General features: G+C 61.3%; 43 protein-coding genes (1 of these 43 cut by a window edge). 18 read left to right on the forward strand and 25 right to left on the reverse strand.

Annotation, left to right across the window (positions count from 1 at the left end):
- The 10 genes from ACZ6YA_RS08525 to ACZ6YA_RS08570 all read left to right on the forward strand — a co-directional run.
- Positions 1-1,685 carry the 3' portion of a hypothetical protein gene (locus tag ACZ6YA_RS08525; protein WP_465896666.1) on the forward strand. It extends 343 nt beyond the left edge of the window, so the window shows 1,685 of its 2,028 coding nt (coding positions 344-2,028); its start codon lies off the left edge, out of view; its stop codon occupies positions 1,683-1,685.
- Positions 1,686-2,224: 539 nt separating this feature from the next.
- Positions 2,225-3,214 (forward strand): FAD-binding oxidoreductase, encoded by a 990-nt coding sequence (locus tag ACZ6YA_RS08530; RefSeq protein ID WP_465896667.1) that lies wholly within the window; start codon positions 2,225-2,227, stop codon positions 3,212-3,214.
- Positions 3,215-3,226: 12 nt separating this feature from the next.
- Positions 3,227-4,000 (forward strand): glucose-1-phosphate cytidylyltransferase, encoded by a 774-nt coding sequence (gene rfbF / locus ACZ6YA_RS08535; RefSeq protein ID WP_465896668.1) that lies wholly within the window; start codon positions 3,227-3,229, stop codon positions 3,998-4,000.
- A gap of 7 nt (positions 4,001-4,007) precedes the next feature.
- Complete coding sequence (gene rfbG, locus ACZ6YA_RS08540) at positions 4,008-5,093, forward strand: CDP-glucose 4,6-dehydratase (RefSeq protein WP_465896669.1); 1,086 nt, start codon at positions 4,008-4,010, stop codon at positions 5,091-5,093.
- Between the two features lie 28 nt (positions 5,094-5,121).
- Positions 5,122-6,435, forward strand: coding sequence for a lipopolysaccharide biosynthesis protein RfbH (gene rfbH, locus ACZ6YA_RS08545; protein ID WP_465896670.1), 1,314 nt, complete (start codon positions 5,122-5,124; stop codon positions 6,433-6,435).
- A 2-nt stretch (positions 6,436-6,437) separates the two neighbouring features.
- Entirely contained in the window at positions 6,438-8,153 is a 1,716-nt protein-coding gene (locus tag ACZ6YA_RS08550) for a thiamine pyrophosphate-binding protein (protein ID WP_465896671.1), read from the forward strand.
- A complete protein-coding gene (locus ACZ6YA_RS08555; protein WP_465896672.1) occupies positions 8,150-9,085 on the forward strand; it encodes an NAD-dependent epimerase/dehydratase family protein in 936 nt (311 codons plus the stop codon). Before ACZ6YA_RS08550 ends, ACZ6YA_RS08555 begins: the two co-directional genes overlap by 4 nt.
- Positions 9,072-9,476 (forward strand): GtrA family protein, encoded by a 405-nt coding sequence (locus ACZ6YA_RS08560; RefSeq protein WP_465896673.1) that lies wholly within the window; start codon positions 9,072-9,074, stop codon positions 9,474-9,476. Before ACZ6YA_RS08555 ends, ACZ6YA_RS08560 begins: the two co-directional genes overlap by 14 nt.
- Positions 9,469-10,401 carry a glycosyltransferase family 2 protein gene (locus tag ACZ6YA_RS08565; RefSeq protein ID WP_465896674.1) on the forward strand — a complete coding sequence of 311 codons (933 nt, stop codon included), beginning with the start codon at positions 9,469-9,471 and terminating at the stop codon, positions 10,399-10,401. Before ACZ6YA_RS08560 ends, ACZ6YA_RS08565 begins: the two co-directional genes overlap by 8 nt.
- 109 nt (positions 10,402-10,510) lie before the next feature.
- Positions 10,511-12,721: a DUF7024 domain-containing protein gene (locus ACZ6YA_RS08570; protein ID WP_465896675.1), complete on the forward strand. Its 2,211-nt coding sequence runs from the start codon at positions 10,511-10,513 to the stop codon at positions 12,719-12,721.
- 61 nt (positions 12,722-12,782) lie between these two features.
- On the opposite strand, the gene ACZ6YA_RS08575 is transcribed toward ACZ6YA_RS08570, so the two are convergent.
- The 16 genes from ACZ6YA_RS08575 to mtnA all read right to left on the reverse strand — a co-directional run bounded on the left by ACZ6YA_RS08575 (position 12,783) and on the right by mtnA (position 35,783).
- The gene (locus tag ACZ6YA_RS08575; RefSeq protein ID WP_465896676.1) at positions 12,783-15,347 is read right to left on the reverse strand and encodes a glycosyltransferase family 4 protein; all 2,565 of its coding nucleotides are present in this window, start codon (positions 15,345-15,347) and stop codon (positions 12,783-12,785) included.
- Positions 15,348-16,760 (reverse strand): class I SAM-dependent methyltransferase, encoded by a 1,413-nt coding sequence (locus ACZ6YA_RS08580; RefSeq protein WP_465896677.1) that lies wholly within the window; start codon positions 16,758-16,760, stop codon positions 15,348-15,350.
- Complete coding sequence (locus ACZ6YA_RS08585) at positions 16,760-17,974, reverse strand: ABC transporter ATP-binding protein (protein WP_465896678.1); 1,215 nt, start codon at positions 17,972-17,974, stop codon at positions 16,760-16,762. The genes ACZ6YA_RS08580 and ACZ6YA_RS08585 overlap by 1 nt, the downstream gene beginning before the upstream one ends.
- Entirely contained in the window at positions 17,971-18,765 is a 795-nt protein-coding gene (locus ACZ6YA_RS08590; protein ID WP_465896679.1) for an ABC transporter permease, read from the reverse strand. The genes ACZ6YA_RS08585 and ACZ6YA_RS08590 overlap by 4 nt, the downstream gene beginning before the upstream one ends.
- A gap of 2 nt (positions 18,766-18,767) precedes the next feature.
- Positions 18,768-20,129: a phosphohexomutase domain-containing protein gene (locus tag ACZ6YA_RS08595; protein ID WP_465896680.1), complete on the reverse strand. Its 1,362-nt coding sequence runs from the start codon at positions 20,127-20,129 to the stop codon at positions 18,768-18,770.
- A gap of 128 nt (positions 20,130-20,257) precedes the next feature.
- Positions 20,258-21,700, reverse strand: coding sequence for a mannose-1-phosphate guanylyltransferase/mannose-6-phosphate isomerase (locus ACZ6YA_RS08600; protein WP_465896681.1), 1,443 nt, complete (start codon positions 21,698-21,700; stop codon positions 20,258-20,260).
- Between the two features lie 313 nt (positions 21,701-22,013).
- Positions 22,014-23,462, reverse strand: coding sequence for an MBL fold metallo-hydrolase RNA specificity domain-containing protein (locus tag ACZ6YA_RS08605; protein ID WP_465896682.1), 1,449 nt, complete (start codon positions 23,460-23,462; stop codon positions 22,014-22,016).
- A gap of 103 nt (positions 23,463-23,565) precedes the next feature.
- Positions 23,566-23,829, reverse strand: coding sequence for a LapA family protein (locus ACZ6YA_RS08610; protein WP_465896683.1), 264 nt, complete (start codon positions 23,827-23,829; stop codon positions 23,566-23,568).
- Positions 23,830-23,848: 19 nt separating this feature from the next.
- Positions 23,849-24,163: an integration host factor subunit beta gene (gene ihfB, locus ACZ6YA_RS08615; protein ID WP_465896684.1), complete on the reverse strand. Its 315-nt coding sequence runs from the start codon at positions 24,161-24,163 to the stop codon at positions 23,849-23,851.
- Between the two features lie 280 nt (positions 24,164-24,443).
- Positions 24,444-26,120, reverse strand: coding sequence for a 30S ribosomal protein S1 (gene rpsA, locus ACZ6YA_RS08620; protein ID WP_403133230.1), 1,677 nt, complete (start codon positions 26,118-26,120; stop codon positions 24,444-24,446).
- A 124-nt stretch (positions 26,121-26,244) separates the two neighbouring features.
- Positions 26,245-26,931: a (d)CMP kinase gene (cmk, locus tag ACZ6YA_RS08625; RefSeq protein WP_465896685.1), complete on the reverse strand. Its 687-nt coding sequence runs from the start codon at positions 26,929-26,931 to the stop codon at positions 26,245-26,247.
- Complete coding sequence (locus ACZ6YA_RS08630; protein WP_465896686.1) at positions 26,928-29,168, reverse strand: bifunctional prephenate dehydrogenase/3-phosphoshikimate 1-carboxyvinyltransferase; 2,241 nt, start codon at positions 29,166-29,168, stop codon at positions 26,928-26,930. The genes cmk and ACZ6YA_RS08630 overlap by 4 nt, the downstream gene beginning before the upstream one ends.
- Positions 29,169-29,332: 164 nt before the next feature.
- Positions 29,333-30,427, reverse strand: a complete 1,095-nt coding sequence (gene pheA / locus ACZ6YA_RS08635) for a prephenate dehydratase (protein WP_465896687.1) — start codon at positions 30,425-30,427, stop codon at positions 29,333-29,335.
- Positions 30,427-31,512 carry a 3-phosphoserine/phosphohydroxythreonine transaminase gene (gene serC, locus ACZ6YA_RS08640; protein ID WP_465896688.1) on the reverse strand — a complete coding sequence of 362 codons (1,086 nt, stop codon included), beginning with the start codon at positions 31,510-31,512 and terminating at the stop codon, positions 30,427-30,429. The genes pheA and serC overlap by 1 nt, the downstream gene beginning before the upstream one ends.
- A gap of 71 nt (positions 31,513-31,583) precedes the next feature.
- Positions 31,584-34,346 carry a DNA gyrase subunit A gene (gene gyrA / locus ACZ6YA_RS08645; RefSeq protein WP_465896689.1) on the reverse strand — a complete coding sequence of 921 codons (2,763 nt, stop codon included), beginning with the start codon at positions 34,344-34,346 and terminating at the stop codon, positions 31,584-31,586.
- 360 nt (positions 34,347-34,706) lie between these two features.
- Complete coding sequence (gene mtnA, locus ACZ6YA_RS08650) at positions 34,707-35,783, reverse strand: S-methyl-5-thioribose-1-phosphate isomerase (protein ID WP_465896690.1); 1,077 nt, start codon at positions 35,781-35,783, stop codon at positions 34,707-34,709.
- A gap of 109 nt (positions 35,784-35,892) precedes the next feature.
- Between mtnA and ubiG the strand changes: the two genes are divergently transcribed.
- The 3 genes from ubiG (at position 35,893) to ACZ6YA_RS08665 (ending at position 38,148) form a co-directional block, all read left to right on the forward strand.
- Positions 35,893-36,591, forward strand: coding sequence for a bifunctional 2-polyprenyl-6-hydroxyphenol methylase/3-demethylubiquinol 3-O-methyltransferase UbiG (gene ubiG / locus ACZ6YA_RS08655; protein ID WP_465896691.1), 699 nt, complete (start codon positions 35,893-35,895; stop codon positions 36,589-36,591).
- Between the two features lie 2 nt (positions 36,592-36,593).
- Entirely contained in the window at positions 36,594-37,265 is a 672-nt protein-coding gene (gene mupP, locus ACZ6YA_RS08660) for an N-acetylmuramic acid 6-phosphate phosphatase MupP (RefSeq protein ID WP_465896692.1), read from the forward strand.
- A gap of 142 nt (positions 37,266-37,407) precedes the next feature.
- Positions 37,408-38,148: a YciK family oxidoreductase gene (locus ACZ6YA_RS08665; protein ID WP_465896693.1), complete on the forward strand. Its 741-nt coding sequence runs from the start codon at positions 37,408-37,410 to the stop codon at positions 38,146-38,148.
- Between the two features lie 99 nt (positions 38,149-38,247).
- Here ACZ6YA_RS08665 and ACZ6YA_RS08670 read toward each other — a convergent pair whose 3' ends face one another.
- From ACZ6YA_RS08670 to ACZ6YA_RS08700, 7 genes are all read right to left on the reverse strand, one after another.
- Complete coding sequence (locus tag ACZ6YA_RS08670) at positions 38,248-39,033, reverse strand: TenA family transcriptional regulator (protein ID WP_465896694.1); 786 nt, start codon at positions 39,031-39,033, stop codon at positions 38,248-38,250.
- Positions 39,034-39,073: 40 nt separating this feature from the next.
- Positions 39,074-41,530, reverse strand: a complete 2,457-nt coding sequence (locus ACZ6YA_RS08675) for an EAL domain-containing protein (RefSeq protein WP_465896695.1) — start codon at positions 41,528-41,530, stop codon at positions 39,074-39,076.
- A 221-nt stretch (positions 41,531-41,751) separates the two neighbouring features.
- Entirely contained in the window at positions 41,752-43,584 is a 1,833-nt protein-coding gene (locus ACZ6YA_RS08680) for an ABC transporter ATP-binding protein (protein WP_465896696.1), read from the reverse strand.
- Entirely contained in the window at positions 43,577-44,209 is a 633-nt protein-coding gene (locus tag ACZ6YA_RS08685; RefSeq protein ID WP_465896697.1) for a DsbA family protein, read from the reverse strand. Before ACZ6YA_RS08685 ends, ACZ6YA_RS08680 begins: the two co-directional genes overlap by 8 nt.
- Before the next feature lie 3 nt (positions 44,210-44,212).
- Positions 44,213-45,145 (reverse strand): oxygen-dependent tRNA uridine(34) hydroxylase TrhO, encoded by a 933-nt coding sequence (gene trhO / locus ACZ6YA_RS08690; RefSeq protein ID WP_465896698.1) that lies wholly within the window; start codon positions 45,143-45,145, stop codon positions 44,213-44,215.
- 226 nt (positions 45,146-45,371) lie between these two features.
- Positions 45,372-45,671, reverse strand: a complete 300-nt coding sequence (locus tag ACZ6YA_RS08695; RefSeq protein ID WP_465896699.1) for a BolA family protein — start codon at positions 45,669-45,671, stop codon at positions 45,372-45,374.
- Between the two features lie 10 nt (positions 45,672-45,681).
- The gene (locus ACZ6YA_RS08700; RefSeq protein WP_403133261.1) at positions 45,682-46,206 is read right to left on the reverse strand and encodes a DUF2059 domain-containing protein; all 525 of its coding nucleotides are present in this window, start codon (positions 46,204-46,206) and stop codon (positions 45,682-45,684) included.
- Between the two features lie 153 nt (positions 46,207-46,359).
- Here ACZ6YA_RS08700 and ACZ6YA_RS08705 point away from each other — a divergent pair, with 153 nt between their 5' ends.
- Entirely contained in the window at positions 46,360-47,754 is a 1,395-nt protein-coding gene (locus tag ACZ6YA_RS08705; RefSeq protein WP_465896700.1) for a class II fumarate hydratase, read from the forward strand.
- Positions 47,755-47,868: 114 nt separating this feature from the next.
- On the opposite strand, the gene ACZ6YA_RS08710 is transcribed toward ACZ6YA_RS08705, so the two are convergent.
- Together ACZ6YA_RS08710 and pap are read right to left on the reverse strand one after the other, a co-directional pair.
- A complete protein-coding gene (locus ACZ6YA_RS08710) occupies positions 47,869-48,822 on the reverse strand; it encodes a DMT family transporter (RefSeq protein WP_465896701.1) in 954 nt (317 codons plus the stop codon).
- A gap of 193 nt (positions 48,823-49,015) precedes the next feature.
- Positions 49,016-50,509, reverse strand: a complete 1,494-nt coding sequence (gene pap, locus ACZ6YA_RS08715; protein WP_465896702.1) for a polyphosphate:AMP phosphotransferase — start codon at positions 50,507-50,509, stop codon at positions 49,016-49,018.
- Between the two features lie 113 nt (positions 50,510-50,622).
- Between pap and mnmC the strand changes: the two genes are divergently transcribed.
- The 4 genes from mnmC (at position 50,623) to ACZ6YA_RS08735 (ending at position 57,636) form a co-directional block, all read left to right on the forward strand.
- A complete protein-coding gene (mnmC, locus tag ACZ6YA_RS08720; protein ID WP_465896703.1) occupies positions 50,623-52,590 on the forward strand; it encodes a bifunctional tRNA (5-methylaminomethyl-2-thiouridine)(34)-methyltransferase MnmC2/FAD-dependent 5-carboxymethylaminomethyl-2-thiouridine(34) oxidoreductase MnmC1 in 1,968 nt (655 codons plus the stop codon).
- A 224-nt stretch (positions 52,591-52,814) separates the two neighbouring features.
- Positions 52,815-54,602, forward strand: a complete 1,788-nt coding sequence (locus tag ACZ6YA_RS08725; RefSeq protein ID WP_465896704.1) for an N-acetylglutaminylglutamine amidotransferase — start codon at positions 52,815-52,817, stop codon at positions 54,600-54,602.
- A 3-nt stretch (positions 54,603-54,605) separates the two neighbouring features.
- A complete protein-coding gene (gene ngg, locus ACZ6YA_RS08730) occupies positions 54,606-56,351 on the forward strand; it encodes an N-acetylglutaminylglutamine synthetase (RefSeq protein WP_465896705.1) in 1,746 nt (581 codons plus the stop codon).
- 100 nt (positions 56,352-56,451) lie between these two features.
- Complete coding sequence (locus ACZ6YA_RS08735) at positions 56,452-57,636, forward strand: osmoprotectant NAGGN system M42 family peptidase (protein WP_465896706.1); 1,185 nt, start codon at positions 56,452-56,454, stop codon at positions 57,634-57,636.
- Positions 57,637-57,671: the final 35 nt, after the last annotated feature.

The following is a 57,671-nucleotide window of genomic DNA, read 5'->3' on the forward strand; positions in this document are numbered from 1 at the left end:
TGCTTCCGTTTATGGCTTCGGACTTTGCAGAAGTCATGTTCTTCCCCAGCAGCGTCTCAGGCATCAGCGAGGTCACGATATTGCTTGGAGCAGCTTTGCTCACAGGGGGGACGGTGGCGAGTAGTTGGTTAAGTCGTGCGAACCGGCAATCATCGTTGATGCTGTGGATGAGCATGGCCTGCATTGCCGCGTTGTTGCTGCAGGTCTTCCCTTATCGCCTGGCTTCTGCAACTACGGTCACCGTGTCCAACACCTGGTCGGTCAGTTACGACGCCGCTACCTACGCGTTAAGCCAGGTGGTGGCCGGCAAAACATTGCTGGCAGACTTGCCCTCGCAATATGGCTTGTTCCCTGAACTCATCGCCCCCCTGTTCAAAGCGATCGGACTCAGCGTATTTACAGTCAGCAGCTTTTTTATCACCCTGCAGGTGATAGGCCTCCTCGCTATTGCGTTCATCATGCACATGCATGTGCAAAACCCGCTGCTCCGCCTGACAGCATTTCTATGTATTCTCGTGTCCACCGGCCTGTTCCTTTACCTGAACGGCTACACCGAAGAGATTTACCTGCAGTACTACCCCATCCGCTTTATCTGCCCCGCCTTTACCCTGTGGCTGTTTACCCGCTATAGCAACCGCCCTACTCGTCTGCAAGAGGGGCTACTTGGCGTTGCCGCCGGGATCTCGATTTTCTGGAACCTGGACTCTGGTATTCCTGTGCTGATTTCCGTAGGTGCAGCGCTCGCCGTCAAGTCCTGGTTCAGCGCTTCTGACAAGTTCAAGGCGATAGTGCCCGCTCTGGTGTTTACCAGCGCTGCCATTGTGACTATTGCGCTGCTGTTGGCGGCCTTGAGAACCAAGGCAGGAACGCCGCTTGGCATCATGGAAGCACTCAGTTCACAAAAACTGTTCTACGGGGCGGGCTTCATGATGCTGCCGCTGCCGTTGTCGCCACACCCTTGGCAAGTGGTGATTGCCGTGTATGCGGCAGGCATGATTGCCGCACTCGCAGGTTGGAGACGAGGCAGCACAAGGCCGGTCTATGACATCCTGTTCTGTACATCGCTGCTGGGCGTTGGGCTCTTTACTTATTACCAGGGCCGTTCCCACATTTTTTGTCTCCTGATGGTGCTCTGGCCGGCGTTGATCGTGGCGGCCATATTGTGTGATCAGTTGTTGGCGGCGGTCAGCCAACGCTTAATTGCACCGGTGTTTCTGTCGCTCGCCCTCCCCTTTATATTCCTTGCAAGCCTCGGAGCCGTCACGCTGGCCTCTTCGGGAAAGGGTCTAATACAGACAGGTATCGTCAATCTGAACAACCTTGGCACTCCCAAGGACAAAACCGTCGCCAATGAGCTGGAATTTCTGCATGCCACCGACCATGGCCGTAACTGTCTGATCTTGGCCCAGCGTCAAGCCATCTATCACGCCGAGCTCAACACCGCGTCTCCCCTCCCCGGGCCAGGCCTCATTGAAACACTGCTGAAATCGGATTTCGACAAACTGCAGTCAGCTGCGCTCAGTCCACAGCTCAAATGCATCTATCTTGGGGTGGGTCCTAACTCGCAAACCCTGGTCAAACTGGATGAAGATCGAATGTTGGCCCACTACGCCGTTACCAGCATGAACAGCCTCAACACGCTGTGGCTTCTGGAACCTAGGCAGGTCATTACAACGGGCAAGTGATCTGGCCGGCCATCCGGCAGAAGGCATGACTCGCTCCCCCCGCCTCGCACCTGAATGCAACGAATAATGCACGCCATCGACACCTTCGTTATCATGCTTGCCCCTGAACGCGCGAACGTGACGAACGCGCTCTAGCCCACTGCATGGATAAGCAACTCAGCGTGATCAATGGATTTCCTCCAAATGGCCAAGGCGTTACGTGCAGCTCGATTGCCTGCATGTTCACCTCCGAACGCCTCGCACACTCCGCATACCCGAGCATCGCACTGGGTATTGTCCTGTCCGAAAAAGCCTCAGCCGCTCACCGCCCGGCAATTCCAGCACTGAATTCCTTGGCTCGGTGGTAGACTCCCTCACCCAAAGCAAGTTGGGAAGCGTTGCCGCAGCCTCTGCCCTGACAGGCCAGTCTTTCTGTATTGCGTTTCACAGTCTCTTCAACGCTTGGCCATCTTGAAGTATATGGTCGAAGAATTTTTGTCACGGCCGCAGGTGGATAGCTACTTCCTCAGCCCTCAGTAATTTTGAACCCGGTAACCTTCATGGCGTCAGTAAAACTTCAAAATGGGAAGACCTTCAGTTCCGAGCCAGGCACCTCTCTGCTAGACAGTGCCAAGGCGGCAGGCATCACCCTCGAATACAGCTGCCGCACCGGCCGCTGTGGTGTGTGCAAGACCACTGTGATGAGCGGTGAAACCGAAGCCTTCAAGGGCGAAACTTCACTGACCGCCGAAGAACGTGCAGCCGGGATGATCCTCACCTGCTGCCGCCACGCCATAACCGAGGTGGAAATCGACGCCGAAGACCTCGGTGCCCTCGGCGATATCGTGGTCAAGACCGTACCCTGCCGCATCGACAGCATCACTCATCTGGCCGACAACGTGGTCGAGGTTGTGCTGCGCGTGCCGCCTACCGGCAAGCTCACCTACCTGGCGGGCCAGTACCTGGACGTGATCGGTGAAGGTGGCCTGCGTCGCAGTTACTCCATCGCCAACGCCCAACGCGAGGACGGCAAGCTCGAACTGCAGATCCGCGAGGTCGAGCAAGGCATGATGTCGAAGTACTGGTTCGGCAGTGCCAAGCATAACGATCTACTGCGGCTGGAAGGACCACTGGGCACCTTCTGCCTGCGCGACAAAGACGCCAGCACCCTGGTATTCCTTGCCACTGGCACCGGCATCGCGCCCGTAAAGGCCATGCTCGAGCAACTGCTGGGCAACCCCGAGCAGGCCGCTGGCAAGAAGATCTACATCTACTGGGGCGGGCGCACTCCCGGCGACATCTATTGGACGCCACCGCTCGAAGGCTTGAACGCCGAATTCATTCCGGTATTGTCTCGGGCAAGCGACGCATGGGCCGGTCGCACCGGCTATGTACAAAAAGCACTGCTCGAAGACGGTATCGACCTTGCTGACGCGGTGGTGTATGCCTGCGGTTCGGAAGACATGATTCACTCTGCCCGGGACGCGTTGACGGCCGCCGGGTTGCCTGTCAAACACTTTTACTCAGATGCATTTGTAAGCTCAAACTAACAAGGAGCAGTCATGAAAGCAGTCATTTTGGCAGGCGGGCTCGGGACGCGCTTGAGCGAAGAGACCGGTACTCGCCCAAAACCCATGGTCGAGATCGGTGGCAAACCGATTTTGTGGCACATCATGAAGATGTATTCCGCCCATGGCATCAATGACTTCATCATCTGCTGTGGCTACAAGGGTTACATGATCAAGGAGTACTTCGCCAACTACTTCCTGCACACCTCGGATGTAACTTTCAACATGCGTGACAACAGCATGAAAGTTCACGACAAGCGTGCAGAAGACTGGAACGTGACCCTGGTCGACACCGGCGAAACTTCGATGACCGGTGGCCGTCTGCGTCGCGTAGCCGACTATCTTCGTGACGAAGAAGCCTTCTGCTTCACCTACGGCGACGGCGTTGGTGACATGGACATCAGCGCAACCATCGCCTTCCACAAGCGCCACGGCAAGGCCGCGACACTCACCGCAACCTTCCCGCCAGGACGCTTCGGGGCACTGGATATCAGCGAAGGCCAGGTGCTCAATTTCAAGGAAAAGCCAAAAGGCGATGGCGCCATGATCAATGGCGGCTTCTTCGTGCTTTCTCCGCAGGTGCTCGAACGCCTCACGGACGACAGCACGGTCTGGGAACAGGAGCCACTGATGGGGCTGGCCGAAGCCGGCCAGTTGATGGCATTCGAGCATGCTGGCTTCTGGCAGCCGATGGACACCCTGCACGATAAGAATCTGCTCGAGAAGCTCTGGCAGAATGGCACCGCGCCGTGGAAATCCTGGGAATAACGACGATATGAAAGCTTCCGTCTCGGCCGCCTTCTGGAACGGCAAGAAGGTATTTCTCACCGGCCATACCGGTTTCAAGGGCAGCTGGCTGGCCCTTTGGCTGCAAGGCATGGGCGCGCAAGTGAAGGGTTTTGCCCTGGCACCCCCGACCACACCTTCGCTGTTCGAACAGGCCCAGGTCGAGCGCGGCATGGCGGCGTCACAGATTGGCGACATCCGTGATCTGCACGCCATCACCGAGAGCATGACCGCCTTCGATCCGGACATCCTGATCCACATGGCCGCGCAGCCGCTGGTGCGTCTGTCGTACCGCGAGCCGGTGGAGACTTATGCCACCAACGTGATGGGCACGGTTCATGTATTGGAGGCCGCGCGCAAATGCCCGAGCCTTCGCGCCATCGTCAACGTCACCACCGACAAGTGCTACGAAAACCAGGAGTGGGAATGGGGCTATCGTGAAAACGAACCCATGGGTGGCCACGACCCTTACAGCAACAGCAAGGGGTGCGTCGAGCTGATCACCAGCGCCTACCGCAATTCGTTCTTCCACGGCGAGCACGCCGTGGCGCTGGCTTCGGCCCGCGCTGGCAATGTGATCGGCGGCGGCGATTGGGCGGATGACCGGCTGATCCCGGACATCCTGCGCGCAGTTGAACAAGGCAAGCCCGTGGTGGTACGCAACCCCAAGGCCACGCGTCCCTGGCAGCACGTTCTCGAACCGCTCAGCGGTTACCTTGTCCTGGCCCAGCACCTGTGGGAGCATGGCCACGCCGTCGCGCAGGGCTGGAATTTCGGGCCGCGTGACGAAGACGCTCGCCCTGTCGAATGGATCCTCGATCACATGGTACAGGCGTGGGGGGCTGGCGCCAGCTGGCAGCTCGACAACGATCCGCAGCCGCATGAAGCCCGTTATTTGAAGTTGGATATATCCAAGGCCCGTGCTCACCTGAAATGGGAGCCGACCTGGAGCCTGGAAACGACCTTGACCCGCATCGTCAACTGGCACCGAGCCTGGTTACAGGGCGACGACATGCACGAACGGTGCGTGGAAGAAATCAATAGCTACATGGCTGCCATGGCCACTGGCGCCTAACCAATTATTAGCTTGAGCAGGAACTACTATGACCCCCGATATGATCCGTCAGGAAATCAGCCAGCTCGTCGAGCGCTATGCCCAGACCGCCTTGGCTGCCAAACCTTTTGTTGGGGGCGAAACCGTCATCCCTCCTTCGGGCAAGGTGATCGGCGCCCGTGAATTGCAACTGATGGTCGAAGCGTCGCTGGACGGCTGGCTGACCACTGGCCGCTTCAACGCCGAATTCGAGAAGAAACTGGCCGAGTTCATCGGTGTTAAATACCTGATCACCGTCAACTCCGGCTCTTCGGCCAACCTCGTTGCCTTCAGCACCCTGACCTCGCCAAAGCTGGGTGAGCGCGCCATCAAGAAAGGCGACGAAGTCATCGGCGTGGCCGCAGGCTTCCCGACCACCGTCAACCCGATCGTGCAGTTTGGCGCGATTCCAGTGTTCGTCGACGTCGACATGGCCACTCACAACATCGATCCAGAGCTGATCGAAGCGGCCATCACGCCGAAAACCAAGGCCATCATGCTCGCCCACACCCTTGGTAACCCGTTCAACCTGGCTAAGGTCAAGGAGTTGTGCGAGAAGTACAACCTGTGGCTGGTTGAAGACTGCTGTGACGCCCTGGGCGCCACCTACGACGGCAAGCTGGTCGGCACCTTCGGCGACATCGCCACCTTGAGCTTCTACCCTGCTCACCACATCACCATGGGTGAAGGCGGCGCGGTGTTCACCAATAACGCCCAGCTCAAGCTGATCGCCGAATCGTTCCGTGACTGGGGCCGCGACTGCTACTGCGCACCGGGTTGCGATGACACTTGCGGCAACCGCTTCGGCCAGCAGTTCGGCAGCCTGCCACAGGGTTACGATCACAAGTACGTGTACGCCCACCTGGGCTACAACCTCAAGATCACCGACATGCAAGCCGCCTGCGGCCTGGCTCAGCTTGACCGCGCCGCGGAGTTCATCGAAACCCGCAAGCGCAACTTCAAGCTGCTGAAAGAACGCCTGTCGAGCCTGAGCGACTTCCTCGAAATCGCCGAGCCTACCCCGAACAGCGAGCCATCCTGGTTCGGCTTCCCGGTCACGCTGAAAGAAAGCGCCGGCGTCAAACGTGTCGACCTGCTGAAGTTCCTCGACCAGCACAAGATCGGCACCCGTCTGCTGTTCGCCGGCAACCTCACCCGCCAGCCGTACTTCCACGGCGTGGAATACCGCGTCGTGGGCGAGCTGACCAACACCGACCGGACCATGAACCAGACCTTCTGGTTGGGCGTGCAGCCTTCGCTGGGCCAGGAACACTTTGATTTCGTCGGTGAAAAACTGGAAGAATTCTTCGGGATCGGTTTCTAACTATGAAAGCTTCAGATGCAGTGGCAAAAGTTCTGGCGGACCACAACGTCCTCTATGGTTTTGAGCTCATTGGTGGAATGATCGCCCATCTGGTGGACAGTATTAACTTGCTCGGCAAGACCAAGTTGGTATCCATGCACCATGAGCAAGGCGCGGCCTTCGCTGCATCTGCTGTCGCACGTGCGACGCATCACAAGGTCATGGGCGTGGCCCTGGGCACCAGCGGCCCGGGCGCCACCAACCTGATCACGGGCATTGCCGACTGCTGGCTGGATAGTCATCCGTGCCTGTTCCTCACCGGGCAGGTCAACACGCATGAACTGAAGGGTGAGCGACCCATCCGCCAGCAGGGCTTCCAGGAACTCGACAGCGTGGCACTGGTGAGCAGCATCACCAAATACGCGCACCAGGTCACCCATGTCGATGAACTGATTCCGAGCCTTCTCAAAGCGATCCGTATCGCCCGGGAAGGCCGTCCGGGGCCTGTCCTGCTGGACATTCCCATGGACATCCAGCGCGCCGAGATCGATGAGGCGGTGCTGGACCAATTACTCAAGGCGTCGATCAGTGATTCGACGTCCCCCGCCCAACCGCAGCCCAGCTTTGGCGAGGTCTGGGCGGCACTGGCCAAGGCTGAAAAACCGGTGTTCCTGATCGGCGGCGGCGCAGTCAACAGTCCGCTATTCGGCCACTGGCTGAGCCTGGTGGGCAAGCTGGGCATTCCCCATGTCGCCAGCCTGAAAGGCGCCGAAAAGCTGACCGCAAGCGAACATTACCTGGGCATGCTGGGCGCCTACGGCACGCGCGCAGCCAACCACGCAGTCCAGCATTGTGACCTGCTGGTAGTCTTCGGCAGCCGCATGGACGTGCGCCAGACCGGGGCAAAAACCGAAACGTTCGCTGCCAATGCGCACATCATCCAGTTCGACCTGGATGCGGCCCAGCTGGATAACCGGGTGAAAACCCAAACCTCGCTCCATACCGACCTGGACGCAGTGTTTGCCGACTTCATCGCCCAGGCCCACAAACTGCAGCCGTCCCCCGCTGCCTGGCGCACCCGCCTGACGCAGGTGTTCGAGCAGTCATTCGTCGATGAATACCAGGCGTGGAGCCTGAGCCCGTTCGCTTTGCTGAGCGCGCTAAACGACCTTACCGCTGACCGCACGCTGGATTATGTCGCCGACGTCGGCAACAACCAGATGTGGGCCGCGCACACACTGCGCCTGAGCCCCGGCCAAGCCATGCACCATTCCGGCGGCCTGGGTACGATGGGCTTTGCCATTCCCGCAGCGGTCGGTGCCAGCATCGCAGGCAACAAGCCGGTTATCGTCATCACCGGCGATGGCGGTGCGCAGCTCAATATCCAAGAGCTAGACATCATTGCCCGCGATCAGCTACCGATCCTGACCATCGTCATGAACAACCATTCGCTGGGCATGGTGCGCGGCTTCCAGGAGATGTATTTCGAGGGACGAAACTCTTCGACCTACTGGGATGGTTACACTTCACAATTCAAGGCGTTGGGTGAAGCGTATGGCATCCAGTCGTCGAGCGTCATCGACCTCGACGGGTTCAAGGCGGCTGTCAGCGAATTCCTTGCAAACGACAAGCCCATGCTGGTCGAAGTGCTGATGCCGGATGCGCGAGAATGCCGGCCAAGGCTGGAGTTCGGCCGCCCCATCGACGAACAGTCGCCGCTGCTGGACCTGGGTCAATGAGATTAGCGATTCTGGGGGCGAGCAGCCATATCGCCAAGGACCTGGTAGCCAGCATCGCTGAACAGACTGCTTATGATTGCACCCTGTTCGTGCGCGCGCCGGGCTCGCTCGATGCCGAGCTGCGGGCCATCGCCGAACGCAAGGCATTTGCCGTGCTCGACTACGCCGGCTTCGATGCGCAATGCCAGTTCGATGCGGTCATCAACTTCGTCGGTGTCGGCGACCCGGCCCGTGCGGTCCAGATGGGCAAGGAGATCTTCTCCGTCACCGAGCAGTACGACAACCTTGCTCTGGATTACGTGCAGCACCATCCACAGTGCAAGTACATCTACTTGAGCAGTGGCGCAGCCTACGGCACAAACTTCGAGACGCCGATAACCGAGGCCTCGAAAGCGATATTCGCCATCAACGCGCTCACGCCACAGGACTGGTATGGCGCGGCCAAATTCCAGGCCGAATGCCGCCATCGGGCACTGCCTGCGGCGGCGATCGTCGATGTCCGGGTGTTCAGTTACTTCAGCCATCGCCAGTCCGTCGAAGCGCGCTTCTTCCTGAGTGACATTCTGCGTGCTTTACGTGCCGGCACCGTCCTGGAAGTTGCACCGGACGACATGCTCCGTGACTACCTGACCCCAGCCGATTTCCTGCAATTGATCGATCGGATCCTGCAGTCGCCGCCGTGTAACGAAGCAGTCGATTGCTACACCTTGGCCCCGGTCGGCAAGTTTGAACTGTTGGCCGCCCTGGGCGAGGCGTTTGGCCTTCAGCACACCGTTGCAGGTGACCAGGCACGCGTCAATGCCACCGGTCCCAAAGCCCATTATCATTCGCACAACCGCAAGGCCGAGCAGCTGTTTGGCTATGTACCCAGTGATACTTCGCTGAGTGGTGTGATGCGCGAAATCAGGCAGCAGCTGAATGCAAGAGACTAACCAGGCGCCCTCCGTCCTCAGCAGGCTTCTGCGTGTGAAGCTGTTCAGATTCCTGCTGGTAGGTGTCATGAACGCCGCCTTTGGCTACGGCTGCTTTGCCGGCTTCCTTTACCTCGGGCTGCATTACAGCGCGGCACTGCTGCTCGCCACGATTCTGGGCATTGCGTTCAATTTCAAAAGCACCGGCGCTTTGGTATTCGGCTCGAAGAACAACAAGTTGATCTTCAGGTTCGTTGCCGGGTATGGCGTTGTTTACGGCGCCAATGTGGCCGGCATTGCGGCGCTCAAGTTGTTCGGTGTCGACCCGTACTTGGCCGGCATGGCTTTGATCGTGCCAATGGCCCTACTTTCATTCGTCATTAATAACAGGTTCGTTTTCAATTATGCGTAAGCTTATCAGCATAGTGACACCCTGCTACAACGAAGAAGCCAACATTGATGAGCTGTACCAGCGCATTGTCGAGGTCATGGCAGACCTCGATTATGACTACGAACATATCTTCATCGACAACTGCTCCACGGATGGCAGTCACGCCAAGCTGCGCGCCCTTGCGGCGCAAGACAAGCGGGTAAAACTGATCTTCAACGCACGCAACTTCGGCCACATTCGTTCGCCTTACCATGCGCTGCTGCAGGCCAATGGCGATGCCGCCGTGCTGATCGCCTCCGACCTGCAAGACCCGCCGGAGATGATCAAAGAGTTCGTCAAGAAGTGGGAAGAAGGCTTCAAGACAGTCATGGCGGTCAAGCCCGAGAGTGAAGAATCGCGCCTGATGTTCCTCGTGCGCCGCGCTTACTATCGCTTCGTCACGCGCATCTCCGAAGTGCCGCTGGTGCAGAACGCCACCGGTGCTGGTCTGTTTGACCGGGCTGTGCTGGATATCCTGAAGAAGATCGACGACCCGTACCCGTACTTCCGCGGCTTGCTGTGCGAAATCGGCTTCCCGATCGCCACCGTGCCATTCAAACAGCCACGGCGTCAGCGCGGTATTACCAAGAATAATTTCTACACCCTGTATGACATCGCAATGCTCGGCATCACCAACCATTCCAAGGTGCCATTGCGCCTGATGGTCATGGGCGGAGCACTGCTGGCGGGGCTGAGCCTGCTCGCCGCCTTCGGCTTCCTGCTGGCCAAGTTGGTGTTCTGGAACTCGTTCTCGATGGGGATCGCACCTTTGCTGATCTCGTTGTTCTTCTTCAGCTCGGTTCAGATTCTGTTCCTGGGGATGCTGGGAGAGTACCTGGGCTCGGTGCATACGCAGATGCGCAATATGCCGCTTGTGGTCGAAGCTGAACGTGTGAATTTTGATTGAGCGATAGGGACATAGCACTTTGAATTCTCATAACTTTCATGCCAGCGCAGGCACCCTACCCGCCTCCTCTCAACTAGGTTGGCGGCGCATAGTCCAGGAAGACTGGCGCTTGATCCTGATCGGGTCAATCGTGTCGTTTTTTCTCGCGAGCCTTATAACCACCGGCGTGCCAGCCGGCTTCGTTCCCGATCTTTCAGTACCTTTCAGCTATGCTGGCGACTCCATCTTCCATGCGTGGATGGCCAACAGGGTTCATGAAGGATGGGTATTTGAAAGCGCGCGAAGCGGCTTCCCGTTCGGCTCGAATTTCCTGGATTATCCAGGTGCCGATGCCGGCAACCATTTAGTCATCAAACTATTTTCGGCCTTGACTGGAGGATGGGTTGGCGGGCTCAACCTGTACTTCCTCTTCGGTTTCCCTACCTGCTTCATTGCGACCTACATCACCGGCCGCGCATTTGGCTTGAATCGAAGTTTTGCGATGACTGTGGGCTTTCTATACAGCTTCACGCCTTTCCACTTCCTGCGACTAATTTATCAACACCTGTTTTACACTTGGTATTTTGTAGCGCCTGTATTTTTCTATTTAGCACTCAGCGTTTATCGCAGCACCCATCAGCCATCGAGTGGCAGCCCTCTTTCGCGCATCGTCAAATGTGTACCGTCGGCGCTAGGTTTACTCATTCTCGGGTCGTTTGGCGTCTACTACGCCGTCTTCGGAATCCTTGTCATCGGCTTGGCCGGTCTCATGAGCTGGGTAAAGTCACGGCACCTCCAAGGGTTGATCAAGGCAGTTTTTCTAAGTGTCGGCATAATTGCCGGTGTGGCTCTCAACGTCGCACCGAATGTGCTTAACACCTACACCCAAGGCCCTAACGAGGAAGTGGCCCGTCGCTCTCCGGTCGAGTCGGAAATATTCGGCTTCAAGATGATGCAGCTGCTCCTTCCGCGACTGGAACACAGGTCCCAAGCGCTGGCCAACATGACTCAGGCATACAATAACAGTACGCCGCTAGTCAACGAGAATGCCACTGCGGCGCTGGGCATGATTGGCGCTGGCGGACTGATCCTGGTGTTTCTATTCTTGGCCTTCAGGCCCTCCGGAGCGGCAGGTGATGATCGCCTGAGACTGCTAGCGGGCATCACCTTCATCTTGTTCTTGTTCGGCACAATCGGGGGGCTGGGAGCGCTTTTCGCGGGGCTCGTTTCTCCTTCAATCCGGGGCTGGAACAGGATCAGCGTATTCATTGCATTCGGCACAGTACTCTTTGCTTTTATCGCCCTGCAGATCCTGATCAAGGAAAAGGCGCCGCGCCTCACTCGCCACGCAGCAGCAATTGCGACTGCTGTGCTCATCCTCGGCCTGCTGGACCAAACCACATCTGCCTGTAAAAGCTGTTATATACAGCGCAAAGCCGAATTCGAAAATGACAAGAATTTTGTAGAGTCGGTAGAGCACGCGCTACCCGCAGGTGGCGCGGTGTACCAACTGCCGTATTTCAGCTTCCCAGAAGCACCGCCCATGAACCGTATGATGAACTATCAGTTAATGGCCGGGGTGATCCACTCGAAGCGCTTGCACTGGAGTTTCGGTGGGATGAGAGGACGGGATGGTGACGCGTTCTATCGCGCGCTTGCCAAAGAATCAGCAGGCAAGCAATTGGACGTCATCCGCCGGCTTGGCTTCGACGGCATCTCTATCGACCGTCGAGGTTACGCCGACAATGGCGATGCTTTGATCAGTGAGTTCACCGCGCTTCTACAACGCCCGCCTGAGTTGGTCAGCGGCAGTGGTGAACAGGTTTTGTTCAAAGTCACCGATAGCGAACATCCGCCACTGGAGCAGCTCAAAGCATCGCAGATAATGAAACTATCGGGATACTATGCCGACCGTATTGGTACTCGCTATCCGGCAACATTGGCAAGCGGCATCGACTTCACCAAAGAAGGCTGGCCGGAGTTTATCTCCACTGTAAAAGGTATTTCCCATTTGGAAGCTTGGGGGCGATGGTCAGATAAATCGGAAATTACCTTTGGCTTCAATGCTCCTCTGCCCGACACATTCACACTTTCACTCAACGCACAGGCTTTTGCCATGAACGCCGGGCAGCCTGTACGCATCAAGGTGGGCGCTGAAGAATACTCTACAACGCTTCAGAATGCCGCATCCGAGGTCCGCGTCGCAGTTGACCTCAAGGGTGTTAAAGCCGACAGCATCACCTTCATTCCTCCCAAAGCGATTTCTCCGCAACAACTCAACGGGAGTGTGGACAATCGCCTACTCGGCATCGGCTTCGTATCCCTGCGGATAGAGCAATAAGCCGTTAAAAAAAGGCCTCCATGCCCTGAGCATGGAGGCCTTTGTTATTGAAGGAACGCCTTCAACTCGCAGACCCAGAAAGTTGGGTAGGCGGTAACTCCTGCAACTCTATTATGCTTCTTAGCAACTGGGTAGCACTTTGCTTCCACGTCATCCACGGCATCTGCGTCGAGGTGGGGTGCTTATCGGCAGCATGCAGTTCAAGCCAGGACTTCATTCCGTCCGCCATGTCCTTGGCATCCAGGCCCTTGAAGTAAAGGGCATGTTCACCCGCCACTTCCCTGAACACCGGTAGATCACGCGCCAGGATAGCCAAGCCTTTTTGCGCAGCCTCAATCAACGGCAAGCCAAAGCCTTCACCATACGACGCCGCCAACAAGCAATCGCATTCCTGGTAAAGATGCTCCAGATACTCATCACTCGCGCCGTCAAGCCAAAGCAAGCGCTTGCCCCGCTCCGGATGATTGGCAAGGCGCTCTGCCAGGTTGTCGACCAGCCAGCCATGCTTACCAACGATCACAAGATTCGCCTGCACCCCCGACGCCCAAAGCAACTCGAATGCCTCGAGTGCCTGCGCATGGCCTTTACGCGGCTCCAACGTACCAACCATCAGGAACGTCGGGTTCGGCTGCAGGGCCTCAATACGCATAGACGGATCTTCAGGAATACCAGTCGAAGGCAACGACTGATCGATGTCCGCCCCCAGATGGAACATACCAATACGGAATGGCCGTTCACGGGCCGGGGCGTTTTCGTCCATCCACTCACGCAGCTCATCGGCAACCGCCTGGGAGATGCAAACCGCTCCGTCATAACGGGCGATCGCATTGATCCAGTTGACGTAGTGCGGGTGCAAATGGTCCGAGAAGAAGTGGGGCATCTGCAGGATCAGCAAGTCGTAGACCACGAAGAACATGTTCACGCCGTGCGCGCGCATTCTGTCGAGATAAGGCTGCTTTTGCGGTAGCACGTCCAGCAGCAGGTCGAGGCAAATGTAGGAATCCCCGGCCTGGTAACTAATCGCCTCGTCTAGGTCGTCAGCCGCTGGCTCTTTACCCAGGAACTGTGCGGTAAATCTGACGGCATTGCGGTAAAAAGGCTCTTCTACCTTGGCGTACACAGGCGTGACAATGTACCCGTCTGGTGGGTTGGTCAGCCATTCCAGCAGAATGCTGCGTACTACGCGCTGGATACCACTTTTGCCGTCGTGCCTGCACAACTGCGAGATATCCACCAGGAGCTTGGGCTTGCCTGCCGGCCCTTGCACTGAGTAATCGATGGCTTTGGCCAGGCGGCTGATGTCGACGCCGCCGTTAGCCAGGTGGCCGGAAGCGCTCAAGGCTTCAGCCAGTGCTTGAATACGATGCTCGGTGGGCTGGTCTTCAACAACCTCTGCCGCGACGTCCTCGCGGTGCTGCAATCGTTGCTCGAACGCTGCAATTGCCGCCTTGGCAGTGAGGTCCCAGGAGAACAATTTGGCGCGCTCCAGGCCATGACGGGTCATGGTGGCGCGGAACTCGTCGTCGACCAACGCCTGGTGCATCTTCTGGGCAATGGATTCGATGTCGAGCGGGTCGAAAGTTGCCTCTTCCCAACCAATCACTTCAGGCACGCTGGAAGTATTGGCGCCGATCACTGGTGCACCGCACTTCATCGCCTCCAGCGGCGGCAGTCCGAAGCCTTCATGCCAGGACGGGAAGACGTAAAGCCGACAGGTGTTGTACAGCGCCACCAGTTCATCGTCGGTGATGAAGCCTGTGAACACCAGGTCGCTTGCGCCCAGGCCCTGAGCCAATGCTTCTGCGCGGTAGCGGTCGATGATGTGCTGGGACATCTTGCCAGCGAAGACCAGCTGAATATCGCTCAACTGGTGCTTGACCTTGGCAAACGCGACGATCAGGCGGCTGAGGTTCTTGCGTTCATCGGCACCGCCGGAGTACAGCACGAAGGCATCACGCAGCTCGAATTTGCGCTTCAGTGCACGGCGGGCCTCTTCCGTCAGTTCGACAGGTCGGAAAATCTCGTCCGCAGCCCCTGATACGTTGAAGACCTTGTCCTGATCCAGCGGCAAAAGTGAAAGCGCTTCCTGTCGTGCGCATTCGGAAATGGCCAACAGCACTCCATGGTCCCGGAACGAGCCGACGACGCCCATGTAGTACTGCTTGTATCCAGCGTGGTCCAGATACTGCTTGGGGTTGGTCAGCGGTATCAGGTCGTAGAGTGTGGCACTGTAAATGGCGCGCCTGTTCGACGGCGGGTTGCCAATGACCGCATCATCGATGAAGCCTTCGACCGCACTGGTGACGTGCACCACGTCGGGCTGAAGCTCGTCGATGCAGGCCTGGCGGACCCATTTGGCCACTTCATTTCGGCCGTTGTTGGCAGGGTCGATGCCGGCAACCGGGCCTTCGGCGTACCAGACACGGATGTGGCTCTGTGGCAACAGGTCGACGAAGGCCCCACGGATGGCTTCGATCCCTTCGCTGAGCATGCCATTGAGCACGAGATAGACCTCGTGCTCGCCGCGATTACGCACGATGCCTTGGGCCAGGGATACGCTGTAGCGGCCAATCCCCCTGAAGCGGCTTTCGGTTTGCGCGCCTTGCATGTCAATTACAATACGCATTCAGTGCTGGCCCTTCTTCAATGCTGCTAGGAGTGCGCCCTCGATGGCGCGGCCTCGTGGGGTCAATGGCGCGTGATCGATCACGCCGTGCTGCAGGTCACTGGCGGTGTCTACCGGGTCGGGCGCAAGCAGGTTGCGAACTTTCCCCGCCAGCCAGGGGCTGCGGTGCATGATCGACAGTGCCAGGCGGCGAATGGCTGGGCGCCGCCCAATCCACAGACGGGCATGCGGAGCGGCGCGGCGCAGGGCCTGGCGTAGCGCGGCTTTGCCATGGCCAGCCTGCCAGTTCAGCAGCCGACCGACCAGGCGCAGGGGGGCGGAAATGCGCCACGAAGTGCTCCTGTGTATGAGCTGCAGTTGCTGTTCGGCGGCCTGCGCGCGCAAGTAATGATGATGGCAGTTTTCCAGCGCCTGATTGCGCTCTTGCGTGGCTGTTTCGGCACTGGCCAGGGCTTTTGCCGCTGTGATCTGCGCCTGGCTCAGACGTTCCTGCAAGGCACCGACTTCACGTTGCAAAGCCGAAATGGCAGCTTCATGCCGCTCCTGTGCCGCGATCAACAGCGCGGCAGGCAGGGCATGCATCTCGCTCGCCGGGTTGGGCTGGGCTGAGACCTGGGAACTCTGAACGCTGGCGATCTTGTTTTCCAGCTTGACCAACCGGACTTCCAGCGCTTGGTCGAAACGCTCGGCCAACTGATCGAGTGAGACACCGTAGTTCCCTTCGAACACTTCCTTGAACGCATCCATAACCGAGGGTTCCCCTTGCTTTTGTGCGATCACAGCATAATCAGGACTGGCGCCACAAAGTACCTCTCGCACACCAATTTTGCGATTTTCATCATGAAGTTCTTGTGACTCCTGCAGGCGCACCACCTTGGAGCGCGCGAACCCTGCATGCTCGGTAAGAAACGACAGCAATTGATTGGGCAATGGCCGCTCGTGGGTCGGGTCGAGATAGAAGTTGTTCGTTCCCACCATGACGTTTTCAGCGTTTGGCGTTTCGAGAATCAACAAGCCTGCCGGACGCAAAACCCTGTGCGCCTCTGCAACCAGTTCCTCAAGTACTGAAAAAGGGACATGTTCAACTATGTGAAAGCCGCTGACAGCGACCAGGCTAGCATCGGCCAGCTTGCGCAAGGCACTGAGGGCGTCGTCCTTGAAGGCGGGCAACTGCAGAACCTGGCAAGCCTCGAGCATGCCATCATCGAGGTCCACGCCAGCGGGCGCATACCCTTCACGCACCAAAAGTTCCAACCATTCACCCCGACCACAACCTATGTCGAGTACTGGATAGTCTGGATAGATCGTTTTCAGCGGCTCAAGAAACGGCAGATAAGCTTCCAACCGTTGGGTAATCAGTTCCCTCGAACCGCGGTAGCGATCTTCGAAAGCCCTGTAGAAACCAGCACTCATTACTTGCACTCCACGGTCGGCGGGATCCACGCCAGGCCAACGAAGGTTTTTTCTGACATGTTCACCACGTTGAACAGCAACGCGAGGTCACGCCACTCGTAGTTATCGGCAATATGGGTATCGCTGGCATGCAGCGCAATCGCCACCGAATATGAACCCACACCCATGTTGGCGGGGAAGCGGAAACTGTAGGTCAGCAGTTCGCCTTCACGCAGGTCGGCACGCTGGCACTTCAAGTGATGGGTATTGGTACCGAATACATCCTGGCCAAGGCGGTCCTTGATCACATACCCCACCACCAGTTCCGGCAAAGGCGCATTGATCTTCACCTGAATGCTCAGGCAAACCTCCTCACCGACCGAGATGTATTCGACCGGCGCGCCCTCGAGGTTATACAGCGCCACGCTGTCGATGCTCGCTTTGCCGCTGCCCGACCGCGTCTGTACAAGGCCATCACCGAGGGTTTGCACCTCCACGGTGGCATTTTCCTTCTGGGCGATGATGGCGTTGTAATAATCCATCACCTCCTCAGGCGGGCCATCCTTGATCACCGTGCCACCGTCCAGGAGGATCGCGCGGTTGCACAAAGCCTGTATAGCGCCTCGGTCATGGGAGACGATCAGCAGCGTGGTGCCGGCTTTCTGAAACTCCTTGATACGACCGAAGCTCTTGTGCTGGAAGTAGCTGTCACCCACCGAAAGCGCTTCGTCGATGATCAGGATTTCCGGGCGGAAAGCAGTTGCTACCGAGAACGCTACACGCATCTGCATGCCGCTCGAGTAGGTGCGCACCGCCTGATCAAAATACTCGCCAATTTCGGCGAAGGCTTCGATATCGTCGATCACACCATCGATCTGCTCGGTATGGAACCCCATCAGCCCAGCTGCGTGATACACGTTCTGACGGCCGGTGAGTTCACCATTGAAACCCATGCCCAGTTCGAGGATGGCGGCGATACGGCCATTCACGTGGACTTTGCCATCGGTGGGCTGCAGGGTGCCGGTGATCATTTTCAGCAGGGTCGATTTACCGGCACCGTTCTGCCCGACAAGGCCAATGGCTTCGCCCGCCTCGATATTGAAGCTGATGTGCTTGAGCACCCAGTGCTCGCTGCTGGCTTTGACCGGCAGGTAGAACCAGCGGGCGATGCGTTGCCATTCCGAGCGGTAACTGCGGTAGGCCTTGCCGACATTGTTGACGGACAAAAGAGTCATAGGGAGTCCACCATTTCTGCGGAGGCACGGCGGAACAGGAACAACCCGAGCACCATGAGGGCCAGGGAGATGACCAGGATCACACCCACGTCGGCCAGCTCAGGAGCGACTTTGTACACCAGCACATTATGGTAGGCGGTGACGATCGGGTACATCGGGTTGGCGTCCAAGGTGCCCTTGAGGTAGTCGGGTACGATGTTCACCGAGTAGACGATGGGCGTGAACCAGAACCACACCTGCATGATGATTGGGACCACCTGGCCAATATCGCGCAGGAAGACGTTCAACACACCGAGCACCAGGCCGATGCCGACGGCGAGTGCCACCACCGCCAGGGTCAGGGGCAGCAACCAGAGCATCTGTATGTTGGGCGCATGGCCCAGTACGGCGAAGATGATCATCACAGCGGCGAACAACAGCAGATTGTTGAGCAGGCAAGAGCCCACCACGATCAGTGGCAGGGCGATGCGCGGGAAGCGCATCTTCTTCATCAAGTTGCCCTGGTCGATGAACACCGTCAGGCAACGCCCGATGATTTCGGCGAACAAGTTCCAGGCCAAGATGCCGGCAATCAGGTACAGCGCATAGGCATACTTGTTGTCGATCCCAGGCAGCCGCGCCCCGAGGACATTGGACAGGATCAGTGCATAAATGGCCACCTGTGCCAGCGGATGGATGATCATCCACAACCCGCCCAGCTTACTGCGTGCGAAGCGCGAAATGAACTCGTTCTTGATGGACGTGAGGATGAAGCCTCTGTAGTCCCAGATGCCCCGGAGCATACCGAACATAGTTATCCTTGAATAAGACGGGCGATTTCAGCAACACGCTGCGCGACTAGCGCTTCATCGGCGCGGCTCTCGACGTTCAGGCGCAGCAGTGGTTCGGTGTTCGACCCCCGCAGGCTGAAACGCCAGTCGGCGAATTCGACGCTGATACCATCCGTGCGGTCCACGCTCGGGTCCTGCGGCAAGTAGAAAGCGAGGATCCTATCGATGGTGCCCTTCACGTCGGCAACTTCATAGTTGATTTCGCCACTGCACGGGAACGCAGCAATCCGCTCATCCACCAACTGGGCAAGGCTCTTCCCGCTAACACTCATCAACTCGGCCACCAACAACCAAGGAATATTCCCGCTATCGCAGTAAGCGAAATCACGGAAGTAATGGTGTGCGCTCATCTCTCCGCCATACACAGCATCTTCTGCACGCATGCGCTCCTTGATGAACGCGTGACCGGTCTTGCTCTGGATGGCCACGCCACCTGCGGTTTGCACTTGTTCGATGGTGTTCCAGGTCAGGCGCGGGTCGTGGATGATCTTGCTGCCCGGGTGCTTGGCCAGCAGCATTTCGGCCAACAGGCCGACCACGTAGTAACCCTCGATGAAGCGGCCCTGGTTGTCGAAGAAGAAACAGCGGTCGAAGTCACCGTCGAAGGCGATGCCCATGTCGGCACCGGTGTCGAGCACGGCCTGACGGGTCAGGTCGCGGTTCTCCGGCAGCAACGGGTTGGGAATGCCGTTGGGGAAGTTGCCATCCGGCTCGCCATTGATGATGGTGATGTCCAGGGGCAGGCGCGCCTTGAGCAGCTCCAGTACCGGGCCAACCGCGCCGTTGCCTGGGTCGGCCAGCACCTTGAGGGGCTTGAGGGCGGACAAGTCGACGTAGGTCAGCAGGTGATCGATGTAGGCCGTCTTGTCGAAGGCTTCGCGCACGCTGCCCGGTGTGGCCGCTACGGTGCCGAGGTCACCCGCTTCGACGCGTTGACGAATGTCGTTCAGGCCAGTGTCGCCGCTGATCGGTCGCGACTGCTCGCGCACCAGCTTCATGCCGTTGTAACCCTTGGGGTTATGGCTGGCGGTGACCATGATACCGCCGTCGGCCTGGTAATGGCTGGTGGCGAAGTAGACTTCTTCGGTGCCGCACAGGCCGATGTCGATCACGTCGGCACCGCCCTCGGTGAGGCCTTGCATGAGGGCGCGGGACAGGCCTGGGCTTTCCAGGCGCATGTCGCGGCCGACCACATAGGTACGCCCGCCCAGTTGGGCCACCAGGGCGCGACCGATGCGGTAGGCGACATCGTCGTTGAGGTCGGCGGGCACTTGGCCGCGGATGTCATAGGCTTTGAAGCAACGGGTCTGGATAGGTGCGTGCATACATCTCACTTGATACGGCGTCGCGTGGGCAACGGCCGATTTGCAGACGAGTTTTGGCTTTGGACTGCCAGCGGAGACTGGCCCGGCACTTTGGAAAGTGCGTGCGGGCCAGCGGGTAGGCCAGGATCTCAGGCGTTGCAGCGGCCGTATTTGTCCTCGAAACGCACGATGTCGTCTTCGCCGAGGTAGTCGCCGCTCTGCACTTCGATCAGGACCAGGTCTATGACACCTGGATTTTCCAAACGATGCTTGTGGCCGGCACGAATGAAGGTGGATTCATTGGTGTTGAGCATCAACTCCTGGTCATCGTTGACCACCACGGCCATGCCGCTGACCACGATCCAGTGCTCGCTACGGTGATGATGCATCTGCAGCGACAGCGATGCCTTGGGCTTGACCACGATACGCTTGATCTTGAACCGTTCGCCCTCTTCCAGCGTGGTGTAGGTGCCCCACGGACGATGAACCGTTTGATGCAACAGATGGGCGGAGTGGCCATCGCTTTTCAGGCGCTTGACGATGTGCTTCACGTCCTGCGCGTGGTCTTTGTGGGCGATCAGCAGCGCGTCGGGGGTATCGACTACCAACAGGTCCTGAACACCGACCAGCGCGGCGAGGCGGTCTTCGCTGCTGACGTAGTTGTTGGTGGCGCCGTAGGCCATCACCTCGCCTTCGAAGCGGTTACCGTTCTCGTCCGGCGGAGTCAGTTCACTGACGGCATTCCAGGAGCCGATATCGCTCCAGCCAATGTCGCACGGGATGGTCGCGACCTTCTGCGAACGCTCCATGAGGGCGTAGTCGATGGAGATGTCTGGCACATTGGCGAAGCTGTCGGCATCCAGCGCCAGGCAGCTGTAACCCTTGGAGGTCGAGCGGCGGGAGGCTTCGAGGGTTTTCGCGACAGCTTCCAGGACGTCTGGAGCATGCTCCTTGAATTCTTCAATGACCGCACCGACCTGGAAGCAGAACATGCCGGCGTTCCAGAAGTAGTTGCCAGCCTTGACGTAGGTTTCAGCGGTTTTCAGGTCAGGCTTTTCGACAAAACGCTCAACCTTCAGGCCGCCGTCCAGCACACCGCCAGCAGCGGCTTCGATATAGCCGAAGCCGGTTTCAGGGTATTGCGGCTTGATCCCGAAGGTTACCAGCCAGCCCTGGGAGGCAAGATTCACGGCTTTGGTGACGGCTTCGGAGAAGGCGCTTTCGTTCTGGATCAGGTGGTCGGCTGCCAGCACCAGCATGTGGGCCTGTGGGCCGTGGGTCTGGTGCAACTGCAGAGCGGCGGCAGCAACAGCGGCGGCGGTGTTACGGCCGAACGGCTCAAGAATGTAGCCTTGAGCGTGGCTCTGGGTATTGATCGTGCGGTATTCGTCTTCGGTCTTGAACAGCAACTCACGATTGGTAACGGTGAGCACTTCAACCACGCCCTCCAGGCGGGCAGCGCGCAGGAACGTCTTTTGAATGAGGTTCTGCCCGTCCGGCAAGGTCATGAACGGCTTGGGATGAGCCTCACGGGATACTGGCCACAGACGGCTACCAACGCCACCGGAAAGAATTACCGGGATCAATTCCATATTCGAGTCCTTAACGGCCACTTGAGTTATCAACCTCAGGGAACCTACATGTGTCTTATATCTGACCGCCGTCGCGATAGGCCGCAACGGCGGCGCTAAATGTACGCGCCCAGCGTATTATTCCCTGGCCATCCATAGGCTCAAGACGCAAGCATCGGCCTGTAGAATAACAGAGATTTTTCTTTGTAGCTTGCCCGCCAAGAGGGCGGGGAATGGCAGCATTCAGGGCAAATGGACCACCCTGTTAACACTGCGAAACACGCTGTGGCGGGCATCAGACAACAATGCCCGTCAATGTTTCGTGAACACCCGTTTATTCAGCTATATAAACGTTGGGATGGGCGCCGTTATTAGGGAATTGACGCGCCACCGCTTCCGCCAATGCAGTTTTTGCTCGACGCTCACCATGCACCAACGCAATCCTTTCGGGGGCATGCGGTATACCCGCAACAAAGTCCACCAGCCCCGTCTGATCAGCATGCGCCGAGTAACCGCCGAGGGTGATCACCTTCGCTCGCACCTCATGCATTTGCCCATCCAGGTCGATCTGCACAAACCCTTCCGCACCTTCACTGGCCTGGATCACCGCTCCTGGGGTGCCCTTCGCCTGGTAACCGACGAAGATCACTTCATGGCGCGGGTCGCCGAGCATCGCCTTGAGGTAGTTGACGATACGACCTCCTGAGCACATGCCATTTCCGGCAATGACAATCGCCGGCCGACCGGTACTTTTGAGGTAGTTGACCACCTGCTGATGCCTGGCATGGGTATCCACACAAACCAGCTGAGCAAACCCCAGCGGATCTCTGCCCTGCCCCAGGCGCTCCAGAGCTTCACAACGCCAGTATTCATGCAGATCGCGGTAAGCCTGGGTAATGCGCTGAGCCAGCGGCGAGTCGAGGATGATGGGCAGACGCGCCCAATCCACCCCTAATCCGAGATCGCCCTCCCCATTCCCCTTGCTGTCATTCAGCAAGTTTTTGCGATGGAGGACATCTTCGATTTCGTACAGCAATTCCTGGGTACGCCCCAGGCTGAAGGCGGGAATCAAAAGGGTGCCATTGTCGGCTAGCGCACGGTCGATGGCCGCCTCAAGCCGCTGCTGGCGATCGGTGCGATCAGGGTGCAGCCGGTCGCCATAAGTACTTTCCAGAACCAGCCAGTCAGCGCGCTCTGGCGAACGCACAGCCCGCAGCAGCGGATTGCCGGCTGAGCCAAGATCGCCGGAAAAGACAATCCGCTGGCTGGCGTCAACGCCCGGATAACGTACGTCGCATTCGACATACGCCGAACCCAGCAAATGACCGGCCCTTTGCAAACGTACGGAACAGACCACACCTTCCTGCTCGACTACCGGGTGCCATTGCTGGAAAGGGAGCGCCACGATGAGCCGCTGCAGCAACGCGAGGTAGCGATCGACCTGCACGGGATCGGCACTGATCCCCAGCTTGTAGGCATCTTCCAGAACAAGTGGCAGTAATTTGGCCGAGGGCTCGCTGCAAAGGATCGGCCCACGATAGCCGGCAGCCAGCAACGCCGGAATGCGGCCAACGTGATCAAGGTGAACGTGAGTGACGATCAGCGCCTGAATATCCGCTACGTCGAAACCGATCGGCGCATATTCGGCACCCGGCGCAGCGTCGGCGCCCTGCTCGAGCCCGCAGTCGATCAACAAACTGGAGGATGCATCAAGGTGAAGCTGGTGGCAGGAACCTGTGACGCCCCGGGTACCACCATGATGGGAAAGCTTGGGAAATTCCATACCGCTGCACGCTCGCCTGGACCGAAAAATGAAGTGGGTATTACTCCACTTCAGCGGCGGCGCGCACAGGTGAAAACTTCCTATGACAAGGTGGGACTTTTCCTCAATTGCCGTTCAACACTGCCTGACGTGCCGAAGCGCGAATCTTGCGCTTGCTGCGTTGTACGCCATAGGCACCCAATAGCGGGCCAACCGCCAGGCCTACCACCAGCGCAGCCAAGACAGGGACGGCCACCGGGACTTCCGGAGCAGACCAACCAAACAGCACCAGCGAAACAGCCTGTTGATTCTCCAGCACAAAAAACAGCACCACAGCCGCCAACAGCAGCACGAACAACGCCGCCAGGGCGCGCTTGAGGTTACGCATCAGATTGCTCCTTCATCGATCAGGGATGCTCGTGCTCGTGCTCGTGCTCGTGCTCTTCTTCATTGACCCGGTCACGTAGCTCTTTGCCCGGTTTGAAGTGCGGCACGAACTTGCCTTCGAGCTCCACCGACTGCCCGGTCTTGGGATTACGCCCCACCCGCGGCGCACGATAGTGCAAGGAAAAGCTGCCAAAACCACGAATCTCGATGCGATCGCCAGTGGCTAGGCATTGGGACATCTGTTCAAGCATGGTCTTGATGGCCAACTCCACGTCCTTGGACGAGAGCAGCCCTTGATGGGTGACAATACGTTCGATCAGCTCCGACTTCGTCATATTTTTCCCTTCGTTATCAAGCAGCTAGATCATTGCTTAATCAGTTTGTAGCACGCTCGGAAGGATTTGAACAGGGCGGTTCTTGACTTAATAAAAAAATTCAAGAATGAATTGAGAGGAAATATGCCGAGGGATGGCCGAGAGGCGCATGACGTAAGGGGTGCGGTGATTATTGAATCGAGCGCAGCGCAGACGGCGCTTGAAGTCACCATCACTACAAATCTCAAGCAAAAAAAAGGGGTGACCCGAAGGCCACCCCTTTTTACCGATCAAACAGAACTCAGTTCTGCTTGGCCATAGCTTCGCGCAGCAGCGCGGCCATGGTGGTGTCGGCAGCAGCTTCCGGAGCGTTTTTCAGGCTCTGGATGGCTTCACGCTCTTCAGCGTCGTCTTTCGACTTGATCGACAGGCTGATGACGCGCGATTTGCGGTCAACGCTGATGATCTTGGCTTCGATCTCTTCGCCTTCCTTCAGGACGTTACGCGCGTCTTCAACGCGGTCACGGCTGATTTCGGAAGCTTTCAGAGTGGCTTCGATGTCGTCGGCCAGGGTGACGATGGCGCCTTTGGCGTCAACTTCTTTCACGATGCCACGGACGATAGCGCCCTTGTCGTTGACAGCAACGAAGTTGGAGAACGGATCGTCTTCCAGCTGCTTGATGCCCAGGGAGATGCGCTCGCGCTCTGGGTCAACCGACAGGATGACGGTTTCCAGCTCGTCGCCCTTCTTGAAGCGACGCACGGCTTCTTCGCCGGTTTCGTTCCAGGAGATGTCGGACAGGTGAACCAGACCGTCGATGCCGCCGTCCAGGCCGATGAAGATACCGAAGTCGGTGATCGACTTGATGGTACCGGTGATCTTGTCACCCTTGTTGAACTGGCCGGAGAAGTCTTCCCATGGGTTGGACTTGCACTGCTTGATGCCCAGGGAGATACGACGACGCTCTTCGTCGATGTCCAGAACCATGACTTCCACTTCGTCGCCAACCTGAACGACTTTCGACGGGTGGATGTTCTTGTTGGTCCAGTCCATTTCGGAAACGTGCACCAGACCTTCAACGCCTTCTTCCAGCTCAGCGAAGCAGCCGTAGTCGGTCAGGTTGGTAACGCGCGCTTGTACGCGAGTACCTTCTGGGTAGCGGGCAGTGATAGCTACCCACGGATCTTCGCCCATCTGCTTCAGACCCAGCGAAACGCGGTTGCGCTCACGGTCGAACTTCAGAACGCGTACGTCGACTTCGTCGCCAACGTTAACGATTTCCGATGGGTGCTTGATGCGCTTCCAAGCCATGTCGGTGATGTGCAGCAGGCCGTCGATGCCGCCCAGGTCCACGAATGCGCCGTAGTCGGTGAGGTTCTTGACGATACCTTTGACTTGCTGACCTTCCTGCAGGGTTTCCAGCAGGGCTTCGCGCTCGGCGGAGTTCTCGGCTTCCAGCACGCTGCGACGCGAAACAACAACGTTGTTGCGCTTCTGGTCCAGCTTGATGACCTTGAATTCCAGCTCTTTGCCTTCGAGGTGGGTGGTGTCGCGCACTGGGCGGACATCAACCAGCGAACCTGGCAGGAACGCACGGATACCGTTAACGTCGACAGTGAAGCCGCCTTTAACCTTACCGTTGATAACGCCCTTGACCACTTCTTCGGCGGCGAAAGCTGCTTCCAGAACAATCCAGCACTCGGCGCGCTTGGCTTTTTCACGGGACAGCTTGGTTTCGCCAAAGCCGTCTTCGACCGCGTCCAGCGCAACGTGAACTTCGTCACCGACCTTGATGGTCAGCTCGCCAGCTTCGTTGTAGAACTGCTCGAGCGGGATGACGCCCTCGGACTTCAGGCCAGCGTGTACGGTAACCCAGTCGCCGTCGATGTCGACAACGATACCGGAGATGATCGCACCCGGCTGAAGATTGAGGGTTTTCAGGCTTTCTTCAAAGAGTTCTGCAAAGCTTTCGCTCATTTTAATTCCTGTAGATTCGGGCGAAACAGACGCCCATCGCCACATTCCAGACAATGTGGGTTTGTTTTAAGTAAAGGAAAGCCGGCAGGACGTTGACTGGTGCCCCTGCCTGCTTTCCTGGCTATCAGAGGAGATCGCGCTGGGCGAGCTCGCTCCTGATACGTTGCAACACCTGCTCGATGGACAACTCGGTAGAGTCCAGCTGAATGGCATCGGCCGCCGGTTTGAGCGGGGCCACTGCGCGCTGGGTGTCGCGCTCATCGCGCGCACGAATCTCATCTAGCAGACTCGACAGACTAACATCTTCGCCCTTGCCCTTCAACTGCAGGTAGCGGCGACGGGCACGCTCCTCGGCACTGGCGGTGAGGAAGACCTTCAACGGCGCGTCCGGGAACACCACGGTGCCCATGTCGCGGCCATCGGCGATCAACCCGGGCGCTTCGCGGAAGGCGCGCTGGCGCTGCAGCAGCGCTTCGCGCACCGCCGGCAGCGACGCGACCATGGACGCGCCAGCACCGACCGTCTCGGTGCGGATGACATTACTGACATCCTCACCTTCGAGAATGATCTGTTGCAGCTTACCCGGCTCGGCGGCGATGAACTGCACATCCAGATGGGCGGCCAGGGCCTTGAGCAACTCTTCGTTGGTCAGGTCGACGCCATGGTTGCTGGCGTTGAACGCCAGCAAGCGGTACAGCGCGCCGGAGTCCAGCAGCTTCCAGCCCAGCTCGCGAGCCAGCAGGCCGGCGACCGTGCCCTTGCCCGAGCCACTCGGGCCATCGATGGTGATGACCGGCGACTGCGCACTCACGACTTGCCCTCTTCTGCGACGCGAATACCCACTTCGGCGCACAGCTTGAGGAAGTTCGGGAACGAGGTCGCGACGTTGGCGCAGTCATGGATTCGGATCGGTGCACTGGCACGCAGCGAGGCAACGCTGAAGGCCATGGCGATACGGTGATCACCGTGGCCATGCACTTCGCCGCCGCCGATCTGGCCGCCGTCGATGATGATGCCGTCCGGGGTCGGCTCGCACTTCACGCCCAGGGTGATCAGGCCATCGGCCATGACCTGGATGCGGTCGGATTCCTTCACCCGCAGCTCTTCGGCGCCACGCAGTACGGTGCGCCCTTCGGCGCAGGCAGCGGCAACGAACAGCACCGGGAATTCGTCGATGGCCAGTGGCACCAGGTGCTCTGGGATGTCGATACCCTTGAGCTTGGCGCCACGCACACGCAGGTCGGCCACCGGCTCACCGCCGACTTCGCGTTGGTTTTCCAGGGTGATATCGCCGCCCATCAGGCGCAGGATGTCAATGACACCGGTACGGGTCGGGTTGATGCCGACGTGCTCGAGCACCAGCTCGGAGCCTTCGGCGATCGACGCAGCCACCAGGAAGAATGCTGCAGACGAAATGTCCGCCGGTACTTCGATGCGGGTCGCGGTGAGCTGGCCACCGGACTGCAGCGAGGCAACCGGGCCATTCGACTCGACTGCGTAGCCGAAACCGCGCAGCATGCGCTCGGTGTGGTCACGGGTGGGCGCAGGCTCGGTGACGGTGGTCTTGCCTTCGGCATACAGGCCAGCCAACAGCAGGCAGGACTTAACCTGGGCACTGGCCATCGGCAGGGTGTAGGTCAGCGCTTTGAGCTTGCTGCCGCCGCGAATGGTCAGCGGCGGACGGCCGTCCGGGCCGGTCTCGACCACGGCGCCCATTTCCCGCAGCGGATTGGCGACGCGGTTCATCGGGCGCTTGGACAGCGACGCATCACCGGTCATCGTCACATCGAACGACTGGCCGGCCAGCAGACCGGAAAGCAAGCGCATCGAGGTACCGGAGTTACCCACGTAGATCGGGCCAGGCGGCGGCTTCAGGCCGTGCAGGCCGACACCGTGGATGGTCACGCGGCCGTGGTTCGGGCCTTCGATGACCACACCCATGTCGCGGAAAGCCTGCAAGGTCGCCAGGGCATCCTCACCTTCGAGGAAGCCTTCGACTTCGGTCGTGCCTTCGGCCAGCGAGCCGAGCATGATCGAACGGTGGGAAATCGACTTGTCACCTGGAACGCGGATCCGTCCGGACACGCGGCCACCAGGTTGGGCCAGGAAAATCAGATCGTTGGCGTTCATAGCGTCCACATAGGCCCGGCGGGCCAGGATTTTACTGAAATGCTCGCGGGCAACCCGAGCGCGGGTGAATACACCCAGCAACTGGTGCCCATCCCCTGCATCGACCGCGTCGCGCAAGGCGTCGAGGTCGCTGCGAAATGTGTCCAAGGTGCGCAGGACAGCCTCGCGGTTGGCGAGAAAGATGTCGTGCCACATGGTCGGGTCACTGCCGGCGATTCTGGTGAAATCGCGGAAACCACCCGCAGCGTACCGGAAGATCTCGAGGTTTTCATTGCGCTTGGCCAACGAATCGACCAAGCCAAAGGCCAGCAGGTGCGGCAGGTGGCTGGTGGCTGCCAGCACTTCGTCGTGGCGCTCCACCGGCATGTGCTCGACATCGGCATCCAGCGCGCGCCATAGGCGGTCGACCAGCGCCAGGGCGGCGGGATCGGTTTCGGGCAGCGGCGTGAGGATGACCTTGTGACGGCGGAACAGGGTAGCGTTGGACGCCTCTACCCCGCTCTGCTCGGACCCGGCGATCGGGTGCCCTGGCACGAAGTGGCGCAGGCGCTCGCCGAAGACCGCGCGCGCGGCACGCACCACGTTGCCTTTGGCGCTACCGACGTCGGTAATCACGGCATTGCCCAGGTCGAGCCCGGCAAGCAGCGAGAGGAGTTTTTCCATGGCCAGGATCGGCACGGCAAGCTGGATGACGTCGGCACCGACACAGGCGGCAGCGAGGTCTTCCTCGCAGCGGTCGACCACGCCGAGGGCCACGGCCTGCTTACGCGAAGGTGCGTCCAGGTCGACGCCGACCACTTCGCGGCACAAGCCGCTTTCACGCAGGCCTTTGGCGAAGGAGCCGCCGATCAGGCCGAGGCCTACGACGACGAGGCGCCCGATGATTGGCGCGGGTTTGGTTGTTACGGCATTTACCACTGGAGCGAACCCTGTTCAGAAATCGAGACAGTCTGTGAGGGCCAATGGGGCCGCTTTGCGGCCCTTCGCGGGGCAAGCCCGCTCCCACATTGACCGTGAAGGCCATTTCTTGTGGGAGCGGGCTTGCCCGCGAAGGGCTGTGCAGCAGCCCCATGGGCCTTGAATCAAAGCACCGCCTTCGGATACGAACCCAACACCTTGAGCCCGACAGCCTCCTGGCTGATCTGCTCGAGCACCGCCTTGATCAGCGGGTCGCGGTGGTGGCCGACGAAATCGATGAAGAACACATAGGTCCACTTACCGCTACGCGACGGACGGGTTTCAATGCGAGTCAGGTCGATACCGTTCTCGTGGAACGGCACCAGCAGCTCATGCAAGGCACCCGGCTTGTTGCTCATCGATACGATGATCGAGGTCTTGTCGTCGCCGGTCGGCGGCACTTCCTGGCTGCCAATCATCAGGAAACGCGTGGAGTTGTCCGGACGGTCTTCGATCTTCTCGGCCAGGCGGGTCAACCCATACAGGTTGGCTGCCATGTCGCCAGCGATCGCCGCCGAATTCCACTCGCCCTTGACCCGCTTGGCCGCCTCGGCGTTGCTCGACACCGCCACGCGCTCGACATTCGGGTAGTGCGCATCCAGCCACTTGCGGCACTGGGCCAGCGATTGGGCATGGGAGTAAATGCGGGTGATGCTGTCGGTCTTGGTGTTCTCCCCAACCAGCAGGTGGTGGTGAATGCGCAGCTCGACCTCACCGCAAATCACCATGTCGTGCTCAAGGAAGCTGTCCAGGGTGTGACTGACCGCACCCTCAGTGGAGTTCTCCACGGGCACCACGCCGAAGTTGACGGCCCCGGCCGCCACTTCGCGGAACACTTCGTCGATGGCCGCCATCGGGCGGCTGATCACGGCATGGCCGAAGTGCTTCATCGCCGCCGCCTGGGTGAAGGTGCCTTCCGGGCCCAGGTAAGCGACTTTCAGTGGCTCTTCCAGGGCCAGGCACGACGACATGATCTCGCGAAACAGCCGCGCCATCTCTTCGTTGCCCAGCGGCCCCTTGTTGCGCTCCATGACGCGCTTGAGCACCGCGGCTTCACGCTCGGGGCGGTAGAACACCGGCTTTTCGCCTTCCGCCAGCGTGGCGGTCTTGACCCTGGCCACTTCCTGGGCGCAGCGGGCGCGATCGCTGATCAGTTCGAGGATCTTCTCGTCGAGGCTGTCGATGCGCACGCGCAGCGCCTTGAGCTCGTGTTCGGACATCAGCCGTGCTCCTTCTCGAATTCGGCCATGTAGGCAACCAGGGCTTCAACGGAATCCAGGCCCAGGGCGTTGTAGATCGAGGCGCGCATGCCGCCCACCGAACGGTGGCCCTTGAGGTTGAGCAGGCCGCGAGCATCGGCGCCGGCGAGGAAGGCCTTGTCGAGGCGCTCGTCTGCCAGGCGGAACGGCACGTTCATCCACGAACGGGCATTGTGGCTGATCGGGTTGGCGTAGAACTCGCTGGCGTCGATGAAACCGTACAGGCGGTCCTTCTTGGCCCGGTTACGCTGCTCCATGGCCTCGACGCCGCCCTGCTCCTTCAGCCACTCGAAGACCAGGCCGGAGAGGTACCAGGAATAGGTCGCCGGGGTGTTGTACATCGAGCCATTGTCGGCCGAGACCTTGTAGTCGAGCATGGTCGGGCAGCTGCTGCGGGCGTGGCCCAGCAGGTCTTCACGGACGATCACCACCACCAGGCCGCTCGGGCCGATGTTCTTCTGCGCACCGGCGTAGATCAAGCCGTACTGCGAGACGTCGATCGGGCGCGAGAGGATGTCGGACGACATGTCGACCACCAGCGGGACATCACCGGTTTCCGGCACCCAGTCGAACTGCAGGCCGCCGATGGTTTCGTTGGACGCGTAGTGGACGTAGGCCGCGTTCTTGCTCAGTTGCCACTCGTTCTGGCCAGGGATGGCCAGGTAGTCGTAAGGCTTGGCACTGGCGGCGACGTTGACGTTGCCGAAGCGGCGCGCTTCTTCGATGGCCTTTTTCGACCAGATGCCAGTCTCGACGTAGTCGGCGGTGCCGTTTTCCGGCAGCAGGTTCAGCGGAATCTCGGCGAATTGCTGGCTGGCGCCGCCCTGCAGGAACAGGACTTTGTAGTTGGAGGGGACGGACAGCAGGTCACGCAGGTCCTGCTCGGCCTTTTCGGCGATGGCCACGTAATCGTCGCTGCGATGGCTCATTTCCATCACCGACAAGCCCTTGCCGCGCCAGTCCAGCATCTCGGCCTGGGCACGCCGCAGGACAGCTTCAGGAAGCGCGGCAGGGCCTGCGCAGAAGTTAAAGGCTCGTTTGCTCACATCCACTCTCGCTCTGCTCTTATCAGTCAAACGGGGCGACCTTGGTCGCCCCGCTCGGGATTTACGCTTGCTTACTCCTGCGGTGCCTCTTCGGCACCCGCAGCTTCATTATCTGGCGCGTCAGTCTCGACGCCCTCCTCGTCCGTCTCGATCACATCATCGAGCTCTTCCTCGGAGGGCTCCTGGATCCGCTCCAGCCCCACCAGCGTTTCGTCTGCCGCCAGCTTGATCAGCGTCACACCCTGGGTGTTACGGCTGAGGCTGGATACCTCGCCCACCCGCGTGCGCACCAGCGTGCCCTGGTCGGAGATCAGCATGATCTCTTCGCCTTCCTGCACCTGGATGGCGCCAATCAGCAGACCGTTGCGCCCCTTGGTACCCATGGCGATCACGCCCTGACCGCCTCGGCCGCGACGTGGGAACTTGGACAACGGGGTGCGCTTGCCGAAACCGCGCTCGGACGCCGTGAGGATCTGCGCGCCGGACTCCGGAATCAGCATCGAGATGATCTGCTGCCCTTTGCCCAGCTTCATGCCACGCACACCACGGGCGGTACGGCCCATTTCGCGCACGACGCTTTCGGCGAAGCGGATCACCTTGCCGGCGTCGGAGAACATCATGACTTCCTTGGCACCATCGGTGATGGCCGCGGCAATCAGGGTGTCACCTTCTTTCAGCTTCAGGGCGATCAGGCCGTTGGAGCGCGGACGGGCGAACTGCACCAGCGGGGTCTTCTTGACAGTACCGGAGGCAGTGGCCATGAAGATGTACGCGCCGGTCGCTTCCGCCACCCACTCAGGGGTGTCGCCGTCTTCTTCGTCGACTTCTTCGACTTCTACCAGCTCACCTTCGATCACGTTCTCGTCGCCGTCCTCCAGCTCTTCGTCCGGATCGGCGCTCTGTTGCAGGGCCTCGAGGTCGATCTGCAGCATGGCGGTGATGCGCTCACCCTCCTCCAGCGGAAGCAGGTTGACCAGCGGGCGACCACGCGCAGCGCGGGAGGCTTCAGGAATCTCGTAGGTCTTCTTCCAGTACACCTTGCCCTTGCTGGAGAACAGCAGCAGGGTGGCGTGGCTGTTGGCGACCAGCAGGTGCTCGATGTAGTCCTCATCCTTCACGCCGGTCGCCGACTTGCCTTTGCCGCCACGGCGCTGGGCCTGGTAAGCGGACAACGGCTGGGTCTTGGCGTAGCCACCGTGGGAGATGGTCACCACGCGCTCTTCTTCCGGGATCATGTCGCCGTAGTTGAGGTCGTGGCTGGCGTTGAGGATCTCGGTGCGGCGGGCATCGCCGTATTCGGCGCGGATCGCCTCGAGCTCTTCGCGGATCACTTCCATCAGGCGCTCGGCGCTGCTGAGGATGCGGATCAGTTCGCCGATCTGCTCGAGAATTTCCTGGTACTCGGCCAGCAGCTTCTCGTGCTCCAGGCCGGTCAGGCGGTGCAGGCGCAGGTCGAGAATCGCCTGGGCCTGTTCCGGCGACAGGAAATATTTGCCATCACGCAGGCCGTACTGTTCAGGGAGGTCTTCAGGGCGGCAGGAATCGGCGCCGGCGCGCTCGACCATGACCTGCACGGCGCTGGATTCCCAGGCAGTGGCGATCAACGCTTCCCGCGCTTCCGACGGCGTCGGCGAAGCCTTGATCAGGGCGATGACCGGGTCGATGTTGGACAGCGCAACGGCCTGGCCTTCAAGGATATGGCCACGCTCGCGCGCCTTGCGCAGCTCGAACACGGTACGGCGCGTCACCACTTCACGGCGGTGGCGGACGAACGCTTCGAGCAGGTCCTTGAGGTTGAGCAGGCGCGGGCGGCCGTCGATCAGTGCCACCACGTTGATGCCGAACACGCTCTGCAGCTGAGTCTGCTGGTAGAGGTTGTTGAGCACCACCTCCGGCACCTCGCCGCGACGCAGCTCGATGACGATACGCATGCCGTCCTTGTCGGACTCGTCGCGCAATTCGGTGATGCCTTCGATCTTCTTCTCTTTGACCAGCTCGGCGATCTTCTCGATCAGGCGCGCCTTGTTCAGCTGGTACGGCAGCTCGGTGACGACGATCTGCTGGCGACCACCGACCTTGTCGATGTCTTCGATCTCGGAACGCGCACGCATATAGATGCGGCCACGGCCGGTGCGGTACGCCTCAATGATGCCCTGACGGCCATTGATGATACCGGCAGTCGGGAAGTCCGGGCCCGGGATGAACTGCATCAGCTCATCGATGGTGACTTCCGGGTTGTCGATCAGCGCCAGGCAACCGTCGATGACTTCACCGAGGTTGTGCGGCGGGATGTTGGTCGCCATGCCCACGGCGATGCCGCTGGAACCGTTGACCAGCAGGTTGGGAATACGGGTCGGCATGACCGCTGGGATCTGCTCGGTGCCGTCGTAGTTGGGCACCCAGTCGACGGTTTCTTTGTGCAGGTCGGCCAGCAGCTCGTGGGCCAGCTTGGACATGCGCACTTCGGTGTATCGCATGGCCGCGGCATTGTCGCCGTCGACCGAACCGAAGTTGCCCTGACCGTCGACCAGCAGGTAGCGCAGCGAGAACGGCTGGGCCATACGCACGATGGTGTCGTAGACCGCAGTGTCGCCGTGCGGGTGGTACTTACCGATCACGTCACCGACCACACGGGCGGATTTCTTGTACGGTTTGTTCCAGTCGTTGCCCAGCTCGCTCATCGCATAGAGTACGCGACGATGCACGGGCTTCAAGCCGTCACGCGCATCGGGCAGCGCTCGCCCGACAATCACGCTCATCGCGTAGTCGAGGTAAGACTGTCTCAGTTCGTCTTCGATATTGACCGGGAGGATTTCTTTGGCCAGTTCGCCCATGAGAAGCCTGATTCCTTTTTCTGGTGAAACTTCGCAGCTCCATCAAGGGCCGAACGAAGCTCGCCGCCGCAGCGCATAGGGGTGCGACGACTTACGACAAATCAATGAGTTGTGCCATGGATCTGCGCAAAATTGGCCGCCGTGATGGGCGGTCTTGGAAACTGCCGGATGTTATCACAAAGGCAGTGCCGGTGGGGAGAGCTGGGAAGTGGCCTCAACACCTAAGATTCTTGATTCTTTACTGCCTGTACTGGCCTCTTCGCGGGCAAGCCCGCTCCCACAGATTCTCCACAATTACCGAGACCTGTGATGCACCTGTGGGAGCGGGCTTGCCCGCGAAGAGGCCGGCACAAACAAGCATCAATGCAACCGCTTGCGACACATCAATTGCGCCAGCTTGGCCGTATCCGGCCGCTCGACGATACCCCGCTCGGTCACGATCACGTCGATCAGGTCGGCCGGGGTCACGTCGAATACCGGGTTGAACACCTCGACATCCGGCGCCACGCGGGTGCCGGCGTAATCGAGCAGTTCGTCGGCGTCGCGCTCTTCCAGCGGAATGTCTTCGCCCGTGGCCAGGTTCAGGTCAATGCTGGTGCTCGGCGCCACCACCATGAAACGCACGCCGTGGTGCATGGCGCTGACCGCAAGCTGATAGGTGCCGATCTTGCTGGCCACGTCGCCGTTGGCGGCGATGCAGTCGGCACCCACCACCACCCAGGTGATGCCCTTGCTCTTCATCAGATGGGCCAGCGCCGAGTCGGCGCACAGGGTCACCGGGATGCCTTCGTTGGTCAGCTCCCAGGCGGTCAGGCGCGCCCCCTGCAGCCAGGGGCGGGTCTCCCCGGCGTAGACGCGCTCGACCATGCCTTCCAGGAAGCCAGCCCGGATGACCCCCAGCGCCGTGCCGAAGCCGCCACTGGCCAGGGCGCCGGCGTTGCCGTAGGTCAGCAGAGTCTGCGCATTGCCCTGGTGGCGGCGGATCAGCTCGATGCCGTGCTGGGCCATGGTCAGGTTGGCCTCGCGGTCGCTTTCGTGAATGGCGATGGCTTCCGCCTCCAGCATCGCCAACACGTCCTCGTCGGGGCGCAAGCGTTGCAGGCGCTCGCGCATGCGGTTGAGGGCCCAGAACAGGTTGGCGGCAGTCGGTCGCGCCTCGGCCAGGCTGAGGAAGTCCTCCTCCAGATCCATTTCCCAATCGCCACCTTCAGCCAGGCGATCTTCAAGGGCCAACACCAGGCCATAGGCCGCCGCGATGCCGATGGCCGCCGCGCCACGCACGGCCATGTCGCGAATCGCCGCCACCACCTGCGCGACATTGTCGCAGGCCAGCCAGCGTTCCTCCGACGGCAGCAGGCGCTGGTCGAGCAGGTGCAGGGCGCCGCGATGCCAGCGGATGCCGGTCACCTTCTCCGCCGCCAAAAGTTGCTCGCGCATTGCCTCTCCCCGTCGTTCGGATATAAAAGCCGGCGATTATAGCGACCATCAGCCTTGGGCGCTCGGGTATACTCCCGCGCAATTCGTACAAGTTTCAGAGGACTGTTCAATGAGCAACGTCGACCACGCCGAAATCGCCAAGTTTGAAGCCTTGGCGCACCGCTGGTGGGACCGCGAGAGCGAGTTCAAGCCGCTGCACGACATCAATCCGCTGCGCGTCAACTGGATCGACGAGCGTGTCAGCCTGGCCGGCAAGAAAGTGCTGGACGTCGGCTGCGGCGGCGGCATCCTCAGCGAGGCGATGGCCCTGCGCGGTGCCACCGTCACCGGCATCGACATGGGCGAGGCGCCACTGGCCGTAGCCCAGTTGCACCAGCTGGAGTCCGGCGTGCAGGTCGAGTACCGGCAGATCACCGCCGAGGCCCTGGCCGAGGAAATGCCCCAGCAGTTCGACGTGGTCACCTGCCTTGAAATGCTCGAACACGTGCCCGACCCGTCCTCGGTCATCCGCGCCTGCTACCGCATGGTCAAGCCGGGCGGCCAGGTGTTCTTTTCGACCATCAACCGCAACCCCAAGGCCTACCTGCTGGCCATCGTCGGCGCCGAATACATCCTCAAGATGCTGCCGCGCGGCACCCACGACTTCAAGAAATTCATCCGCCCTTCCGAACTGGGCGCCTGGAGCCGAACTGCCGGCCTTGAAGTCAAGGACATCATCGGCCTGACCTACAATCCGCTGACCAAGCACTACAAGCTGAGCAGCGATGTGGACGTCAACTACATGATCCAGACCCTGCGCGAGGAATGAGCATGCGTTTGCGAGCAGTACTCTTCGACATGGACGGCACCCTGCTCGACACGGCGCCGGACTTCATCGCCATCTGCCAGGCCATGCTCGCCGAGCGCGGCCTGCCGGCCATCGACGACACGCTGATCCGCGACGTGATTTCCGGCGGCGCACGGGCGATGGTCGCCGCGACCTTTGCCATGAGCCCGGACGCCGAGGGCTTCGAGCCCCTGCGCCTGGAATTCCTGGAGCGCTACCAGCGTGACTGCGCGGTGCACAGCAAGTTGTTCGACGGCATGGCCGAGCTGCTGGCCGACATCGAGAAAGGCAACCTGTTGTGGGGCGTGGTGACCAACAAGCCGGTGCGCTTCGCCGAGCCGATCATGCAGCGCCTGGGCCTGGCCGAGCGTTCGGCGCTACTGATCTGCCCGGACCACGTTAAGAACAGCAAACCCGACCCCGAGCCGCTGATCCTCGCCTGCAAAACGTTGGACCTGGACCCCGCCAGCGTGCTGTTCGTCGGTGATGACCTGCGCGACATCGAGTCGGGCCGCGATGCCGGCACCCGCACCGCGGCCGTGCGCTACGGCTATATTCATCCAGAGGACAACCCGAACAACTGGGGCGCCGATGTGGTGGTGGACCACCCGCTGGAACTGCGCAAGGTGATCGACAGCGCCCTGTGCGGCTGCTGAGCATCGCCACCCAGACCTGACACATTCTCTGTGGGAGCGGGCTTGCCCGCGAAGCAGGCACCGCGGTGCATGGCACGGGCTTTGCCCTTGTTCGCGGGCAAGCCCGCTCCCACAGGGGTGCTGCTGAACAAGGATACCGAGTATGTTCGAATACACCGCCCGCCCCGACCTGCTCAAGGGCCGCGTCATCCTGGTCACCGGTGCCGGCCGCGGCATCGGTGCCGCAGCCGCCAAGGCCTACGCCGCACTGGGCGCTACCGTGCTGCTGCTGGGCAAGACCGAGGCCAACCTGAATGAGGTCTACGATGAAATCGAGGCCGCCGGCCACCCACAACCCGTGGTAATCCCGTTCAACCTGGAAACCGCCCTGCCCCACCAGTACGACGAACTGGCGGTCATGGTCGAAGAACAGTTCGGTCGCCTCGACGGGCTGCTCAACAACGCCTCTATCATCGGTCCGCGTACACCGCTGGAGCAGCTCTCGGGCGACAATTTCATGCGCGTGATGCACATCAACGTCGATGCCACGTTCATGCTCACCAGCACCCTGCTGCCGTTGCTCAAGCTGTCGGAAGACGCCTCGGTGGTGTTCACCTCCAGCAGCGTCGGGCGCAAGGGCCGGGCTTACTGGGGGGCTTACGGGGTGTCGAAGTTCGCCACCGAGGGGCTGATGCAGACCCTCGCCGATGAACTGGAAGGCGTGGCGCCGGTGCGTTCCAACAGCATCAACCCGGGTGCTACACGGACGGCGATGCGGGCGCAGGCTTATCCGAGCGAGAACCCGCAGAACAATCCGCTGCCCGAAGAGATCATGCCGGTGTACCTGTACCTAATGGGGCCGGACAGTACGGGGGTGAATGGGCAGGCCTTTAACGCCCAATAATTGCCGGGGTGTTTCTTCGCGGGCAAGCCCGCTCCCACAGATACCGAGGTGCTCGCAATCCTGTGGGAGCGGGCTTGCCCGCGAAAAGGCCGGAACTGCCTAACCCGCAGCCAGTGCCGGGCGCATGCGCCCCTGCTGACGCCCCTCCATCTGCATGCACCGTTCCAGGAACAGGTACATGCAGTCATAGCTCTTGCAGATTGCCCTGCGCAGTTCGTTGCGCAGCCCCAGGGTCGGGTTCTCACCAGCCAGGGTGCAGATAATCTCCAACGCCTCCCACGGGTGCGCATCATCGTACTGCGCATGCATCTTCAGCCACTTCATGGCGCGCTTGCGCTGATCTTCCGGGAAACCCATGGCATAGGTGTCCTCGGCGCAAACCACCGCCGACCACTCCCCGGTCGCCCCTTCGATGGCGTAGTTGGTGGCCGCCATGGCGATGGCCAGCGACTCGGTGGAGCACACCCGCCAGCACCAGTCATTGAGCCCGTTGAGCTCCGCCGGCACCTCCTGGGACTGCAGTTCGTGCAGGTGAATGCCATGGGCATGGCACCAGTGCACCCAGTAGTCGGCGTGGTTGAGCTCGACGCGGATATTGCGCATCAGCCAGCGCCGCGCCATGTCTTCGCCGGGATGGCGGGCGAAGCGGGTCTTGGTCAAGTTGTGCGCCATGTACAGCGAGAACTGCTCGACCACCGGCCAGCCGCCAATCAGGTACTGGCGAATGGTCGTCTGGCGCAGTTGGCCGTCGCGCAGGCGCTGGTAGAACTCATGCTCGACCACCCGGCGCTTGCTCTCGCGGCAATCCTCGATCAGTTGCTGCGCCCACTGGGGGTAACTGGCGGGGTCCATCAATGGCCCGATACGAACGAATGCATCAATCACGATTCAGCTCCTTGATCCTTGTGATTTTGCCGACGCTTGTTCAGCGAAAGGTTCCAGGCGCCCGATGCAACAGGGGCCGTGCAGCAATCCGTTGACGCTGCAGACTGTCGCAGGTGAACACCTGCGGTCGTTCGATCAGGTAGCCCTGGGCGTAATCCACGCCGATCTCCTGCAAGGCCTGCTCGATCAACGGCGTTTCCACAAACTCGGCGATGGTCCGCTTACCCATCACATGGCCGATGTGGTTGATCACCTCGACCATGGCCCGGTTAACGGGATCATCCAGCATATCTTTGACAAAACTTCCGTCGATCTTCAAGAAGTCGACGGGTAAATGTTTCAAATAAGCGAATGACGACATTCCGGCACAAAAGTCATCCAACGAAAACTTGCAGCCCAGCCCTTTCAATTCATTGATGAAGCGTATGGCACTGCCCAAGTTGGCGATGGCAATGGTTTCAGTGATCTCGAAGCAGATCAGCCGTGGCGGGATGGAATATTCGACGAACAGTCGTTGCAGGTAGTCGAGGAACTTGTCGTCACCGATACTCGACCCCGACAAATTGATCGCGCACATCGACAGCGGCCCTTCGCGCTCCTCGTCCAGGCATTGGCGAATGACCTGGAACACGTTGCGCACCACCCAACGGTCGAGGGCGGTCATCAAGCCATAGCGCTCGGCAGCGGGAATGAAACTGTCGGGCAGGATGGTGCGGCCACCTTCATCGTGCAGGCGCAGCAGGATCTCGATATGGCCGGGCCCGTCAATGGCCGTGAGTGGGGCGATCTCCTGGGCGTACAGGCAAAAGCGGTTTTCCTCCAAGGCCACGTGCAGACGCTGGATCCAGGCCATCTCGCCGAAGCGCATCGACAATTCGCTGTCGTCGGCGTGGTACACCTGCACGCGGTTGCGGCCCTTTTCCTTGGCCATGTAGCACGCCATGTCGGCCGCTCGCAGTGAAGCTTCCAGGGTGGACGGCGCTTGCGCCATGTTCACCAGGCCGATACTGACGGTGGTCACGAACGGCCTGCCCTTCCAGACGAAGTGCAAGCTCTGTACGGCCTGCCGCAGGTTCTCGGCAATCCGCTCAGCCTGGTCTGGGGGGCAATTTTCCAGCAGCACGCCGAATTCGTCGCCCCCCAGACGCGCCAGGGTGTCACCCTCGCGCAGTCCCGATTGCAACACGGCGCAGATGTGCCGCAACAGCTCGTCGCCGGCGGCGTGGCCGCAGGTATCGTTGACCAGCTTGAACTGGTCGAGGTCGAGGAACATCAACGCGTGCCGCCCCGCCTGGCGCACCAGGCCATTGAGCGCCTGCTCCAGGCGATACTCGAACTCTCGGCGGTTGGCCAGGCCGGTCAGGGCGTCATGGGTGGCTTGCCAGGACAGGTTGGCGATGTACTGGCGTTCCTGGGTCATATCGTGCAGAACCAGAACAATGCCGGCCATCTGGCCATCGTTGATGATCGGCGAGCCCACCAGGTTGATCGAGACCGTGCTGCCATCCAGGCGCTGGATCAACCGGGCATGTTCCGCGCCGCCCTTGAGTCTGCCACTGAGCACTTGTTCAAGTACGGTGCCGCTGTCGCTCTCGGCTTGCTCATCCACCAGGCTGAACAGCGCCGTCAGGGGCAGGCCCTGGGCCTGCACGGCCTGCCAGTGGGTAAGTTGTTCGGCGGCGGGGTTCATGTAGGCGATGCAGCCATCGACGTCGGTGGTGATTACCGCATCGCCGATGGCCTGCAGGGTAATCTGCGCCCGCTCCTTCTCCTCCTGAAGGGCGCTGGCGAATGCCTGGCGCTGGGCCAGCAGCCTGCTCGAACGATGCCAGGCGAAGGCGATGAGAAACAGCGCGGTCAGCAGGTTGGTGATCATCAGCACCCGCAGCAGCATCCGCGATCCCTCGCCCAGGGCATCGCTGAACGCCTTGGCCGCAGGCGTCACGCCCTCGTTGATGGCGACGATCCGCGCCCGCCATTCACTCACCTGGCGAGAACTTGCCTGGCCACTGGCAAAGCCGTCGCGCATGTCGTCGGCCAGCACATCCAGCTGGGCAAGGTAATCATCGCCGATGTTCCAGTAGGCGATCGCGGTCTGCATGTAACTGATCTGGCGGAAGTTGCGATAGAACCAGATGATGCGGTCGACGTCATCAGGATGGTTGCCACCTTGCAGAACGGCCTGGCGCGCCGCTTCAAGGTCCGGATCGGGTTGCTCGAGCACTTCGCGCAGCTGATGGTCGCCCTGGGGCACGCTGATCACTTGACGATAGCGCTGATAGGCGCTGTCGTTGCCGCTTTCGGCATACAGATTGAGGTAGTAGATGGCGTCTTTCTGCGCCTTGGACCAGAGGCTTTCACCCGCAACATAGGCGCGGACGGCCGACAGCGCGTAAAGGCTGAGGCTACCCAACAACACCTGGAAGATGACAACGGCGATGAAGGGCCAGATGATCCCCAGCAACCTTGGCGCCTCTAGCGTGCGATTTCCCTTCATGAAGTCCCTGTCACAGAGCAGATAAGGCTCGAATCAACCCAGACAAGCACAGCGTAGGCCATTTGCCATCTGCATGGAGGGATTTTTATGACGCAAGATCCGCGCTGAATGCTTCGCGGGGCAAGCCCGCTCCCACAGGTATTCCACTGAATTCAATGCAGTGGATTACCTGTGGGAGCGGGCTTGCCCCGCGAGTAGGCCCGCCAGTCTAGACAACAGCGTCAGGTTTGCTGCAAATGCCCATACAACTTGGCGTACAAGCCACCGTCGGCAATCAGCTGCTGGTGGTCGCCGTCCTCGGCCACATGCCCGCCATCGAACACCAGCACCCGGTCGGCCTGCTTCACGGCAGAAAGGCGGTGGGCGATGATCAGTGTGGTGCGGCCACTGAGGAAGCGCGCCAACGCCTTGTGCAGGTTGTACTCGGTAGCAGCGTCCAGCGCCGAGGTGGCCTCGTCGAGAATCACCACCTTGGGCTCGGCCAGCACCATGCGGGCAATTGCCAGGCGCTGGCGCTGGCCGCCGGACAGGCGCACGCCGGAGCGGCCGACCACGCTGTCCAGCCCTTGCGGCAAGGCGGCGATGGTGGCGTCCAACTGGGCGATGCGCAGCGCCTGCCAGCAGGCCTCGTCCGTGCAATCGCGGCCCATGGTCAGGTTGGCGCGCACCGTATCGTTGAACAGCGAGGGATGCTGCAGCACCACCGCGACGTTTTCGCGCAAGGTTTCCAGGCCGATTTCCTGCAGGCTGGCGCCGCCGAAACGGATGGTCCCAGCCTGGGCGCTGTAGAGGCCCAGCAGCAACTGCACCAGGGTGCTCTTGCCGCCGCCGCTGGCGCCGACGATGGCGACCTTTTCGCCAGGGGCGATGGACAGGTCGAGGTGCTCGAGCACCGGCTCGTCGTTGTAGGCGAAGCGTAGGTCGCGCACTTCGATGCCGACCGTTTCACGCCCAGCGAACGGATCGCTGGCGGCCGGGTACTGCGGCTCGTCATCACGCGCCAGCAACTCGTTGAGCCGGCTCAGTGCACCACCGGCGGCGTAGTAGGCGTACTGCAGATTGAGCAGCTGTTCCACCGGGCCAATCATGAACCACAGGTAGCTGAACACGGCTAGCATCTGCCCGATCGACAGGTCGGAGAACAGCACCGTGAGCATGGCCGCAGCGCGGAAGATGTCGATGCCGAACTGGAACAACAGGCCACTGGCACGGCCGCTGGCGTCGCTTTTCCACTGCGAGTCCACGGCGTAGTCGCGCACTTCACGGGCACGCATGCCCAAGCGACCGAGAAAATAACCCTGGCGATTGCCGGCGCGAATCTCCTGAATGGCATCGAGGGTTTCCGCCAGCGCCTGGGTGAACCGCGAGGTGCTGTCGTTTTCGAGTTTCTTGAGGTGCTTGACGCGCTTGCCCAATTGCACGGTGAAGTAGATCACCAATGGGTTGAACAGCAGAATCAGCAAGGCCAGCTGCCAGTGCATCCAGATCAGGATCGCCGCCGTGCCGGTCAGGGTCAGCATGGCCACTAGGAAGCGACTGAGGGTCTCGCCGACGAACTTGTCGAGGGTGTCCAGGTCGGTAACCAGGTGCGTGGTCACGGTGCCGCTGCCGAGGTTTTCGTATTCCTTCAACGAGATGCGTTTGAGCCGCTCGATCAGGCGAATACGCAGGCGGTAGACGATGTCCTTGGCGAGGCCCGCGAACAGCTTGGCCTGGACCACGTTGAACCCCAGCGCGAACAGGCGCAGACACAGCGTGACCACCAGCATCAGGCCAATGTAGCCGGCCGCCACCTGCCAACCGCTGGGCAGCAGACGGTTCATGAACTTGAGCGCCGCATCGCCATGGCCGAGCAGCACTTCGTCAACCAACAGCGGCAGCAGCAAGGGGATCGGCACGCTGCAGCAGGCTGCGAGCACGGCGATCAGGTTGGCGGTCCAGAGGTTTTTCTTGTGATGCAGCGCCAGGCGGCGAATTTCCGCCCAGCTCAGGCGATCAGGCACAGCAGCAGGCTTCCCTGGCACTGGGTCGGACGACCCTGGCAGGTCAAGCACAGGCGGCCTGCTGCAGCCAGCGGCCAAGCAAGGGTTGCAGGCTGTCCAGCGGTTGGTAGCCATTGGTCAACAGCGCCAGCTGGCCGTTGCGCTCGGCCAGCAGGGTCGGAAATCCGGCAATACCCAGGTCCTGCACCCAGCTGAAATCGGCGGCCGTAGCGGCGCGGGTATCGGCACGGGTAAAGGCGTCGGCAAAGGCTGCGCGATCGAAGCCGGCCTGCTCGGCCAGCTCGACCAGCTGCGGTGCGGTGGTGACGTCCACGCCTTGCGCGTAGAACGAACCCTGGATCAGCTTGAGCAGCGGCCAGACGCGCTCGGCATCCAGCTCGCGGGCAGCGACCAGCGCGCGGCAGGCGGGCTCGGTGTCGTAGACGAAGCCCTCGGGCATCGCCCCCTCGAAACGGAACGGCTGCCCAGTGGCCTCGGCCACCGCCTGCCAATGCTCGAGGATGTACTTGCGGGTCGAGGCATCCAGCGCGCTGCCGCCACTACGCAGGCCACCCGGTACCAGCTGCGTGGTCACGCCCGCTTCACGCGCCTGGGCGATCAGGGCCTCGGCCACGGGTGCGAAACCCCAGCACCAGGAGCACATCGGGTCCATCACATAGAGCAGGCGTGCAGTCATGCATCAGGCCTCGGCTTTGTAGTTGAAACCGATCGGGTGCGGCAGATTGCGGGCCTTGGCCAGCTCGATCTGCTTCTGCCGGTCGATGGCGCTGCGCCGGGTCTTCTCGCTCAGGCTGTCCCAGCAATGCGGGCAGCTCACACCTGGCGAATAATGCTCGGACGCGCGCTCCTCCACATTGATCGGGTGGCGGCAGGCATGGCACTGGTCATACTCGCCTTCGCTCAGGTCATGGCGCACCGTGACGCGGTTGTCGAAGACGAAGCAGTCGCCGTCCCACAGGCTTTGTTCCTGAGGCACTTCTTCGAAGTATTTCAGGATGCCGCCCTTAAGATGATAGACCTCATCGAAGCCTTCACCGAGCATGTAGCTGGAAGCTTTTTCACAGCGGATGCCGCCGGTGCAGAACATGGCGACTTTCTTGTGCTTGCTCGGGTCGAAGTTGGCCTTGATGTACTCGGGGAACTCGCGGAAGGTTTCGGTCTTCGGGTCGATGGCGCCCTTGAAGGTGCCGATGGCCACCTCGTAGTCGTTGCGGGTGTCGATCAGCAACACTTCCGGGTCGCTGATCAGGGCGTTCCAGTCCTTGGGATCGACATAGGTGCCGACCGCCTGGTTGGGGTCCACGCCCGGCACGCCGAGGGTGACGATCTCTTTCTTGAGCTTGACCTTGGTACGGTAGAACGGCTGCTCGTCGCAGTAGGACTCTTTGTGGTCGACATCCACCAGGCGCGGGTCGTTGCGCAGCCAGGCGAGCAGGCCGTCGATGCCTTCGCGAGTAGCCGAGACGGTGCCGTTGATGCCTTCATTGGCCAGCAGCAGGGTACCTTTGACGCCGTTGTCGGCCATGGCCTTGAGCAGCGGCTCGCGCAGCTCGACGTAGTCTTCCAGGGTGACGAACTTGTACAGCGCCGCCACGACGATCGTTTGGGACATTTGCGGTGGATCTCCAGGTGGGTGCCCTCGTAAGGGGCGAACCGGGTTGCTAAAACGGGAGCATGCAAGGGGCCGCTCTGCGCCCCATTCGCGGCACAAGGCCGCTCCCACAGAGACCGCGCAACTCGTGAGAGCAGCAGGGAACCTGTGGGAGCGGCCTTGTGCCGCGAATGGGCCGCAGAGCGGCCCCGGTTTTCGCGCAGTCTACCAGAATGACGGAAAGGATTCAGTGCTTGCCGCCACCCGCGCACACCGGCGAGGCCGGTGCGGCGCCCACCTGGGCCCACTCCTCGGCGGTGTAGGTGTGGATCGCCAGGGCGTGGATTTCGCCCATCAGCTCGCCCATGGTGGCGTAGACCTTCTGGTGACGCTTGACGCTGTTGAGCCCGGCGAACTGCTCGCTGACGATCACCGCCTTGTAGTGGGTTTCCTGGCCACGGCTGTGCATGTGGCTTTCGTTGATCACTTCAAGGTGCTGCGGCGCCAGCGCGGTCAGCTGCTGCTCGATGCGTTGCTGCATGGTCATCGGGTGTTACTCACTTCTTCGCAGGCGCGGCGGCCTTGCCGGCATTCGGGTCCAGCTCTTTGGTCATGTCTTCGAGCAGCTTGTTGACCACCGGTACCGCAGGCTCAAGGCTCTGCTGGGTCAGCTGGGCCGACTGCTGGGTGACTTTAGGCATCTGGGTCAGGACTTTCTTGCCCAGCGGCGACTCGTAGAACTTGACCAGGTCCTTGAGCTCCTGCTCGGTGAAGGTCTGGGTGTACAGGTCGACCATCTTCGGCTTCAGCTTGTTCCAGCCGATGGCACCGTCCAGCGCGGCGTTGGCCTTGGCCTGGTAGCTTTCCAGGACATTCTGCTTGGCGGCCGGGGCCTTGGTCTGGGCGAAGCGCTGGGCGAACATCTGCTGGACCTGCATGTACACCGGGGTGCCCAGCTTGTCGGCGTGGGCCAGGGTCAGGAATTTCTCGGCGGCAGCATTGTGGCTGGCGGTGGCAGCGAGTACCTGGCCGCTGGCACAAGCCAGGGCGACGGCGGCACAGAGGACACGGAGACGGGTCATTGCATTTCCTTCAAGGAGGGGAGGCGGTACCTCAGAGTAGAGCATTCTGCGCCTGCACAGGCACAGCGCTCAAGTAGCACGACGAGCGAATGAACCGCACGTTCGCATGAGGGCCTAAACTGCTGATTCTGACTGACAAAGGAGTGAAGCAGCATGAGCCGTATCGAGACAGACAGCCTGGGCCCGGTCGAAGTTCCTGAGGACGCCTACTGGGGTGCGCAGACCCAGCGCTCGCTGATCAACTTTGCCATTGGCAAGGAACGCATGCCGCTCGCGGTGCTGCACGCCCTGGCGCTGATCAAGAAAGCCGCTGCACGCGTCAACGACCGCAATGGCGACCTGCCGGCCGACATCGCCCGGCTGATCGAACAGGCCGCCGACGAAGTGCTGGACGGTGAACACGACGCGCAATTCCCGCTCGTCGTCTGGCAGACCGGCAGCGGCACGCAAAGCAACATGAACGTCAACGAAGTGATAGCCGGGCGGGCCAACGAACTGGCCGGCAAGGGCCGCGGCGGCAAGACGCCGGTGCACCCCAACGATCACGTCAACCGCTCGCAGAGTTCAAACGACTGCTTCCCCACTGCCATGCACATCGCCGCCGCGCAGGCCGTGCATGCGCATCTGCTGCCCGCGATCGCTGAATTGTCCTCGGGGCTGGCCGAGCTCTCGGCGCGCCACCACAAGCTGGTCAAGACTGGCCGTACGCACATGATGGACGCCACACCTATCACCTTCGGCCAGGAAGTGTCGGCGTTCGTTGCCCAGCTCGACTACGCCGAACGCGCCATCCGCGCCACTTTGCCAGCAGTGTGTGAGCTGGCCCAGGGCGGCACCGCCGTGGGCACCGGGCTGAATGCCCCGCATGGCTTCGCCGAAGCCATCGCCGCCGAGCTGGCCGCGCTGTCCGGTCTGCCGTTCGTCACCGCCCCGAACAAGTTCGCCGCCCTCGCCGGCCATGAGCCGCTGACCAGCCTCGCGGGCGCGCTCAAGACCTTGGCGGTGGCCTTGATGAAAATCGCCAACGACTTGCGCCTGCTCGGCTCCGGCCCCCGCGCGGGCCTGGCCGAGGTGCGCCTGCCGGCCAACGAGCCGGGCAGCTCGATCATGCCGGGCAAGGTCAACCCGACCCAATGCGAGGCGCTGTCGATGCTGGCCTGTCAGGTGCTCGGCAATGACGCGGCAATCGGCTTTGCCGCCAGCCAAGGGCACCTGCAGTTGAACGTGTTCAAGCCGGTGATCATTCACAACCTTTTGCAGTCGATCGAACTGCTGGCCGACGGTTGCCGCAACTTCCAGCAGCATTGCGTGGCGGGGATCGAGCCGGATGCCGAGCAGATGGCGGCGCACCTGGAGCGCGGATTGATGCTGGTGACGGCGCTGAACCCGCATATCGGTTATGACAAGGCGGCGGAGATTGCCAAGAAGGCTTACAGCGAGGGCAAGACGCTACGCGAGGCGGCTTTGGAGTTGAAGTATCTAACCAATGATCAGTTCGATGAGTGGGTCAGGCCGGAGAACATGCTGGCCCCTGGCGGCAAGGGCTGATTGATCGGTTGGCTGTGCCGGCCTCTTCGCGGGGCAAGCCCGCTCCCACAGTGACAGTGTCGAGTCGAACATTGTGGGAGCGGGCTTGCCCCGCGAAGAGGCCGGTCCAGACAATCAATTAGCCCGCGCCAAACGTGCCCGCCATCCCGCCACCAACGACGGACCCAATGCCACCACCGTCGACCCTAGCACCACCGTCACCGCGCCGACATACCCCAGGGCATTGATATCCTCAGCCTGCACATAATCCGGCCACACCCACGCCGCAATCGCCACCGCAACGAACGTCACCAACGGCGTCAGCGCCAGCGTGGCGCTCACCCGCGATGCCTCCCAATGCGCCAGCGCCTCGGCGAATGCCCCGTAGGCCACCAGCGTATTCAGGCAGCAGGCCAGCAGCAGCCAGCCTTGCAAGGGGGTCAGCTGCAACGCTTCCAGCGGGTGCACCCAGGGCGTCAGCAACGCCGTGCAGCACAGGTAGATCACCATCATCACCTGCTGCGAATTCCACACCGTCAGCAGCTGCTTCTGGCTCAGGGCATAGAACACCCAGATGCTGGTAGCCAACAGAATGGTCAATACGCCCGTGGTATAGGCGCCCAACGAGGTCAGCAACTCTTCCAATCGCTGGTTGAAGAACAGGCCGAAGCCCCCGAGCAGAATCACCAACCCCAGGCCCTGTCCCAGGCTGAAGCGCTCCTTGAACACGAACACGCTGGCCACCAACAGCAGCACCGGGCCAACCTGCACCACCAGTTGCGCCGTCCCCGGGCTGAGCAACTTGAGGCCGACCAGGTAGAGCACGTAGTTGCCCATCAGCCCGCACACGGCCACGGCCACCAGGCCTTTGCCCTTGCGCCCCAGCTTATTGAACGACGGCAAGCGGCGCTGGCTCGCCAACCAGGCGAACAACAAACCGCCAGACACCAGCAGGCGGAACCAGGTGACCGTCAGCGGATCGACCACCTGCAGCACCTGCTTGAGCTTGATCGGCAGGATGCCCCAAAGCAGTGCGGTCAACAGCGCCAGGAACAGGCCATAGCCCCAGCGTCCGGAAGTGATGTGCATGAAATCCTCGATCGAGCCCGTGGCGGGGGTGCCTGGAGTCTAAAGGCTTGCTGTCTGGCGCCGAAGGAAAAGAATTCATCAGGTCATTCCTTCTGGGCATTAATGTCGCCCTCTTCGCGGCTAAAGCCGCTCCCACAGGGTGGAGCGGGGTACCAGGGGGGAGCGGCTTTAGCTGCGAAGAGGCCGGAACTGACTACTTCTTGTCCTTGGCAAACGCCGCCTCCAAGGCTTCGTTGATAGTGCGCAAAACCTTCACCCGCGCCCAGCGCTTGTCGTTGGCCTCGACCAGGGTCCAGGGTGCGATCTCGGTGCTGGTGCGGTCAACCATATCGCCCACCGCATCGACATACAGGTCCCACTTGTCGCGGTTGCGCCAGTCGTCCTCGGTGATCTTGTAACGCTTGAACGGGATCTGCTCACGTTCCTGGAAGCGCTGCAGCTGGGTCTGCTGGTCGATCGCCAGCCAGAACTTGACCACCACCACGCCGGCGTTGACCAACTGCTCCTCGAAATCATTGATCTCGCCATAGGCGCGCATCCAGTCAGCGGGCGTGCAGAACCCCTCGATGCGTTCCACCAGCACCCGGCCGTACCAGGAGCGGTCGAAGATGGTGAACTTGCCGCGTGCTGGAATATGCCGCCAGAAGCGCCACAGATACGGCTGCGCCCGCTCCTCTTCGGTGGGCGCAGCGATCGGCACGATGCGATATTGCCGGGGGTCGAGCGCGGCGGCGACGCGGCGGATGGCCCCACCCTTGCCGGCGGCATCATTGCCCTCGAAGGCCGCCACCAGGGCATGCCGGCGCATGTGTTTGTGGCGCAACAGCCCGGCCAGGCGGGCCTGCTCGGTCACCAGTTGCTCCTGGTAATCGTGCTTGTCCAGGCGCAGGGTCATGTCCAGCGCGCCGAGCAGGCTGCGTTGGTCGATGCTGCGGCCCAATGGGGCGATGTTGCCGTGGTGCTTTTCCTTCGGGTTGACGGCCAGTGCCGCCTGCAAGCTTTCCAATAGAATGCGGCCCACGGCCAGGCTGCGGTAGTGCGGGTCGACACCTTCGATGATGTGCCACGGCGCGTAGTCGCGGCTGGTGCGGCGCAACACGCGTTCGCCAAAGCGCACGAAGCGGTCGTAGGTCTCCGACTGCTGCCAGTCCAGCGGGCTGATCTTCCAGCTGTGCAGCGGATCGTCCTTGAGCGACTTGAGCCGCGCCTTCATCTGTTTCTTGGACAGGTGGAACCAGAACTTGATGACCAGTGCGCCTTCGTCGCAGAGCATCTGCTCCAGGCGCTCGGCACCGGCAATCGCCTGGTCGAGCACGGCGTCCTTGAACAGCCCATGCACCCGTCCCTGAAGCATCTGGCTATACCAATTGCCGAAAAATACACCCATCCGCCCCTTCGGCGGCAGCGCCCGCCAATAGCGCCAGGCCGGTGGCCGGGCCAGCTCTTCGTCGGTCTGCTGATCGAAGGTCAGCACGTCGATCATGCGCGGGTCCATCCACTCGTTGAGCAGCTTGACCGTCTCGCCCTTGCCGGCGCCCTCGATGCCATTGATCAGCACGATCACCGGAAAGCGCGACTGTTGCTTGAGTTCGTACTGGGCTTCGAGCAGGGCCTCGCGCAGGGCGGGCTCTTCTGCCTCGTAAGTTTCCTTGTCGATGCTGTGGCCGATTTCGGCGGATTCGAACATGCAGGGGCTCCTTCAATGGATAAGCAAGACTAGCGGATTTGTGACCGGCCTGTAGCCCTGCGCAAAACCTGCAGATGTCATAAAATCCCTCATCCGCTGCAACCGAGCCAACCATGTCCACCCTCCTCCAGCATGCCCAGATCGACTGGGACGACCAGGGCCGCCCTCATTCGCGGCAATACGACGACGTCTATTTTTCGAAAAACGAAGGCACCGACGAAACCCGCTACGTGTTCCTTGAACAGACCGGCCTGGCGCAACGCTTCGCTGAGCTGTTGCCGCACGCCTGCCTGGTGATCGGCGAAACCGGCTTCGGCACCGGCATGAACTTTTTCTGTGCCTGGCAGCTGTTCACCGAACAGGCCCCGAGCGACGCCCGCCTGCATTTCGTCAGCGTCGAAAAGTACCCCCTCGGCCACGCCGACATGGCCCGTGCGCTGCGCCTGTGGCCAGAGCTGGCGGCGTTCAGCGAACCGTTTCTGGCGCAGTATGTGGCGGTGCATCCGGGCTTCCAGCAGTTCACCTTCGACCATGGCCGGGTCACTCTGACCTTGCTGATCGGCGATGTGCTCGAACAGCTGCCGCAGCTCGATGCCAGCATCGACGTGTGGTTCCTCGACGGTTTCGCCCCGGCGAAGAACCCCGACATGTGGACCCCTGAATTGTTCGCGCAACTGGCGCGGTTGTCGCGCGCAGGTACCGCGCTGGGTACCTTCACCACCACCGGTTGGGTGCGTCGCAGTTTGGTCGAGGCCGGTTTCACCATGAAAAAGGTGCCGGGCCTTGGCAAGAAATGGGAAGTGATGAGCGGCGTCTATAGCGGCCCGCCTGCCCCTGCCCTGACCCCGCCGTGGTATGCCCGGCCAAGCGCCATCGACGCCCCGCGCCAGGCGCTGGTGATCGGTGCGGGGCTCGCCGGCAGCGCCAGTGCCGCCAGCCTGGCCGCACGTGGCTGGCAAGTGACGGTATTGGAACGTCACGACGCCCCGGCCCGCGAAGCATCCGGCAACCCGCAAGGCGTGCTATACCTCAAACTCTCCGCGCATGGCACGGCGTTGTCGCAGATGATCTTGTCCGGTTTCGGCTATACCCGCCGTCAACTTGAGCAGTTGCAGCGCGGGCAGGACTGGGATGTCTGCGGGGTTCTGCAACTGGCGTTCGACAGCAAGGAGGCCGAGCGCCAGGGCAAGCTCGCCGAGGCGTTCGACGATGGTTTGCTGCGCGCCTTGCGGCGTGAGGAAGCCGAAGCCATTGCTGGTGTCGCGTTGCCTGCGGGCGGGCTGTTCTATCCGGAGGGCGGCTGGGTGCATCCGCCGGCGCTTTGCCAGGCGCAACTGAATCATCCGAACATTAGCGTGCAGGTGCATCAGGACGTACTCGAACTGCGCAAGGCCGATGGCCTGTGGCAAGCCTGGGCGGGCGAAACCTTGCTGGCCAGTGCGCCGCTGGCAGTGTTGGCTGGAGCCGCCGAGGTGAAGCGCTTCGACGCCTGCGCACAGCTGCCCCTCAAGCGTATCCGCGGGCAGATCACCCGCCTGCCGCTGACCGAAGGCAGCCGGGCGCTGAAAACCGTGGTCTGTGCCGAAGGCTACGTGGCGCCGCCACGGGGTGACGAACACACCCTGGGCGCCAGCTTCGACTTCCATAGCGACGACCTGGCCCCGACCGTGGCGGAGCATCAGGGTAATCTGGCGCTGCTGGATGAAATCTCCCCGGACCTGGCCCAGCGCCTGGGCAGCGCGGCACTCGACCCTGAGCAACTGCAGGGGCGTGCGGCGTTTCGCTGCACCAGCCCGGATTATTTGCCGATTGTCGGACCGCTCGCCGACCCTGCTGCATTTGCCGACGCCTATGCCGTCTTGAGCAAGGACGCGCGGCAGGTGCCCGAGGAGCCTTGCCCTTGGCTGGACGGGCTGTATGTGAACAGTGGCCACGGGTCGCGGGGGTTGATAACGGCGCCGCTTTCGGGCGAGTTGATTGCCGCTTGGGCCAGCGGCGAGCCGCTGCCGCTGCCTCGGGCGGTGGCTGAGGCGTGTCATCCGAATCGGTTCGGGTTGCGCAAGTTGATACGCGGTAAATGAGCGATAAATGCAGCCCACAGTGGGAGTGGCTTCAGCCGCGAACACCGGCATAGCCGGTGCCATCCACCGCGTCGCTGGCTTCGCGGCTAAAGCCGCTCCCACCGGCTATTTGCCGCGACATATAACAGATTGATCTAAAACTCTCACAAATCGCTCAGGTCAGTTCCTTACAGGTGCCCTAATCCGGGGCACTGATTCCCCAACGGAAAAACCGGTAAGGACCTATGTGCGGATTAGCAGGAGAGTTTCGTTTCACCCCCTTCGACCAAGCCCCTCGCCCGGCGGACCTCGCCGCGGTAGAGCGCATGACCCATCACCTGGCGCCGCGTGGCCCCGACGCCTGGGGCTTCCATAGCCTGGGCCCGATCGCCCTCGGCCACCGCCGCCTGAAAATCATGGACCTGTCCGACGGCTCGGCGCAGCCCATGGTCGACAACACCCTGGGCCTGTCGCTGGCGTTCAACGGTGCCATCTACAACTTCCCCGAACTGCGCCAGGAGCTGCAGGACCTGGGTTATACCTTCTGGTCCGACGGCGACACCGAGGTGTTGCTCAAGGGCTACCACGCCTGGGGCGCAGCCTTGCTGCCCAAGCTCAACGGCATGTTTGCCCTGGCCATCTGGGAGCGCGACCACCAGCGCCTGTTCCTGGCCCGCGACCGCCTCGGCGTCAAGCCGCTGTACCTGTCGCGCAATGGCGAGCGCCTGCGCTTTGCCTCGACGTTGCCAGCGCTGCTCAAAGGTGGCGACATCGACCCGATGCTCGACCCGGTGGCGCTCAACCATTACCTCAACTTCCACGCCGTGGTGCCGGCACCGCGCACCTTGCTGGCCAACGTGCAGAAGCTCGAACCTGGCACCTGGATGCGCATCGACCGCCACGGTGAAGTCGAGCGCCAGACCTGGTGGCAATTGCACTACGGCCCCAACCCCGACGAGCGCGAACTCGACCTGGAAGGCTGGACCACCCGTGTGCTGGACGCCACTCGCGATGCCGTGGCCATTCGCCAACGCGCGGCCGTGGATGTGGGTGTGCTGCTGTCCGGCGGTGTCGACTCCAGCCTGTTGGTCGGCCTGCTGCGTGAGGTCGGCGTGGACGACCTGTCGACCTTCTCCATCGGCTTCGAGGATGCAGGCGGCGAGCGCGGCGACGAGTTCCAGTACTCTGACCTGATCGCCAAGCACTACGGCACCCGCCACCACCAGCTGCGCATCGCCGAGCACGAGATCATCGACCAGCTGCCGGCCGCATTCCGTGCCATGAGCGAGCCGATGGTCAGCCATGACTGCATCGCTTTCTACCTGCTGTCGCGGGAAGTGGCCAAACATTGCAAGGGCGTGCAGAGCGGCCAGGGCGCCGACGAGCTGTTCGCTGGCTACCACTGGTACCCCCAAGTCGACGGCGCGCAAGACCCCTTCAACGCCTACCGCGAAGCCTTCTTCGACCGCAGCCACGCCGAATACCGCGACACGGTACAGGCCCCGTGGCTACTGGAAACCGATGCGGCCGGCGACTTCGTCCGCGAACACTTCGCCCGCCCCGGCGCAGCCGACGCGGTGGACAAGGCGCTGCGCCTGGACAGTACGGTGATGCTGGTCGACGACCCGGTCAAACGCGTCGACAACATGACCATGGCCTGGGGCCTGGAAGCGCGCACGCCGTTCCTCGATTACCGTCTGGTCGAGCTGTCGGCGCGCATTCCGGCGCGCTTCAAGCTGCCGGACGGCGGTAAGCAGGTGCTCAAGCAGGCGGCGCGCCGTGTCATCCCCCACGAAGTGATCGACCGCAAGAAAGGTTACTTCCCAGTGCCCGGCCTCAAGCATTTGGAAGGCGCAACGCTGGGCTGGGTGCGCGAGCTTTTGACCGATCCCAGCCAAGACCGTGGGCTGTTCAACCCGGCCATGCTCGACCGCCTGCTGAGCAACCCGCACGGCCAGCTGACCCCGCTGCGCGGCTCCAAGCTGTGGCAACTGGCAGCCCTGAACCTGTGGCTGAGCGAACAAGGAATCTGACCCATGAAGCCCCATGAGATCGCTTACGGTCAGCGCCTGCTGCGCGGCCAGACGCCGTCCTACGAGCGCCTGCAGGCGCGCCTGGCCGGCGATGGCAGCGAACCCCACGACCAGCCGCGTGCCCTGCACTGCGGCTGGGGCCGGCTGCTGATCGGCCACACCTACCCGGACCCGGCGACCCTGGCCGAGGCGCTGCAGGAAGAGCGCCCCGGCGAGCGCGACATCGCCCTTTACGTGGCGGCGCCACAACAGCTGCTGGCCCAGGCACCGCAGCAGTTGTTCCTTGACCCCTCCGACACCTTGCGCCTGTGGTTTTCCGACTACCGCCAGGCGCAGCGGGTGTTCCGCGGCTTTCGCATCCGCCGTGCGCAGAGCGACGCCGACTGGCAGGCGATCAACAGTCTGTACCAGGCGCGCGGCATGCTGCCGGTGCAGCCCGACCTGCTCACCCCGCGTCACCTGGGTGGGCCGGTGTATTGGCTGGCCGAGGATGAAGACACCCACGCTGTCATCGGCAGTGTCATGGGCCTGAACCACAGCAAGGCCTTCGACGACCCCGAGCACGGCAGCAGCCTCTGGTGCCTGGCCGTCGACCCGCACTGCACCCGCCCAGGCGTCGGTGAAGTGCTGGTACGCCACCTCATCGAGCACTTCATGAGCCGTGGTCTGGCCTACCTGGACCTGTCGGTGCTGCACGACAACCGCCAAGCCAAGCGGCTGTATGAAAAACTTGGGTTTCGCAACCTGCCAACCTTCGCGGTCAAGCGCAAGAACGGCATCAACCAGCAACTGTTCCTCGGCCCGGGCCCCGAAGCCGGGCTCAACCCCTATGCGCGGATCATCGTCGATGAAGCCTATCGACGTGGCATCGACGTGCAGGTGGACGATGCCACCGCCGGGCTGTTCACCCTCAGCCTGGGCGGGCGCCGGGTGCGTTGTCGCGAATCGCTGAGCGACCTGACCAGCGCGGTCAGCATGACCCTCTGCCAGGACAAGCGCCTGACTCAGCAAGCCCTTCACAACGCCGGTCTGCAGGTGCCGGTGCAGCAGTTGGCCGGCAATGCCGACGACAACCTGGCGTTTCTCGACGAGCATGGCGCGCTGGTGGTCAAGCCAGTGGATGGTGAACAAGGCCAGGGCGTAGCGGTCAACCTGACCACTTACGACGAAGTCAGCCAGGCCATCGATCACGCCCGCCGCTTCGACAGCCGCGTGTTGCTGGAAAGCTTCCACCCTGGCCAGGACCTGCGCATTCTGGTGATCGGCCACGAAGTGGTGGCCGCCGCCATCCGCCACCCGGCGCAGGTGATCGGTGACGGCAAACACAGTGTCAAGGCGCTGATTGAAACGCAGAGCCGGCGCCGCCAGGCCGCCACTGGGGGTGAAAGCCGTATTCCGCTGGACGACGAAACCGAGCGCACCCTGCGCGACGCGGGCCTCGACTACGCCAGCGTGCTACCCGCCGGCCAGCGCCTGGCCGTGCGCCGCACCGCCAACCTGCACACGGGCGGCACCTTGGAAGACGTCACCGAGCGCCTGCACCCGGTGCTGGCCGATGCCGCTGTGCGTGCTGCGCGGGCGCTGGATATCCCGGTGGTGGGCCTGGACCTGATGGTGCGCGATGCCGAGCACCCGGACTACGTGATCATCGAGGCCAACGAGCGCGCCGGGTTGGCCAACCATGAACCGCAGCCAACGGCCGAGCGCTTTGTCGACCTGCTGTTCCCGCAGAGCCGGGCGTTGGCGTAAAACCATGACGGCCTCTTCGCGGGCAAGCCCGCTCCCACAAGTATTGCAGTGAGCCTGTGGGAGCGGGCTTGCCCGCGAAAGGGCCGGCGAAGGAGTACACATGTCTGAACACTACCCCGAACCCGATCTCGACTACCTCAAGCGCGTCCTCCTGGAGATGCTCGCCATTCCCAGCCCGACCGGCTTCACCGACACCATCGTGCGCTACGTCGCCGAGCGCCTGGACGAACTGGGCATCCCCTTCGAGCTGACCCGTCGCGGCACCATCCGCGCCACCCTCAAGGGCCGGCAAAGCTCCCCCGACCGCGCCGTCTCGGCCCACCTCGACACCATCGGCGCCAGCGTGCGCCAGTTGCAGGACAACGGCCGCCTGGCCCTGGCGCCGGTGGGCTGCTGGTCAAGCCGCTTCGCCGAAGGTAGCCGGGTCAGCGTGTTCACCGACACCGGCGTATTTCGCGGCAGCGTGCTGCCACTGATGGCCAGCGGGCACGCGTTCAACACCGCCATCGACCAGATGCCGGTCAGCTGGGAACACGTCGAAGTGCGACTGGACGCCTACTGCACCACCCGCGCCGACTGCGAAGCCCTGGGACTGGCCATCGGTGATTTCGTCGCCTTCGACCCGCTGCCGGAATTCACCGAAAGTGGCCACATCAGCGCCCGTCACCTGGACGACAAAGCCGGTGTGGCGGCCCTGCTCGCGGCGTTGAAGGCTGTGGTGGAAAGTGGCCGTCAGCCGCTGATCGACTGCCACCCGCTGTTCACCATCACCGAAGAAACCGGTTCTGGCGCCGCTGCCGCCCTGCCCTGGGACGTCAGCGAATTCGTCGGCATCGACATCGCCCCGGTCGCGCCTGGCCAAGCCTCCAGCGAACATGCCGTCAGCGTGGCCATGCAGGATTCCTCGGGGCCTTATGACTACCACCTGTCACGCCACCTGCTGAAGCTGGCCGGCGATCAGGACTTGCCGGTGCGGCGCGACGTGTTCCGCTATTACTTCAGCGATGCTCACTCGGCAGTCACCGCAGGGCATGATATTCGCACTGCGCTGATAGCGTTCGGCTGCGATGCCACCCATGGCTACGAGCGCACCCACATCGACAGCCTGGCCGCGCTCAGCCGCCTGCTGTCGGGTTACCTGCTCAGCCCGCCGGTATTCGCCAGCGACTCCAACCCGGCCAACGCCTCGCTGGAGCGCTTCAGTCACCAGCTGGAGCATGATGCGCAGATGGAAAGCGAGACGCGGGTGCCAGCAGTCGACAGCCTGGTGGGTAACAAGGGCTGAAACATTTCGCGTAGCATGGGCGCATCGTTCAACCA

Source organism: Pseudomonas sp. NPDC090752, assembly GCF_055584805.1.

Excerpts from the sequence above, each read along its gene's own strand:
- ACZ6YA_RS08530 (WP_465896667.1), top strand. The coding sequence starts at position 2,225 with ATGGCGTCAGTAAAACTTCAAAATGGGAAGACCTTCAGTTCCGAGCCA.
- rfbF (WP_465896668.1), top strand. The coding sequence starts at position 3,227 with ATGAAAGCAGTCATTTTGGCAGGCGGGCTCGGGACGCGCTTGAGCGAA.
- rfbG (WP_465896669.1), top strand. The coding sequence starts at position 4,008 with ATGAAAGCTTCCGTCTCGGCCGCCTTCTGGAACGGCAAGAAGGTATTT.
- rfbH (WP_465896670.1), top strand. The coding sequence starts at position 5,122 with ATGACCCCCGATATGATCCGTCAGGAAATCAGCCAGCTCGTCGAGCGC.
- ACZ6YA_RS08550 (WP_465896671.1), top strand. The coding sequence starts at position 6,438 with ATGAAAGCTTCAGATGCAGTGGCAAAAGTTCTGGCGGACCACAACGTC.
- ACZ6YA_RS08555 (WP_465896672.1), top strand. The coding sequence starts at position 8,150 with ATGAGATTAGCGATTCTGGGGGCGAGCAGCCATATCGCCAAGGACCTG.
- ACZ6YA_RS08560 (WP_465896673.1), top strand. The coding sequence starts at position 9,072 with ATGCAAGAGACTAACCAGGCGCCCTCCGTCCTCAGCAGGCTTCTGCGT.
- ACZ6YA_RS08565 (WP_465896674.1), top strand. The coding sequence starts at position 9,469 with ATGCGTAAGCTTATCAGCATAGTGACACCCTGCTACAACGAAGAAGCC.
- ACZ6YA_RS08575 (WP_465896676.1), bottom strand. The coding sequence starts at position 15,347 with ATGCGTATTGTAATTGACATGCAAGGCGCGCAAACCGAAAGCCGCTTC.
- ACZ6YA_RS08580 (WP_465896677.1), bottom strand. The coding sequence starts at position 16,760 with ATGAGTGCTGGTTTCTACAGGGCTTTCGAAGATCGCTACCGCGGTTCG.
- ACZ6YA_RS08585 (WP_465896678.1), bottom strand. The coding sequence starts at position 17,974 with ATGACTCTTTTGTCCGTCAACAATGTCGGCAAGGCCTACCGCAGTTAC.
- ACZ6YA_RS08590 (WP_465896679.1), bottom strand. The coding sequence starts at position 18,765 with ATGTTCGGTATGCTCCGGGGCATCTGGGACTACAGAGGCTTCATCCTC.
- ACZ6YA_RS08595 (WP_465896680.1), bottom strand. The coding sequence starts at position 20,129 with ATGCACGCACCTATCCAGACCCGTTGCTTCAAAGCCTATGACATCCGC.
- ACZ6YA_RS08600 (WP_465896681.1), bottom strand. The coding sequence starts at position 21,700 with ATGGAATTGATCCCGGTAATTCTTTCCGGTGGCGTTGGTAGCCGTCTG.
- ACZ6YA_RS08605 (WP_465896682.1), bottom strand. The coding sequence starts at position 23,462 with ATGGAATTTCCCAAGCTTTCCCATCATGGTGGTACCCGGGGCGTCACA.
- ACZ6YA_RS08610 (WP_465896683.1), bottom strand. The coding sequence starts at position 23,829 with ATGCGTAACCTCAAGCGCGCCCTGGCGGCGTTGTTCGTGCTGCTGTTG.
- ihfB (WP_465896684.1), bottom strand. The coding sequence starts at position 24,163 with ATGACGAAGTCGGAGCTGATCGAACGTATTGTCACCCATCAAGGGCTG.
- rpsA (WP_403133230.1), bottom strand. The coding sequence starts at position 26,120 with ATGAGCGAAAGCTTTGCAGAACTCTTTGAAGAAAGCCTGAAAACCCTC.
- pheA (WP_465896687.1), bottom strand. The coding sequence starts at position 30,427 with ATGTCCGAACACGAGCTCAAGGCGCTGCGCGTGCGCATCGACAGCCTC.
- gyrA (WP_465896689.1), bottom strand. The coding sequence starts at position 34,346 with ATGGGCGAACTGGCCAAAGAAATCCTCCCGGTCAATATCGAAGACGAA.
- mtnA (WP_465896690.1), bottom strand. The coding sequence starts at position 35,783 with ATGCGCGAGCAACTTTTGGCGGCGGAGAAGGTGACCGGCATCCGCTGG.
- ubiG (WP_465896691.1), top strand. The coding sequence starts at position 35,893 with ATGAGCAACGTCGACCACGCCGAAATCGCCAAGTTTGAAGCCTTGGCG.
- mupP (WP_465896692.1), top strand. The coding sequence starts at position 36,594 with ATGCGTTTGCGAGCAGTACTCTTCGACATGGACGGCACCCTGCTCGAC.
- ACZ6YA_RS08665 (WP_465896693.1), top strand. The coding sequence starts at position 37,408 with ATGTTCGAATACACCGCCCGCCCCGACCTGCTCAAGGGCCGCGTCATC.
- ACZ6YA_RS08675 (WP_465896695.1), bottom strand. The coding sequence starts at position 41,530 with ATGAAGGGAAATCGCACGCTAGAGGCGCCAAGGTTGCTGGGGATCATC.
- ACZ6YA_RS08685 (WP_465896697.1), bottom strand. The coding sequence starts at position 44,209 with ATGACTGCACGCCTGCTCTATGTGATGGACCCGATGTGCTCCTGGTGC.
- trhO (WP_465896698.1), bottom strand. The coding sequence starts at position 45,145 with ATGTCCCAAACGATCGTCGTGGCGGCGCTGTACAAGTTCGTCACCCTG.
- ACZ6YA_RS08695 (WP_465896699.1), bottom strand. The coding sequence starts at position 45,671 with ATGACCATGCAGCAACGCATCGAGCAGCAGCTGACCGCGCTGGCGCCG.
- ACZ6YA_RS08700 (WP_403133261.1), bottom strand. The coding sequence starts at position 46,206 with ATGACCCGTCTCCGTGTCCTCTGTGCCGCCGTCGCCCTGGCTTGTGCC.
- ACZ6YA_RS08705 (WP_465896700.1), top strand. The coding sequence starts at position 46,360 with ATGAGCCGTATCGAGACAGACAGCCTGGGCCCGGTCGAAGTTCCTGAG.
- ACZ6YA_RS08710 (WP_465896701.1), bottom strand. The coding sequence starts at position 48,822 with ATGCACATCACTTCCGGACGCTGGGGCTATGGCCTGTTCCTGGCGCTG.
- pap (WP_465896702.1), bottom strand. The coding sequence starts at position 50,509 with ATGTTCGAATCCGCCGAAATCGGCCACAGCATCGACAAGGAAACTTAC.
- mnmC (WP_465896703.1), top strand. The coding sequence starts at position 50,623 with ATGTCCACCCTCCTCCAGCATGCCCAGATCGACTGGGACGACCAGGGC.
- ACZ6YA_RS08725 (WP_465896704.1), top strand. The coding sequence starts at position 52,815 with ATGTGCGGATTAGCAGGAGAGTTTCGTTTCACCCCCTTCGACCAAGCC.
- ngg (WP_465896705.1), top strand. The coding sequence starts at position 54,606 with ATGAAGCCCCATGAGATCGCTTACGGTCAGCGCCTGCTGCGCGGCCAG.
- ACZ6YA_RS08735 (WP_465896706.1), top strand. The coding sequence starts at position 56,452 with ATGTCTGAACACTACCCCGAACCCGATCTCGACTACCTCAAGCGCGTC.